The organism is Streptomyces sp. NPDC006326, assembly GCF_040612915.1.
GTDB lineage: Bacteria > Actinomycetota > Actinomycetes > Streptomycetales > Streptomycetaceae > Streptomyces.
The window spans coordinates 55804-111142 of record NZ_JBEXRC010000014.1; the positions used below are offsets into that span (position 1 = coordinate 55804).

Consider the following 55339-nt stretch of genomic DNA (forward strand, 5'->3'; position numbering starts at 1 on the left):
CTGAACGAGCCGACGACACGCGGGTCCTCGCGCCGGAGCCGCATCATCGCCATGTCCACCCCGCTGACCGGTCGTCCTGTTGACGTGGCACAGCTTACGGACCATCCGCCACGAGCGCTCAGAGGCCGCGCCCTCGCCGGAGGAATCGATCGTCTGTGCGTCACCGCCCACTTGAGGGTTCCTCAGCCCCGCGGCCCGGACCCCGGGCCCCGTGGGGCCGCGGCCCCAAAGGGCCCTGGCCCCAAGGGGATTGGGGCGAAGGCCGGGGCCGGGGGCGGTCGGCGGGCGCACGCGGGGCGCGGCCGGAAGGGCTGATCTTGTTGTGTACCCCGTCAGCGGAGATGCATGCGCCGGGAGTGACGCAAGTGAGCGAAGTCACTACCCTCCGGTCACCCCGTCGGGGAAGACCCCTACAAGGGGGACCGGTCTCCACCCAGGGGAGTACACGGGGAGGGAGCCGTCATCCTCCTGGAGGCCTGTGAAGGGGTACGAAGGCAGGACGCCGCAGGGGCCCGGCCCGCCTAGTGTTGAGCACAAGCGGTGGGTGGCGCACTCGTCCCCCGAGGTCACAAGCCCACCGCTGCCGACACAGGGAGAGGGTCATGGCGGACATCGCACGGCAGGGGCGCAAGGCATTCGCGTTCAACGGCCACGAGTCCGGTACGCGCCACCCGCTGGTGGCCGCGGCCATGGTGCTCCCCCTGGCCGCCCTCCTGCTCTTCCTCTTCGGAGGCTTCGACCAGGTGGCGGCACAAGCGTCGTCCGTCGGTGTGATGCTGGGGCGCTGAGCGGCGCCCCGAGCCCGGGAGAGCGGCCCGGGCAGTTCATCGCCGGTCGCACCCCGTGGGGACGGGGGCGCGACGACGGACGGCAGGTGAAGGGTGCTGTCCGTGCGACTGGGGAGTCGCACGGGCAGCACCCTTTTTGATGCCGCGCAGGCGTACGAGCGGCCGGCCCCTCAGGGCGTACGATCACGCCGGGCCCGGTGCGGGCCCGGCGCCACCGCCCGACCCCGGGGAGCCCATGCCGACGTCCCTGCCCGCGGCCCTCGCGGCCCTCGCGGCCGCCACGCTGCCCGCCGCCCCCGTGCCGCGGCCGTACGAGCTGCTCGCGGACCGCGAGGACGGGACCGTCGTGCGGTGCGGCGCCGCCGTGGCCAAGGCGCACGCCGGGGACAGCGACCGGGAGGGCCTCGCGGTCCGGATGCGGATCGCCGCGGACGCGGCGCTGGCCGGCGTGCTGCTGCCCCCGCTCAGCACCGAGGTCCGCCGCCTCCACGGGCGCCCGGTGACGCTCTGGCCGTACGGAGCCCCCGTGGACCCGGAGCGGCCCGGGGACGCCCCCTGGGAGGCCGCCGGACGGCTGCTGGCCGCCCTGCACCACGTACCGGTCCACTGCCTGCCGGGTCCCGTGCCCCCGATGCGCGGACCGGCGAAGGTCGCCCGCGCCCTGCGCCGCCTGGCGCAGGCTCCGCCGCACCCCCAGACGCCGGGCCCGGCCGGGCAGGTGCGCGCCGCGGCCCGGACCCTGCCCGCGTGGGCCCGGGGCGAGGAGCCCGCGCCCCCGGGCGGGACGCTGTGCCACGGGGACCTGCACCTGGGCCAGTTGGTGCGCGGCCCGGCCAAGGAGGGCCCGGGCGGGGGCGCGTCGGGCAGGGGTGCTCCGGGCCGGGAGGCCCCGGGCAAGGAGGGTCCGGGCGCGGCGGGGGAGTGGCGGCTCATCGACGTCGACGACCTCGGGGTCGGCGCCCCCGCCTGGGACCTGGCCCGTCCGGCTGCCTGGTACGCCGCCGGGCTGCTCGACGCCGGCACCTGGGTCCGCTTCCTCGACGCCTACCGGGCCGCCGGGGGACCGGCCGCCGGGCCGCCCGGCGCGGACCCGTGGCCGGAACTCGACGTCGCCGCCCGGGCCCTGACCGTACAGACCGCGGCCCTCGCCCTGGCCAAAGCGGCAGAAGAGCACCGCCGACTCGATGACGTGGAACGGCTGATGGTGGAGTCCTGTGCCCGAATAGCCGCCCTCCCGCCCGCCTTGGAGCCGGGGGCTCCGTCGTAGGGTGAGCTTCACGCCACCGGGCATGCATCCGGTGTCGACGCAGACGGCGAGGAGTTGATCCGGTCATGCAGTGTCCGAAGTGTCACGCGATGATGCACACCTACAACCGCAACGGCGTTCAGATCGAGCAGTGCAGCGGCTGCCGCGGCATCTTCCTCGACTACGGCGAGCTGGAGGCGCTGACCCGCCTGGAGTCCCAGTACACGGCGGGTCAGTACGGCCAGGTCCCCCCGCCCGCCGCGCCGCCGGCCCCCTACCCGGCGCCGCACGCCGCCCCCGCGCCCGCCTGGGGCGCACCGCACCACGGCGGCCACGGTCACCACGGCCACCACCGCGGGGGCTTCGGCCGGATGCTGTTCTCCTCCTGACCCGCAGGGCAGCACGCGAAAGCCCCGGCCGTCGAGACGGCCGGGGCTTTCCGGTGGTGCGCGATACTGGGATTGAACCAGTGACCTCTTCCGTGTCAGGGAAGCGCTCTCCCGCTGAGCTAATCGCGCGGGCACGGCAACGAAGCCGCAGGTGGAACAGGTACTGCGTGGTACTGCGTGCGCGATACTGGGATTGAACCAGTGACCTCTTCCGTGTCAGGGAAGCGCTCTCCCGCTGAGCTAATCGCGCGGGGGTCCTTGCGGACCAGTGGACGATACTGGGATTGAACCAGTGACCTCTTCCGTGTCAGGGAAGCGCTCTCCCGCTGAGCTAATCGTCCTTGGAGGTGGAGACGGGATTTGAACCCGTGTAGACGGCTTTGCAGGCCGTTGCCTCGCCTCTCGGCCACTCCACCATGGAGCTGCAGGGGTTCTCGGGAAGATCCCCCACTTCGAGCGGACGACGAGACTCGAACTCGCGACATCCACCTTGGCAAGGTGGTGCTCTACCAACTGAGCTACGTCCGCAGGTCACCGTGTTCGCTCCGGGGTTTCGGCCCCTTCGCTCCCTGGCGACGTGTTGAACTCTAGCGGATTCCCGGGCCAGCTCAAAAACGCGTTTCCGCAGCGTGCTGCCGCTCGATCACCGCCGGTCACCCGACCGTCACCTCACCGGCGCCGCGGAGCCACCGGTCATAGACTCGCAGCCGTGCACGACCTGCTTCCCCTGGCCCGCTTCGGCGGCCTCCTCGCGACGGACCTCCGTGACGTCACCGGCGACCCCTCGGCCCTCGACTCCGCCGGCTTCTGGGCCGTGGCGGCCGACTTCGAGGGGCGGCTGGTCTGTGCGCGCTTCGGTGACGTACGGCCCGACCCGGTGCCCGCCCCGGTCCCCGGGGCCTGGCGGGGCCCCGGCGCCGACCGGTGGTCCTCCTCGCTCGACCGCGAGGCCTACACGGCGGGCGTACGGCGCATCCGCGAGCACATCGCCGCCGGCGAGGTCTACCAGGCCAATCTGTGCCGGGTGATGTCCGCGCCGCTGCCCGACCCCGCCCGCGCCGATGTCGACGCCCTCACCGCCCTGCTCGCCCGCGGCAACCCGGCTCCCTATGCAGGAACCATTCGCCTCCCGGCCCACGGCGTCGAGATCGCCACCGCCTCCCCCGAGCTCTACCTGCGCCGGACCGGCCGCCACGTCGAGTCCGGCCCCATCAAGGGCACCGGCCGCACCGTCGCCGACCTCCAGCCCAAGGACCACGCCGAGAACGTGATGATCGTGGACCTGGTCCGCAACGACCTCGGCCGGGTCTGTGCCACCGGCTCCGTGACCGTCCCCCAGCTGTGCGCCGTCGAAGAGCACCCGGGCCTGGTCCACCTCGTCTCCACCGTCGGCGGCGAGCTCGCCGACGGCGCCGGCTGGCCCGAGCTGCTCGCCGCCACCTTCCCGCCCGGCTCCGTCACCGGCGCCCCCAAGTCCTCCGCCCTGCGGATCATCGAGGCCCTGGAGACCGCCCCCCGCGGCCCCTACTGCGGCGGCATAGGCTGGGTCGACGCCGACCGCGGCACCGGCGAGCTCGCCGTCGGCATCCGCACCTTCTGGATCGACCGCCAGGCCCCCGGCGGCCCCCGGCTGCTCTTCGGCACCGGCGCGGGCATCACCTGGGGCTCCGACCCCGAGCGGGAATGGGCGGAGACCGAACTGAAGGCCGCCCGCCTGCTCCGGGTAGCGTCAGGAGCCCATGCGGTGACAGGTACCCCTGGGTGAGCGGAGGGATCGTACGGTGAGGATCTGGCTCGACGGCGCGCTGCGGGACGCCGACAGCGCACAGGTGTCCGTGTTCGACCACGGACTGACCGTGGGCGACGGAGTGTTCGAGACGCTGAAGGCGGAGCGCGGCAAGGCCTTCGCGCTCACCCGCCACCTGGAGCGGCTGACCCGCTCGGCGCGCGGCCTCGGGCTGCCCGACCCGGACCACGACGAGGTGCGCCGCGCCTGCGCGGCCGTCCTGGAGGCCAACCCGGTGCCGCTCGGGCGGCTGCGCATCACCTACACCGGCGGCGTCTCGCCGCTCGGCTCCGACCGCGGAGAAGCCGCCCCGACCCTGGTCGTCGCCGTCGGCGAGACCACCCGCCGGCCGGACACCACCGCCGTGATCACCGTCCCCTGGGTGCGCAACGAGCGTTCCGCCGTGACCGGCCTGAAGACCACCTCGTACGCCGAGAACGTGGTCGCGCTGGCCGCCGCCGCCCGGGCCGGGGCCTCCGAGGCCCTGTTCGCGAACACCGTCGGACGGCTCTGCGAGGGCACCGGCTCCAACGTCTTCGTCGTCCTGGACGGGGAGCTGCACACCCCGCCCGTCGCCTCCGGCTGCCTCGCCGGGATCACCCGCGCCCTCGTCGTGGAGTGGGCCGGGGCCAAGGAGACGGGCCTGCCCTTCGAGGCCCTCCGGGAGGCCGAGGAGATCTTCCTGACCTCCACGCTGCGCGACGTCCAGGCCGTCCACCGCGTCGACGGCCACACGCCGTCCGCCGCGGTCCCCGGTCCGGTCACCGCCGAGGCGATGCGGATCTTCGACGCCCGCTCCGGCGAGGACCTCGACCCGTAGCCCCCCTTCCCCCGCGGCCCGCAAAGGACTGTCGTACGGGCCGCGGGGAGGGGTAGAACTCGACTGATGACCACCACCCTGCGGCCGAGCGGGCCGCTTCAGCAGAGCACCGGCGGCGCGCGCTCGCGCCCGTACGAGATCCGCGTCAACAGCAGGCGCGTCGGCGCCCTGGTGGTGGCCTGCGACACGCCCTTCGGGCCGACGGTCGGCGAGATCCGGGACCTGGCCGTCGACGAACCCGACCGCCGCAGGGGCCGGGCCACGGTGGGGGCCCTCGCCGCCGAGGAGGTGCTGCGGGGCTGGGGGTGCCGCACGGTCCGGGTGTCCGTCCCGGCCGGATCGGCGGGCGGGCTGCGCATGGCCGGGGCGCTCGGGTACGCGGAGCAGGGCCGCCACATGGTCAAGGAGCTCGCGGGCCCGCCGCCGGCCCTGGGCGAGGGCGTCACCGGCCGTCCCATGACGCAGGCCGAGTACACGGCCTGGTTCGCCGAGGCGCTCCGGGGCTACGCCGCCGACTGGACCGCCCGCGGGATGTCCGCCGAGGCCGCCCGCGCCAAGGCGGAGGCCGACCACGCACGCCAACTGCCCCGGGGCCTGGCCACCCCCGGCGTGACCCTCGCCGTGCTGGAGGCGGCGGGCGTACCCGTCGGCCACCTGTGGCTGGCGCCGAACGAGGAGGGCGCCTACGTCTACGACGTGGCCGTGGCGCCGGAGCACCGGGGCAGGGGCCACGGCCGCGCACTGATGCTGCTCGCCGAGCGCACCGCCCTCGCCTCGGGCCACCGCGTCCTCGGCCTGCACGTGTTCAGCGGCAACACCCCGGCCCTGCGGCTCTACGAGTCCCTCGGCTACCGGCCGACCGCCTTCCACTTCGCCAAGGAGCTGCTCTAGCAGGACCTGTTCCGATGGGACCGGCCCGGGCGGGCGGTTCCGGCCGTCAGCCCTCCCCGGCGAGCAGCCGGTCGGCGATCTCCTCGATCCGGGCGCGCAGGCCGTCCTGGCTCTTGCCGCCGTCGAGGCGCTGGTCGCCGATCACGTACGTCGGGGTGCCGGTCACGCCGATGGCCTTGCCCTCGGCCTGGTCGGCATCGACGATCAGGATGTGCCGGCCGTCGATCAGGGCGGTGTCGAACTCCTCCACGTCCAGGCCGAGTTCGCGCGCCACGTCCAGCAGCACTGCCTCGCCGCGCTCGCCCAGCTCCGCGGTGCGGGCCAGTACGGCCTCCGTGTACGGCCAGCCCTGCCCCTGCTCGGCGGCCTCCTCGGCGGCCTGCGCCGCCGCGAAGGCGTGCTTGTGCTTCTCCAGCGGGAAGTGGCGCAGCCGGATGTCCAGCCGGTCGCCGTAGCGGGCCCGCAGGGCGCGTACGTCGTCCAGGGCGCGGTGGCAGTCCGGGCACTGTAGTTCGCACCAGACATCGAGGATCACGGAATCGGTCATGCGGACAGTCTCCCAGCCCCCCGGCCGGGCCACCGCCGCGGGCTCCGCCGCCGGCGCCCCGGAGATCTCCCGGAGATCGGCCCGGCGCATGGCCCGTACGACGGTGCCCGGTGCACGATGGAGGGGACGGACCGCCCGGACCTGGAGGACAGCATGCTGGCCGAGACCATATGTTCCGCGGTGTCCGCGGCAGGCCTGGGCCTCGCCGCGGTGACCGCCTACCGCAGGCGCTTCCTGGCCGCCACCCGGATCGCGGCGTACGCGCTGGTGCCGGTCGCGCTCGTGCTGACCGGCGTCGTGGAGTGGCTGTCCGCCGTGGTCTTCAAGCCGACCGTCTGGATCGGCTTCGGCCTCCTCGGGCTGGCCTGGCTGCTCTTCGCCACCACCCGCGCCGTCGAGCGCCGCGGCCTCGCCAAGGGGGAGCGGCCCGCCAAGCCGGTCAAGGGCCGTCCCGCGCCCCAGGCCGTCGCCCCCGCCGCCTCCACGCCGTCGCCGGCCGGGCGCGCACCGGAGGCCTCGCAGCCTCCCGCGGACGACTTCTCCGACATCGAGGCGATCCTGAAGAAGCACGGGATCTGAAGCACGCGATCTGAAGCGCGGGATCCAAGCACGGGATCGCGAAGCCCGGGATCCAAGCACGGAACCCGGGGGCGGCGGGCGGATCCGGCGACGGTCCACGAGAAGGGGTGAACCACCGCGTAAACAAGGGCGTGTTGGGGCACGTGCGCGGGCGCACTGCGCCATCATCGGCCCGACATGCTCGACACATCGCAGGGTGAGCCGCCGGTTCCCGCGCCGGCCCCGGTCCCCGCCCCCGTCGCCGAGGAGCCGCGAGGCTGCCTCTTCGCGCTCTCCCAGCCACCCCTGATGATCTTCCTCGGAGTGATCGGCACCTTACTGCTGCTGGCCGCCGTGCATGACCTCTTCCTGCTCTGACAGGGCGGCCGCCTCCGGGCCCGCGTCGGCCTCCTTGCGACGCGCCCGGTACGCGGCCACGTGCAGCCGGTTGCCGCAGGTCCGGCTGTCGCAGTAGCGGCGCGAGCGGTTGCGCGAGAGGTCCACGAAGGCCCGACGGCAGTCGGGGGCCTCGCAGCGGCGCAGCCGCTCCTGCTCGCCGGAGACCACGATGAACGCGAGCGCCATGCCGCCGTCGGCCGCGAGGTGGTCGCCGAGGGAGGCGCCCGGCGCGAAGTAGTGGACGTGCCAGTCGTAGCCGTCGTGGTCGGTCAGCTGCGGGGTGGTGCCGGCCGTGGCGACCAGCTCGTTGATCAGCTGGGAGGCGGCGCGCGCGGTGGGCGCCGCGAAGACCTGGGCGAATTTGCCGCGTACCGTCCGCACGCCGGCGAGGTCGCGCGCGCCGAGCTCGCCGACGTCGCTGATCTCGTACTCGCGGACGAACGCGCGCAGCGAGCCGATGTCCGCCAGCCCGTCGGGCTGGTCCGCCTCGGCCGCGGTGTTCACCAGCGCGACGACGACGTCGAGCGCGCGACGGGTGTCGTGGGGAATCTGCACGGGGGTCGCTCCCTGGGGCCGGGCCTGCGGCGACGGTTCAATGCCGCCGGTGGGGGCCGACTCTAGCTCCCCCGGCGACCGCCCGGAGGGGCCCCCACCCCCGAAAACCGCATCGGCGCCGTCCTCGCAGGTGGCTCCCGCGAGAACAGCGCCGCTGCTGCCGTATGTGGTGGTCCGGCCCGCACCGTCGCCCCGAGTCGGACGGTGTCGGGCTGGGGTGGGCCTGGCTCAGCTTTCGGCCAGGATGTGGGAGAGCTCCTTGTCGAGGTCGAAATGCCGGTGCTCGGTCCCGGGAGGAACCGCGGCGTCCGTCCGCTTGAGGAACGATTCGAGTGCTCGTGCTGGTGCTTCGAGCAGCGCTTCTCCCTCCGGTGAGCTCAGGGCGATGCAGACGACGCCCTGACCGTGGCTGCGGGACGGCCAGACGCGGACGTCTCCGGTGCCGGTGGGCCGGTGCAGGCCCTCGGCGAGGAGATCACGGGCGAATACCCATTCGACCGTCTCCTCGGCGCCGGTGTGGAAGGTGGCGTGCACGGCGTAGGGGTCGGCCGTGTCATACCGCAGGCCCGCGGGAACAGGCAGTGAAGACTCGCTCGACACAACGAGGCGCAGGTGCAGCTCGCAGCTGACCGTGGTGTTCATAAGCGCCAGGGCCTTTCGCTCAGTGTGCGCTCGGGGATTCGCACGTCGGCGAAATCGACATGCCACCTACGGTGCCGTTGTAAACCCCTCTGACCGTTTTGCGGACCTCTGGGTCCCTCGGACGGCGGATCCGGACGACCGTTCACGTGTGCTTCAGGCTCCGGTAGATTCGGCCCCATGAATACGGGGAGTGACCACGGGGCCCATGAGCCCGCAGCCGACCAGAGCGCCGACCAGAGCGCCGAGCACGCCGACGACCACGCCGACGACCACGAGCTGCACGTGTCGAAGGCGCCCGATTTCATCAAGCGGCGCCGCACCCTGCACCTGAGCTGGCAGGTCGGCGTGTTCATCGTGGGTCTCGCCGTCATCGGCGCCGGTGTGGCCATGCTCGTGCTGCCCGGCCCCGGCTGGGTCGCGATCTTCGCGGGCCTGGCGATCTGGGCCACCGAGTTCGCCTGGGCGCATCTCGTACTGCGCTGGACCAAACGCAAGGTCACCGAGGCCGCCAAGAAGGCCCTCGACCCGAAGGTCCGCCGCCGCAACATCATCCTGACCACCGTCGGACTGGTGATCGCCGGCGCGCTGGTCGGCTTCTACGTGTGGAAGTACGGGCTCACCATGCCCTGGAACATCCACGACCAGTGATACCCCGCGAGGGTGGTCCAGGAGCACCGCTGACATGGGGTAATGTTTGCGGTGCGTCCGGGCGATTAGCTCAGTGGGAGAGCACTTCGTTCACACCGAAGGGGTCACTGGTTCGAACCCAGTATCGCCCACCCGGACCAAGGGCCCGGAGACTTCCCGAAGTCTCCGGGCCCTTGGCGTTCCCGCCCCGGCGGGCGCCTCAGCGCAGGCGTCCGAGGGCCGACCGCAGCCGCCGCGCGTCGCGCAGCCGCTTCTCGTACGTCGCCCCCACCAGCAGGAGCAGCAGCCCGGCCAGCGCCGGCGGCAGCCAGCGCGGCAGCGCGCCGACCACCTGGAGCACGTACGGGGCCAGCTCGTGCACCGCCACGGCGGCCACGGCGGTGCCGCCCAGCAGCAGCGGCGCCCGGAGCCGCCGGTGCGCGCCCGCCAGCGTCACCCCCAGCGCCGCCCCGCCCAGCAGCAGCGGCCGCAGCCAGTGCGGATCGCCCCAGAGCGCGGCCAGGCCCGGCAGCAGCGTCGCGGCCAGTCCCGGCCCGTAGGCCGTCCACGAAGAGGCCTGCGGATCCCGCCGACGGCGCAGGAAGCCGACCGCGAGCGCCGGCAGGGCCACCGGCAGCGCGTAGGCCTCCGGGACGGCCACCCCGGAGGCCGCGAGCCGGATCCAGGCCGCCGCCACGCCCAGCGCCCCGGCCGCCCAGCCCAGCGAGCGCCGGTCCTCCCGCACCGCCGCGCCCGCGCAGACCACCCCGGCCAGCGCGCACACCAGCGCCGACAGCGGCCGCAGCGGTCCTGCCGAGCCCGCCAGGAGCAGCGCCCCCAGCCCCACCGTCCCGGCCGCGGCCTCGGCCGGGGCCCGCACGGCCCCCAGTCGCGGACCCAGGGCCGCGACCGCCGCCGGAACCACCAGCAGGGGCAGCGCCCACCAGGCCACCGCAAGCCCCCAGAGCGCGCCCAGAGCCGCCGCCGTCGCTCCCGCGTACCCGACGGCCAGCGCCGCCCCGCAGGCCCGCACACGGGCCGGAGCGGGCCCGTACGCCGCCGCTGCCGCGCCGCCCGCCGCCAGCAGGCCGAACACCGCCAGCGTGGCCGTACGCCCGTCCAGCGCGGCCACGGACACGTCCACCGCCCCGGCCAGGGCGCACACCGCCGCCGCGGCCCCCGGTCCGCCCGGCACGCGCAGCGCGGCCACCCCGGCGGCCGCCGTCACCGCCAGCTGCGCCGCGAGCACCGCCGCCACCGGCAGCCCGATGAGCATCGGCGCCGTGAACAGCCCGGCCCAGCCGCACACCACCGCCACCACCGCCGGCTCCCGGTACGGCAGCGCCCGCGCCGCGCCCCAGCCGGCCGCCGCGGCGATCAGCAGGGCCACCGCCGCGGCCGGGCCCGGCCCCCACACCTCGGGCCCCGGCGTGGTCGCCGCCCACACCTCGCGCAGCACCCGGACGCGGGAGGCCAGGTGCAGCGCCGCCGCGGACAGCGCCCACAGCACCACCAGGGCCGCCACGCCCGCCCCCGCCCGGGTCAGGCCCCGCCGGACCGCCGCCGGCAGGCCGCTCGCCGCCCCCACCGCGGGCAGCGGCAGCGCGAGCAGCAGCAGGACCACCACCGCCCAGTCCGCAGCCAGCTCCGGCCGCACCGTCCCGGCGGCCGCCGCCACCGCCGCCAGGCCGCCCGCCAGTGCGGCCCCCGACGCCGAGGGCACCCGCCAGGCCACCGCGACCCCCAGCGCGGCGCAGCCCGCCAGGAGCGCCGCCGGACCCGCCGCCGCGCCCGCCGAGGGCGCCCCGGCCAGCGCGGAGAGGCCGGTCAGCAGCGCCCCCGCCCCGAGCGCCGCGGCCAGGGCCCAGGCCACCCGGACCACCCGGGACCCCGCGGCCGCGAGCGCGAGCGCCGCGTCCAGCGCCGCCGTCACCAGCAGCGCCCAGCCGAGCCCCACCGCGCCCGCGCCGGAGGCCGCCGCGGCCAGCGGCAGCGGCAGCTGCGCGGCGAGGACCGCCGCCGGCCCGGGCAGGACCAGCCTCGCCGCCGCCCGGCCGTACCCGGCCCACACCGCCGCCAGCACCGCCGCCGCGCCCGCCGCGTAGGCCGTGCCGTCCGTGTCCGGGTCGCCGACCGCGTACACCGCGTACGCGTCCAGCACCGTCAGCAGCAGCCCCACCGCCGCCACCGACTCCGCCGTGGACCGCAGCCCGCGGCGCAGCAGCAGCACGGGCGCACCGAGCGCCCCCGCGGTCACCAGCGCCAGCACGGCCGAGCGGCCGGCGATCCCCAGCGAGCCCCAGCTGAACAGCGTGAACGCCAGGGCCGCCACCGCCAGCAACACCGCACCCAGGGTCAGCAGCACGTTCTGCGCGCCCGGGGCCGAGGCCTCCTTCGGTGCGGCCGCAGGTGCGGGCGCGGGCGCGGGCCATCCGGCCGGCACCGGCAGCCGCAGCAGCCACTCCCGGCGGGCGAGCAACCACGCCCGGCGGGAGTCGAGTTGGGCCAGTTCCCGGTCGATGAGCGCCAGCTCCTCGGCGGGCGGCAGGGGCATGCCGGGCGGCAGGGGCGTGTCGGGTGGTGGAGGTGCCATGCCCGGAGTGTGGCCCGGCTCACGGCCGCGGGACCATGGGCCTGCGTACTCAGATCCGCCCTGAGTACCCGCGGAACCGGGGGAGTAGCGCATACAGGGCGCTGCGGCGGGCCAGACTGGAGGCATGCAGCCCTGGAGCCGCTACCGCTTCCGCAGCGTGTGGGACCTCGACGCCCCGCCCGCCCGCGTCTACTGCGTGCTGGAGCAGGCCGGCCAGTACCCGAGCTGGTGGCCCCAGGTCCGCGGGGCCGAGCGGATCGACGAGCGCAGCAGCGCCCTGTGCATCCGCTCCGTGCTCCCGTACGAGATCAGGATGACCGCCACCCGACTGCTGCGCGATCCCGCGCGGGGCGTCCTGGAGGCGGCCCTGCACGGCGACGTCGAAGGCTGGGCGCGGTGGACCGTACGCCCGCGCCGGGGACCCGGCGGCAACGGGACGCGGGCGCTGTACGAGCAGGAGGTCGAGGTGCGCCGGCCGCTGCTGCGGACGCTGGCGCTGCCCGCGCGGCCCTTCTTCCGGCTGAACCACGCCCTGATGATGCGGGCCGGACGCCACGCCCTGGCGGCCCGTGTGGCCGCCCCGCCGGAAGCGGTTTGAACCAGACCCGGTGCCTCTTGTATTGTTCAGTCCGTTCCCGGGCGATTAGCTCAGCGGGAGAGCACTTCGTTCACACCGAAGGGGTCACTGGTTCGATCCCAGTATCGCCCACCGGGACAGGCCGGTCCGTCATCGACGGACCGGCCTTCCGCATTCCCGGACGGTTCCCCGGGCCCTTCCTCAGGCCGCGGCCGACACCTCGGGCCGCAGCGGCCAGTGCGGATCCACCGCCTCCGGCGTGCCCTGACGGGCGAACCACGCCTGCAGGCCGCGCGCCTGCGCCGCATGCCACACCGCCTGGAGGGTGTGGAGTTCGGCCGGGGTCAGCCGCTCCAGGCGGCCCGCGAACCGGCGCCCCACCGCCCGTACGACCTCCAGCGAGGCCAGCGCGTCCGCGGCCGCGTCGTGCGCGCCCTCCAGCTCTATGCCGTAGTGCGCGCACAGGTCCGTCAGCGTACGGCGGCCCTTGCGGTACCGGTCCAGGTGCTTGTCGAGCACCCGCGGATCCAGCACCGTCAACGGCCGGTTGTCCAGGTAGCGGGCCAGCGTCGACGCCCGGTGGCGGCGCAACTCCCGGTCCAGCAACGTCAGGTCGAACGGCGCGTTCATCACCACGACCGGCCGCCCCGCCACCTGCTGCTCCCCGAGTGCACGGGCTATCTCCTCCATGACCGGCGCGGGCCACCGCCCGTTGCGCTGAAGGTGGTCGTCGGTCAGACCGTGCACGTCCGTGGCCTCCGGGGGCACGGGAACACCCGGATTGACCAGCCAGCGGGTGGAGCGGACCCGGCCGCCCGCACACTCCTGCACGACGAGAGCGGCGGACACGATCCGGTCCTGCTCCACGTCCACCCCGGTCGTCTCCGTGTCGAATGCGGCCAGCGGGCCCTCGTACCAGCGCGTCATGGCGAACTCCTCGTCCCCGATCGGCAGATGGGCGCGCACCGATCACGCCGCCCTCGCCCGAGTCCGTGATACCCGGCCCGTTTGCGCCGTACGCCGTTTGCGGCCCCTCCGGTACGGAGACAACTTCCCCGGGGGGCCGTGCACATGACCGGTCGTCAATCCCGTCCCCTCCCGTCCCCCGAATCGGCAGAGCCCGGAAGGCAAGGGGAGCCGGCCATGGCGCTCGCGCAGCCCGAACCGGGCGGGGTGCTGCAGGGGCGGATCGACCCGCGGAACGAGCCGCGGAGCGGACCGCTGCGCGGCACACTCGCCACCACCGCCTGCATGGAGACCCTCCAGGTGGGATACCTCCACGCCGTCGCGGCCGCGGCCGGCTGCTCGCTCTCCCAGCCCTTTCCGGACAACGGCATCGACTGGCAGGTCAGCCACGGCGCGCCCGAACACGTCGTCGACGACGAGGTCACCATCAAGGTGCAGTTGAAGGCGACCTACCAGATCGCACCGCGACCGCCGGGCCCCACCTTCGCCTTCACCCTCGACAACGAGCACCTGGTGAAGCTGGCCCGCACACCGGTCGCCGTCCACAAGATCCTCGTCGTGATGCTCGTCCCGCGCGAGCGCGAGCAGTGGCTGTCCGCCGGGCACGACCGGCTCGACCTGCGGCACTGCTGTTACTGGACCAACCTCGCCGGACACCCCGTGACCGGCCGGCGCCGGACCACCGTACGGATCCCCACCACGCGGATCTTCGACGACCGTGCGCTGTGCGAGATCATGACCCGGGTCGGGTCGGGAGGGACACCCTGATGCACTGGCACGGACCGCACCACCTCGAACCGCTGTCGTCCCCTTCGGAGTACGCGGACTTCGCGGAGTCGGGGACCCCCGACCCCCTGCACGTCGACCCGGCCGTCCTGGGCGCGCTGCTGCACCGGCACGGCTGGCAGCGCCGGGGCGGGGCGGCCGGGCGGTACGGGCGCTGGACGCCGCCGGGGCGCCGGGGCACGAGCCTCCTCGTCCCGGAGAACCGGGCCTTCCCCGACTGCACCGACCTGCTGGAGGAGGCCCTCACCGCGCTCTCGCACAGCGGGCTGCCGTCGGCGCGCGAGGTGCTCTACGGGCTGAGCGTGCCCAGCGACGAGATCCGCTGGGAGCGGCAGATCCCGCAGGGCCCCGAGGGCCTGTACGGGCCCCGGGGCGAGGCCGCCTGGACGGTGCAGGAGCAGCTGCGCTCGGCCGCGCGGCAGCTCCTGCTGGCGGGGGCCCTCGCCGACCGGGCACGGGCCGGGTACTACGGGGCCCGGCACCGGGCCCAGGCCGAGCGGAGCCTGGACGGGATCCTGGTGGGCCCGGCCCCCGGCGGCCGCCGGCTCACCGCCTACGTGCCGGTGGACGGGGGGCGGGGCACGGTGACCCGGCTCCACCACGCCCTGCACGCGGCCCGTGAGGCCGTGGACTACCGGCGCGCCACCGGCGGCATGGAGGCCTTCGACGCCGCCGTGGAGGCGGGCGTCAGCCGGGAGCTTGCCGATGCGCTGATCGCGCTGGTGCGCGGTTCCGAGGGCGCCCGGATCGCGCTGGCCTGGGCGCCCGCCGCCGGGGTTCCGACAGGGTGCGCGGCCCGGCCGGAGCCGGTGGAGTTCTCCCCGGGGGACCTGCCGGTGCTCCGGGAGGCGGCGGCCCGCTACACCCGCGACGAGCCGGCGGTCCCGGTGCGGGTGGCGGGGGCGGTGGTCCGCATGCGCAGGTCGGCGCCGGGGGGCGGCGGGACCATACGGTTGCGGGTGCTGGCGGGCGCGGAGGTGCCGTACGTACGGGCGGTGCTCGACGAGGAGGCGTACCGGGTGGCGGGCCACGCCCACCTGGTGGGCCTGCCGATCCGGATCAGCGGCCGGCTGCAGCGCCGCGGCGGCTTCCGGCGGCTGACGGAGGCCGCGGACGTCACGCCCGTCCCCCTGGACGAGGTGGAACGCGACCGCCTGATGAAGTCCCTGGACGAGTCCCTCGACCCCACGGACGTCCTGCCGTCCGACGACTAGTTCTCCGCTGGTCCGCAGATCTCCCCGGGGCGGGTGAACGAGGCCATCAGCAGGCCGGGCGCCGGGGAGAAGGTCGCGCCGCGGACGAAGCCGAGGCGTGCGTACAGGGCGACCGCCGGGGTGTTCGCCGCGCCCGTCGTGACGATGATCCGGCGGCCGGGCAGGGCCTCGGTCAGCAGGTGGCGCAGCAGGAGCGAGGCGATGCCGCGTCGGAACCAGGAAGGGTCCACGCACAGCCGGTCCACGCACACGGAGCCGTCGGGCTCCTCCTCCCAGGCGAGGAACCCGGCGATCGCGCCGGACCCGTCGACCGCCCCCAGCCAGTGCAGGGGCCGTTCCCGCATCTCGGCGAGGCTCTCGCGGAGCGCGGGGATGCCGTCGAAGCCGATCAGCTCCGCCTCCACCGCGTAGGCGGCCCGCCCCACGGCGTGCACGGCGGCGGCGGTGCGGTCATCGTTCAGGTCCAGCGGTCGGACGGAGGCGCTCGGCATGCGGGGTCCCTTCGGAGGGGTCGGAGGGGTCGGCCCGGGAGGGGCGTGGCAGGGGCCGGTCCCACGCTAACCAAGCGCCCCGGACGCGCCCGGACCCGGGTCCGGGACGGGTGGGGGCCGGTGCGGGCGGGTGCTCGCGGGCGGGGCGTCCCGGGCGGGGCGCCGTAACCGTTTAGCGGCGCGGCCACTCGGCTCGGTACGATTCAGGCGCGCAGCGTTCGCTCGCGCATTCCTCCCTCGGCTCACGCCGGGAGGTGCCCCCAGAGTCAGGAGAGACCGGTGTCAGACGTCCGTGTGATCATCCAACGCGATTCCGAGCGGGACGAGCGCGTGGTGGCCACGGGCACTACGGCGGCCGAGCTCTTCGCCGGCGAGCGCACCGTCGTCGCCGCGCGGGTGGCGGGCGAGCTCAAGGACCTCGCGTACGCCGTCCAGGACGGCGAGACCGTCGAGCCGGTGGAGATCTCCTCCGAGGACGGTCTGAACATCCTGCGCCACTCGACCGCGCACGTCATGGCGCAGGCCGTGCAGGAGCTCTTCCCCGAGGCCAAGCTGGGCATCGGCCCGCCGGTCCGGGACGGCTTCTACTACGACTTCGACGTCGCCAAGCCGTTCACCCCCGATGACCTCAAGGCCATCGAGAAGAAGATGCAGGAGATCCAGAAGCGCGGCCAGCGCTTCTCCCGCCGCGTCGTCACCGACGAGGCCGCCCGCGAGGAGCTCGCGGACGAGCCGTACAAGCTGGAGCTCATCGGCATCAAGGGTTCCGCCTCCACCGACGACGGGGCGAACGTCGAGGTGGGCGGCGGCGAGCTGACCATCTACGACAACCTCGACGCGAAGACCGGCGAGCTGTGCTGGAAGGACCTCTGCCGCGGTCCCCACCTGCCCACCACCCGCACCATCCCGGCCTTCAAGCTGATGCGCAACGCCGCCGCCTACTGGCGCGGCAGCGAGAAGAACCCGATGCTCCAGCGCATCTACGGCACCGCGTGGCCCTCCAAGGAGGAGCTGAAGGCGCACCTCGACTTCCTCGCCGAGGCCGAGAAGCGCGACCACCGCAAGCTCGGCAACGAGCTGGACCTCTTCTCCGTCCCCGACGAGATCGGCTCCGGCCTCGCCGTCTTCCACCCGCGCGGCGGCATCATCCGCCGGGTCATGGAGGACTACTCGCGCCGCCGGCACGAGGAGGAGGGCTACGAGTTCGTCTACTCCCCGCACGCCACCAAGGGCACCCTCTTCGAGAAGAGCGGCCACCTGGACTGGTACGCGGAGGGCATGTACCCCCCCATGCAGCTCGACGGTGGTACCGACTACTACCTCAAGCCCATGAACTGCCCGATGCACAACCTGATCTTCGACGCGCGCGGCCGCTCCTACCGCGAACTGCCGCTGCGCCTGTTCGAGTTCGGCACCGTGTACCGGTACGAGAAGTCGGGCGTGGTGCACGGCCTGACCCGCGCCCGGGGCTTCACCCAGGACGACGCGCACATCTACTGCACCCGTGAGCAGATGGCCGAGGAGCTCGACCGCACCCTCACCTTCGTGCTGAACCTGCTGCGCGACTACGGTCTGACCGACTTCTACCTGGAGCTGTCGACCAAGGACCCGGAGAAGTTCGTCGGCTCCGACGAGGTCTGGGAGGAGGCGACCGCCGTCCTCCAGCAGGTGGCCGAGAAGCAGGGCCTCCCGCTGACCCCCGACCCGGGCGGCGCGGCCTTCTACGGTCCGAAGATCTCGGTGCAGGCGCGCGACGCCATCGGCCGCACCTGGCAGATGTCGACCGTGCAGCTGGACTTCAACCTGCCGGAGCGCTTCAACCTGGAGTACACCGCGCCCGACGGCTCCCGGCAGCGGCCGGTCATGATCCACCGCGCGCTGTTCGGCTCCATCGAGCGGTTCTTCGCCGTGCTGCTGGAGCACTACGCGGGCGCCATGCCGCCGTGGCTGGCCCCGGTCCAGGCGGTCGGCATCCCGATCGGCGACGGGCACGTGGAGTACCTGCAGGAGTTCGCCGCCGAGGCGAAGAAGAAGGGCCTGCGGGTCGAGGTGGACGCCTCCTCCGACCGCATGCAGAAGAAGATCAGGAACCACCAGAAGCTCAAGGTGCCGTTCATGATCATCGTCGGTGACGAGGACATGGCCGCGGGCACCGTCTCCTTCCGCTACCGCGACGGTTCGCAGGAGAACGGCATCCCCAAGGACGAGGCGCTGGCCAAGCTGGCCAAGGTCGTCGAGGACCGCGTCCAGGTCTGACGCCGGGTCCTGCGGCACTCACGAAGGGGCCCCCGGGAAGCCACCGCTTCCCGGGGGCCCCTCCTCGTCCTCCCGGCGGAAGACCTGGAGCAGCCACGAGGAGAACGAGCCCGTCACCGCGCCCAGCAGGGCCAGTCCGCAGAGCATCAGACCGCTCGCGATCACCCGGCCCATCGTGGTCACCGGGGCCACGTCGCCGTACCCCACGGTCGTCAGCGTCTCGCACACCCACCACACCGCGTCCCCGAAGGTCCGGATCGATCCGCCCGGGGCCCGCCGCTCGTGGTGGTAGACGCCCAGCGCCCCCGCGAAGCCGATCAGCAGGGACGAGAGCCCCGCGTACGTGATCACGCGGGCGTACAGGCCGCGGCGCGGGCGGTCCCTCCGGGCCTGGACCGCGTCGTGCACTTTGACCACGCGCAGCGGCCGCAGCAGCGGCAGGACCAGGACGAGGGTGTCCAGCCCGTGGCGGCGGACGAAGCGCAGCGGTGGCAGCGGGCTCAAGGCCATGCGCACCACGTAGTCGCACAGGAAGCACAGCCACGTCACCACCACCAGGACGAGGGCGGTATCCCGCCAGATCCCGGCCGAGCCGGGAGCGAGCACGCGGACCGCATACGCCGCGAGGAAGACCAGGGAGGCGCAGAGCAGCGGCAGCTCGCTGCGGCGCTCCCACGCGCGGTCCCGGGTCTCGGCCGTGTCGTCCATGGGCCCAGCATCGCGCCCGCGGAGCCCGTCCCCGCCCCGGCGACACGCCCGGCCGGGGCAAGGTCATATGCTGCATCCCATGACGACTGAGCCGGAGCAGCAGGTCGGTGTGGGCACGCAGGACGCGTTCCAGCGTCTGTGGACGCCCCACCGGATGGCGTACATCCAGGGGGAGAACAAGCCGAGCGGCCCGGAGGCCGGGGACGGCTGTCCCTTCTGCGGGATTCCGGAGATGTCCGACCAGGACGGCCTGATCGTGGCGCGGGGCCGGCACGTGTACGCCGTGCTGAACCTGTACCCGTACAACGGCGGCCACCTCATGGTGGTCCCGTACCGGCACGTCGCCGACTACACCGAGCTCGACGCCGCCGAGACCGCCGAGCTCGCCGACCTCACCAAGCGGGCGATGGTCGCGCTGCGCAAGGCGTCCGGAGCGCACGGCTTCAACATCGGCATGAACCAGGGCGCCGCCGCCGGGGCCGGCATCGCCGCGCACCTGCACCAGCACATCGTGCCCCGCTGGGGCGGGGACACGAACTTCATGCCGGTCGTCGGCCACACCAAGGTGCTGCCGCAACTCCTCGCGGACACGCGCCAGATGCTCGCCGACGCCTGGCCGCAGGGCTGACCTGCCCGAGGTGTCGCCGGCCTGGCTCCTGCGTCGCCGACGTGCCCACCGGGTCGCCGACCCGCCCTACGCGTCGTAGACGTCCGCCTTGCGGGGTGCGGCGTCCTGGACGAGGCCGCTGACGATCAACGAGCGGTTGGAGAAGCGTTCGATGTCGACGCCGTTCTCCTCCAGGACCCGCATCGCGGCGGTGTGCACCGCCCGCAGGACCGGGGTCGCGGCGCGCAGCGCGTCGTCGGCCATGAAGCGGTGCCGCCAGGGCTGGCCGGCCCAGGCGTGCCGCAGCCCGAAGGGCTCCGGCAGGACCAGCTTGCCGCCGAGGAAGTCCAGGATCGGCGGGTACCAGGTCAGCGGGGCGCGGACGGCGAGGCGGACCACCTCCTGCGCGTCCACCAGCGGCAGCGGCCGCTCGACGGTCTCCCAGAACCGGATCGACTTCGGCACCTCGACCTTCGGCGCCTCCGACTTGGTGGTGAACAGGCCGTGCACGGGGCCGAGCGCGTGCCCGGTCACCTCCACCCGCAGGGTCTTGTAGAGCACGGTGACCGTCACCAGCATCGTGATGACGAGCTGGCCGTCCCACAGCGGGTACTGGATGCCGAGGTAGTGCCGGTTGCCGCCGCTGAACTGCTGCTCGTTGCAGATGCGGGTGATCTCGTGCGGCTTGACCAGGAAGGTGTCCACGTCCTCACCGGTGGGGCGGGCCACCTCCTTGGCGCCCTCCCCGACCGGCGTGACGATCCAGTGCTGTATCGAGGCGGGCGGCAGTCCGCCGGTGTGCAGCGGGCCGCGCTCCAGCTTGCGCAGCTCGGTGTCCACGGCCCGTATGACGTCCCAGCTGCGGAAGGGGTGGATCTCCGCGCCCTCGGTCCGGGGGACCAGCTCCTCGGCCAGCTGCCAGCTGCCCCAGCGGGTCCCCATGCCGAGGATGCCCTTGGGGCCGGCGTAGAAGACGGAGTTGCTGCGGTCCTCGGCGGTGAGCTTGGCCAGGGAGTGGCGCAGGTCCTCGCGGGCCTTCTCGTCGGGGTTGCCGGGAACCGCCTCGGGGATCTTGGCGCCGATGCCGCCGCCGGACAGCAGCCCGTCCCAGCGCGAACGCATGTCGGCCGCGGTGCGCTCGCACAGGCGGCGGGCGAGGAACCAGCCGAGGGCCGGTGCGATGACCATGCCGCGCAGGTAGATGCCGAGGAAGCCGGTGAACGGCAGCCTGAACATGAGGACCGCCACGACGCCGCCGACGCCCACGAGCAGGGCGGTGCCCACCCAGGAGCGCTTGGCGTCCTTGGCGGACAGGGACTTGCGGAGCTGGAACAGGCCCAGCCACAGCAGCAGTCCCGGCAGGAAGAGCACGCCGCAGACCAGCACGATCAGGCGCAGCCTGCGGTCGCGCTCCTTGCGCAGGCGCGTGGCCGCGAGGCAGTGCTCCACGACGGTCTGCGGGTCGGCGCCGAAGGACTGGATGAGCGGTTTGCGGCCGGGGGCGAGGGTGCGGGCCTCGACGGCCCGGCAGAAGGCCTCGCCGAGGTTGGGTTCGAAGAGGGAGATCTTCGGCGGCTTGACCGTGGACTCGTGGTACTCGTTGTTGGCCTGGAGGATGGCGGACAGCCGGCTGTCCTTGCCGCCGTCCCGGTACGCGGCCGAGGCGAGGGCGTTGGTCGCCGCGGTCTGGCCCCCGCCGCCCTGGAGCGGAATCTGTGCCCCGGGACTGAAGTCGAATCCGTCGTCCGCCACCGCTGCCCCCCTCGCCGAGCGTTGCGCTCTTCTGTTCGTGCGCTCGTGTGCTGTTGTGCCGTGCTCTTTACCGCTTTATCGCCTTACCCCGCTGATGAGCCTATCGGCGGACGGCGCCCCGTGGTGACGGGACGGGGAAATGCCACCCCACCCCACCGCACGCGGTGGGGTGGGGTGGCCGATCCGATGCCCTGTCAGTCAGGTTCCCTTCTCCGCCTGTTCCCGCACCTTGTCGGCGATCTGCGGCGGCATGGGCTCGTGGCGGGCGTAGGTCCGCGTGAACCGGCCCGTGCCGTGGGAGACGGAACGCAGCTCGACGGCGTAGCGGCCGATCTCGATCTCGGGAACCTCGGCACGGACCTGCGTGCGGCCCGCGCCTGCCTGTTCGGTGCCGACGACCCGGCCGCGGCGGCCCGCGAGGTCGCTCATGACGGGGCCGACGTACTCGTCGGGGACGAGGACGGCCAGTTCGGCGACCGGTTCGAGGAGGTGGATGCGGGCCTCGGCGGCGGCCTCGCGCAGGGCCAGGGCGCCGGCGGTCTGGAAGGCGGCGTCGGAGGAGTCCACCGAGTGCGCCTTCCCGTCGAGGAGGGTGACGCGCACGTCGACCAGCGGGTAGCCGGCCGCGACCCCGCGGGCGGCCTGGGCCCGTACGCCCTTCTCGACGGACGGGATGAACTGCCGGGGCACGGCGCCGCCGACGACCTTGTCGACGAACTCGATGCCGCTGCCGGCCGGGAGCGGTTCCACCTCGATCTCGCAGATGGCGAACTGGCCGTGTCCGCCGGACTGTTTGACGTGCCGCCCGCGTCCGGCGGCCTTGGCCCCGAAGGTCTCGCGGAGGCTGACCTTGTGCGGGACGGGGTCGACCTGGACTCCGTAGCGGGTGCGCAGCCGCTCCAGGGCCACGTCCTGGTGGGCCTCGCCCAGGCACCACAGGACGACCTGGTGGGTGTCGGGGTTGTGCTCCAGCCGCATCGTGGGGTCCTCGGCGACGAGCCGGGCCAGGCCCTGGGAGAGCTTGTCCTCGTCGGCCTTGCTGTGCGCCTCGATGGCCAGGGGCAGCAGCGGGTCGGGCATCTGCCAGGGCTGCACCAGCAGGGGCCGGTCCTTGGCGGAGAGGGTGTCGCCGGTCTCGGCGCGGCCGAGCTTGGCCACGCAGGCGAGGTCGCCGGCGATGGCGTGGGTCAGGGTGCGCTGCTGTTTGCCGAAGGGGGAGGTGAGGGTGCCGATCCGTTCGTCGACGTCGTGGTCCTCGTGCCCCCGGTCGGCCAGTCCGTGGCCGCTGACGTGCACGGTCTGCTCGGGCCGCAGGGTGCCGGAGAAGATGCGGACGAGGGAGATGCGGCCCACGTACGGGTCGGAGGCGGTCTTGACGACCTCGGCGACCAGGGGGCCCTCGGGATCGCAGGTCACGGCGGGGCGCTCCGCGCCGTCCGGCGTGGTGACGGCGACGGGGGCCCGCTCCGCGGGGGTCGGGAAGCCGCCGGTGATCAGTTCCAGGAGTTCGACGGTGCCGAGCCCCTGGCGGGCGCCCTCGGCGGCCGGGGCCGCCATCAGGACCGGGTGGAAGGTCCCCCGGGCCACGGCGCGCTCCAGGTCGTCCACGAGCGTCTTGACGTCGATCTCCTCGCCGCCGAGGTAGCGGTCCATGAGGCTCTCGTCCTCGCTCTCGGCGATGATCCCCTCGATCAGACGGGCCCGGGCCTCGGTGATCCGGGCGAGCTCCTCGGGGCCGGGGTCGCGCTCGACCCGCTCCCCGGAGTCGTACGCGTACACGCGCTGCGAGAGCAGGCCGACGAGGCCGGTGACGGGGGCGTGGCCGTCGGGGCCGGGGGGCCCGTACAGGGGGAGGTACAGCGGGATGACGGCGTCCGGGTCGTCGGCGCCGAAGATCTCGCCGCAGACCGAGGTCATCTGCTCGTAGTCGGCCCGGGCCGCCTCCAAATGGGTGACGACGATGGCCCTGGGCATGCCGACGGCCTCGCACTCGTCCCAGAGCATGCGGGTGGCGCCGTCGATGCCGTCCGAGGAGGAGACGACGAAAAGGGCCGCGTCCGCGGCGCGCAGACCGGCCCTGAGCTCCCCGACGAAGTCGGCGTATCCGGGGGTGTCCAAGATGTTGATCTTGATTCCGCCCCATTCCACCGGGACGAGGGACAGCTGTACCGACCGCTGCTGCCGGTGTTCGATCTCGTCGTGGTCCGAGACGGTGGCGCCGTCCTCGACCCGGCCGGCCCGGTTGATGGCTCCGGCGGTCAGGGCCAGGGCCTCGACCAGCGTGGTCTTCCCGGATCCGGTGTGGCCGACCAGCACGACGTTCCGTACGGAAGAGGGGCGGTCGGCCGTCAGTGCCCTGCCGGCGGCTCCGGCTTGGTGTGATGTGGCTCCCATGGTGCTCGTGCCTCCCGGTGTGGCGGTGAGGAGGTTGATCGGGGTCCTTCGAGCTTTGCACTGCCGTCACACTGCGTCCATACGTAGTACCCCCCGGCGGGGTGCGGGAGCCTCCCCGGCGGGCCTCCACGGGTGCCCTACCGGCGGTAAGGCGCCCGTGCACCGGCTCTGCGGCGATTGTCCGGCGTGAACCGTGGGTGCGCGGCATGGCGGACCGGGGCGCTGGCTACGATGGGCCAGCCGGTGGCCGATGGGGCCGTACGGCCCAGCGACCCTCCGGGAAGGCCATGCTGAACAAGTACGCGCGTGCATTCTTCACGCGTGTTCTCACGCCATTCGCCGCTTTTCTGCTCCGGCGGGGGGTGAGCCCGGACGCCGTCACCCTCATCGGCACGGCCGGAGTGGTGGCGGGAGCGCTGGTCTTCTTTCCGCGGGGGGAGTTCTTCTGGGGCACGATCACCATCACCCTCTTCGTGTTCTCCGACCTGGTGGACGGGAACATGGCCCGCCAGGCCGGCACCTCCAGCCGCTGGGGCGCCTTCCTCGACTCCACCCTCGACCGGGTGGCCGACGCGGCGATCTTCGGCGGGCTCGCCCTGTGGTACGCCGGCTCCGGGAACGACAACGTGCTGTGCGCGGTGTCGATCTTCTGCCTCGCCAGCGGCCAGGTGGTCTCGTACACCAAGGCCCGCGGCGAGTCGATCGGGCTGCCGGTGGCCGTCAACGGGCTGGTCGAGCGCGCCGAGCGGCTGGTGATCTCGCTGGTCGCGGCCGGCCTCTCCGGCCTGCAGACCTTCGGGGTGCCCTCGTGGATCGGGGTGGTGCTGCCCGTCGCGCTGTGGATCGTGGCGGCCGGCTCGCTGGTCACGCTGATCCAGCGGGTGGTCACCGTACGCCGTGAGGCGGCGGAGGCGGATGCCGCGGCGTCGGCCTCCGAAGCGGGCGCGGCCTGATGGGCCGGATGCAGGACAAGCTGGTCGACGGGGTGTACGGGCTCGGCTGGGCCGGGGTGAAGAAGCTGCCCGAACCGGCCGCGGTGGCCCTCGGCCGGCGGATCGCCGACTACGTGTGGAAGCGGCGCGGCAAGAGCGTCCTGCGGCTGGAGTCGAACCTGGCCCGCGTGGTGCCGCAGGCGGGACCGGAGCGGCTGCGGGAGCTGTCGCGGGCCGGCATGCGCTCGTACATGCGCTACTGGATGGAGTCCTTCCGGCTGCCGGCCATGGCCCCGGAGCGCTTTGGCACGGACGTCGAGATCAAGGACGAGCACCTGCTGCGCGAGGCCCTCGCCTCGGGGCGCGGCGTGATCGTCGCCCTGCCGCACCTGGCCAACTGGGACCTGGCCGGAGCCTGGGTCACCGGGCACGTCGGGGTCGGTTTCACCACTGTCGCGGAGCGGCTCAAGCCCGAGTCGCTGTTCGACCGGTTCGTGGCCTACCGCGAGAGCCTCGGCATGGAGGTGCTGCCCCACAACGGCGGCGCCGCCTTCGGCACCCTGGCGCGCCGGCTGCGCTCCGGCGGCATGATCTGCCTGGTCGCCGACCGCGACCTGTCGGCCTCCGGGGTCGAGGTGGACTTCTTCGGCGCGGCGGCCCGCATGCCGGCCGGGCCGGCGCTGCTCGCCCAGCAGACGGGCGCCGCGCTGCTGCCGGCCACCCTGCACTACGGGGACACGCCGAAGATGTACGGGCGCATCCACCCCGAGGTGGAGGTGCCCAGGGCGGGGACCCGCACCGAGAAGACGGCCGCCATGACCCAGGCGCTGGCGGACGCCTTCGCCGAGGGCATCGCCGAGCACCCGGAGGACTGGCACATGCTCCAGCGGCTGTGGCTGGACGACCTGGAGGAGCGCTCCGCGTGAATATCGGCATTGTCTGCCCGTACTCGTGGGACGTGCCCGGCGGGGTCCAGTTCCACATCCGCGACCTGGCCGAGCACCTGATCCGCCGCGGCCACGAGGTCTCCGTACTGGCCCCGGCCGACGACGAGACGCCGCTGCCGCCGTACGTGGTCTCGGCGGGGCGGGCGGTGCCCGTGCCGTACAACGGGTCGGTGGCCCGGCTGAACTTCGGCTTCCTGTCCGCCGCCCGCGTCCGGCGCTGGCTGCACGACGGCGTCTTCGACGTGATCCACATCCACGAGCCGACCTCGCCCTCGCTGGGCCTGCTGGCCTGCTGGGCCGCCCAGGGGCCGATCGTGGCCACCTTCCACACCTCCAACCCGCGCTCACGGGCCATGATCGCGGCCTACCCGATCCTCCAGCCGGCCCTGGAGAAGATCAGCGCCCGGATCGCGGTGAGCGAGTACGCCCGGCGCACGCTGGTCGAGCACCTGGGCGGGGACGCGGTGGTCATCCCCAACGGCGTGGACGTGGACTTCTTCGCCTCGGCCGAGCCGAAGGCCGAGTGGTCCGGCATGACCCTGGGCTTCATCGGCCGCATCGACGAACCCCGCAAGGGGCTGCCGGTGCTGATGGCCGCCTTCCCGCGGATCGTGGAGGCCTGCCCGGACGTACGCCTGCTCGTGGCGGGCCGGGGCGACGAGGAGGAGGCGGTCTCCTCCCTGCCGCCCGCCCTCCGCTCGCGCGTCGAGTTCCTCGGCATGGTCTCGGACGAGGACAAGGCCCGCCTGCTGCGCAGCGTCGACGTGTACGTGGCGCCGAACACCGGCGGCGAGAGCTTCGGCATCATCCTGGTCGAGGCCCTCTCCGCGGGTGCGGCGGTCCTGGCCTCGGACCTGGACGCGTTCGCGCAGGTCCTCGACCAGGGAGCGGCGGGCGAGCTGTTCATCAACGAGGACCCCGAGGCCCTGGCCACGGCGGCGGTCTCCCTCCTGCGCGACCCGGCCCGCCGCGCGGAACTCAGCGCCCGCGGCTCGGCCCACGTACGGCGCTTCGACTGGTCGACGGTCGGCGCGGACGTCCTGGCGGTCTACGAAACGGTGACGGACGGCGCGACGGCGGTCGCCGCGGACGAACGCACCCCCCTCCGCACCCGCCTGGGCCTCACCCGCGACCCGTCCCCCTGACCCGCCCGGGGTGGGCCGTGCGGGGGACGCGGTGACCGGTAGAGTCGCGCGGCGTGATCGAAACCCTTGTGTGGATTGCCCTGGCGCTCGGCGTGGTCGGGGTGTACCTCAGTTGGACCGCCGGGCGGTTGGACCGGCTGCATACGCGGATGGACGCCGCCCGGGCGGCCCTTGACGCACAGCTCGTGCGGCGGGCCTCCGTGGTGCTGGAGGTGGCCACCTCCGGGGTGCTCGACCCCGCCTCCTCGATCGTGCTGTACGAGGCCGCCCATGCCGCCCGCCAGGCCGAGGAGGAGCAGCGCGAGGTCGCCGAGAGCGAGCTCAGCCAGGCGCTGCGCGCGGTGTTCGCCGATGCCGGCCAGGTCGAGGCGCTCAAGGCCGCCCCCGGCGGCGAGGCCGCCGCCGAGGAACTCGCCGCGGCCGTGCGGCGGGTGCCCATGGCGCGGCGGTTCCACAACGACGCCGTACGGGCGGCCCGGGCGCTGCGACGGCACCGCAAGGTGCGGTGGTTCCGGCTGGCCGGGCATGCGCCCTTCCCGCTGGCCTTCGAAATGGACGATGAGCCTCCGGTGGATCTTGCGGATCGGCCGACTTAGACCGCATGGAGCCTCCGAAAGGGCCACTCGCTCCATATTGGCCCTTGCAGTGGACTGGTCGGGGAGGGTTTCCTCAGCCGAGTACGTCAGGCACGTACACCGAGTTCCACCAGCCCGAGTGAGGTCAATCCGTGAGCACGCTTCCCTCCACCCCGCAGTCCGCTGAGTCCTCGGCGATCGGCACCTCCCGCGTCAAGCGCGGCATGGCCGAGCAGCTCAAGGGCGGCGTGATCATGGACGTGGTCAACGCCGAGCAGGCCAAGATCGCCGAGGACGCCGGCGCCGTGGCCGTCATGGCCCTGGAGCGGGTGCCCGCCGACATCCGCAAGGACGGCGGCGTCGCCCGCATGTCGGACCCGAACATGATCGAAGAGATCATCGACGCCGTCTCCATCCCGGTCATGGCCAAGTCCCGCATCGGCCACTTCGTCGAGGCCCAGGTCCTGCAGTCCCTCGGCGTCGACTACATCGACGAGTCCGAGGTCCTGACCCCGGCCGACGAGGTCAACCACTCCGACAAGTGGGCGTTCACCACCCCCTTCGTCTGTGGCGCCACCAACCTGGGCGAGGCCCTGCGCCGCATCGCCGAGGGCGCGGCCATGATCCGCTCCAAGGGCGAGGCCGGCACCGGCAACGTCGTCGAGGCCGTCCGCCACCTGCGCCAGATCAAGAACGAGATCGCCAAGCTGCGCGGCTTCGACAACAACGAGCTGTATGCCGCCGCCAAGGAGCTGCGCGCCCCGTACGAGCTCGTCAAGGAGGTCGCCGAGCTCGGCAAGCTCCCGGTCGTGCTGTTCTCCGCCGGTGGCGTCGCCACGCCGGCCGACGCCGCCCTGATGCGCCAGCTCGGCGCCGAGGGCGTCTTCGTCGGCTCCGGCATCTTCAAGTCGGGCGACCCGGCCAAGCGCGCCGCCGCCATCGTGAAGGCCACCACCTTCTTCGACGACCCGAAGATCATCGCGGACGCCTCCCGCAACCTGGGCGAGGCCATGGTCGGCATCAACTGCGACACCCTCCCCGAGGCCGAGCGCTACGCCAACCGCGGCTGGTAGTACCGACATGACGAACACCCCCGTGATCGGTGTCCTGGCCCTGCAGGGCGACGTACGGGAGCACCTGATCGCCCTGGCCGCGGCGGACGCCGTGGCCAGGCCGGTCCGGCGTCCCGAGGAGCTCGCCGGGGTCGACGCCCTGGTGATCCCCGGCGGCGAGTCCACGACGATGTCGAAGCTCGCCGTCCTGTTCGGCATGCTGGAGCCGCTGCGCGAGCGCGTGCGGGCCGGCATGCCCGTCTACGGCACCTGCGCCGGCATGATCATGCTCGCCGACAAACTGCTCGACGGCCGTGACGACCAGGAGACGCTCGGCGGTATCGACATGATCGTCCGCCGCAACGCCTTCGGCCGCCAGAACGAGTCCTTCGAGGCGCAGATCGACTTCGCCGGCATAGCGGGCGGCCCCGTCGAGGGCGTCTTCATCCGCGCCCCGTGGGTCGAGTCGGTCGGCGCCGCCGCCGAGGTGCTCGCCACGTACGACGGCCACACCGTCGCCGTCCGCCAGGGCAACGTGCTGGCGACCTCGTTCCACCCCGAACTGACCGGCGACGACCGCGTCCACGCGTACTTCGTCGACATGGTGCGCGCGGGACTGTAATCAGGTCCCGGTAGGATCGGAGACGAACACTGTTGGTTACGCGAAGGAGACAGGCGGATGTCCGGCCACTCTAAATGGGCTACGACGAAGCACAAGAAGGCCGTGATCGATGCCAAGCGCGGCAAGCTCTTCGCGAAGCTGATCAAGAACATCGAGGTCGCGGCCCGCATGGGCGGCGCTGACATCGACGGCAATCCGACGCTCTTCGACGCCGTTCAGAAGGCCAAGAAGCAGTCGGTCCCGAACAAGAACATCGACTCCGCGGTCAAGCGCGGCGGCGGCCTCGAAGCCGGCGGCGCCGACTACGAGACGATCATGTACGAGGGCTACGGTCCGAACGGCGTCGCGGTGCTCATCGAGTGCCTCACCGACAACCGCAACCGCGCCGCCTCCGACGTCCGCGTCGCCATGACCCGCAACGGCGGCTCCATGGCCGACCCCGGCTCGGTCTCGTACCTGTTCAACCGCAAGGGCGTCATCATCCTGCCCAAGGCCGAGCTGACCGAGGACGACGTCCTCGGCGCGGTCCTGGAGGCCGGTGCCGAAGAGGTCAACGACAACGGCGACACCTTCGAGATCATCAGCGAGGCCACCGACCTGGTCGCGGTCCGCACCGCGCTCCAGGAAGCCGGCATCGACTACGACTCGGCCGACTCCAGCTTCGTCCCGACCATGCAGGTCGAGCTCGACGAAGAGGGCGCACGCAAGATCTTCAAGCTGATCGACGCGCTGGAGGACAGCGACGACGTGCAGAACGTCTTCGCCAACTTCGACGTCTCGGACGAGGTCATGGAGAAGGTCGACGCCTGATCCCAGGAGTCTGCAGGTCAGCAGCGGGTCGACGGGACACACCCCGTCGGCCCGCTGCTTTGTCGGTGGCACCGGATAGCCTGCAACGCACGGAGCGGAAGAGGGGGGCAAGTGCGCGTACTCGGTGTGGACCCGGGGCTGACGCGGTGCGGCGTCGGCGTGGTCGAGGGGGTCGCCGGACGGCCCCTGACCATGGTCGGCGTCGGTGTGGTCCGCACCCCGGCGGACGCCGAGCTCGGCCTCCGGCTCGTCGCCATCGAGCAGGGCATCGAGGAGTGGCTGGATGAGCACCGGCCCGAAGTCGTCGCCGTGGAGCGGGTGTTCAGCCAGCACAACGTGCGTACGGTGATGGGGACCGCGCAGGCCAGTGCCGTCGCCATGCTGTGCGCCGCCCGGCGCGGGATACCGGTCGCCCTGCACACCCCCAGCGAGGTCAAGGCCGCCGTCACCGGCAGCGGCCGGGCCGACAAGGCGCAGGTCGGGGCCATGGTGACCCGGCTGCTGCGGCTCGCCGCCCCGCCGAAGCCGGCCGACGCCGCCGACGCCCTCGCACTCGCCATCTGCCACATCTGGCGGGCCCCCGCCCAAAGCCGCCTCCAGCAGGCGGTCGCCCTGCACGCCTCCGCCTCGAAAGGCCGCCCCTCATGATCGCGTTCGTCAGCGGCCCGGTCGCCGCACTCGCCCCCGCCCTGGCCGTGATCGAGGTCGGCGGAGTGGGGATGGCCGTTCAGTGCACGCCGAACACCATCGCGGGCCTGCGCATCGGCGAGACCGCGCGGCTGGCCACCTCCCTGGTGGTGCGGGAGGACTCCCTGACGCTCTACGGCTTCGCCGACGACGACGAGCGCCAGGTCTTCGAGCTGCTCCAGACCGCGAGCGGGGTCGGGCCCCGGCTGGCGCAGGCCATGCTCGGGGTGCACAGCCCGGACGCGCTGCGGCTGGCCGTCGCCTCGGGGGACGAGAAGGCCCTGATGGCGGTCCCGGGCATCGGCAAAAAGGGGGCGCAGAAGCTGCTCCTGGAGCTCAAGGACAAACTGGGCGCGCCGCTGGGCACGGGCGCCCTGGTGGGCGCCCAGCGGGCCGCCGCCCAAGGGCCGGCCCCGTGGACCGAGCAGCTCTCCGCGGCCCTCGTCGGCCTGGGCTACGCGGCCCGGGAGGCGGAGGAGGCCGTCTCCGCGGTGACCCCGCAGGCCGAGGCGGCCCTCGCGGCCGGCGGCCCGGCCCCGGTCCCGCAGCTGCTGCGCGCCGCCCTTCAGACCCTGAACCGCGCCCGCTGACCGGAGCGCTCCCGCGGCGCGACGACGATCACCGTACGAACCGAGAAGGCAGACTGACACCGTGAACTGGGACGACGAGAGCGACCGGGACGAGCGCATTGTCGCGCCCGCGGCGGACGGCGAGGACACCGCCGTCGAGGCGGCACTGCGCCCCAAGGACCTCGGCGAGTTCGTCGGCCAGGAGAAGGTCCGCCAGCAGCTGGACCTCGTCCTGAAGGCCGCCCGCCAGCGCGGGGCCACCGCGGACCACGTCCTGCTCTCCGGCGCCCCCGGCCTGGGGAAGACCACCCTCTCCATGATCATCGCCGCGGAGATGGGCGCGCCCATCCGGATCACCTCCGGACCCGCCATCCAGCACGCCGGAGACCTCGCCGCCATCCTCTCCTCCCTCCAGGAGGGCGAGGTCCTCTTCCTCGACGAGATCCACCGCATGTCCCGGCCCGCCGAGGAGATGCTCTACATGGCCATGGAGGACTTCCGGGTCGACGTCATCGTCGGCAAGGGCCCCGGCGCGACCGCGATCCCGCTGGAACTGCCCCCGTTCACCCTGGTCGGGGCGACGACCCGGGCCGGGCTGCTGCCCCCTCCGCTGCGCGACCGCTTCGGCTTCACCGGACACATGGAGTTCTACGCGCCCGAGGAGCTGGAGCGCGTCATCCACCGCTCCGCACGCCTGCTCGACGTGGAGATCGACCCCGCGGGCGCCGCCGAGATCGCCGGGCGCTCCCGCGGCACCCCGCGCATCGCCAACCGCCTGCTGCGCCGCGTCCGCGACTACGCGCAGGTGCGGGCCGACGGCGTGGTCACCCGGGAGGTGGCCGCCACCGCCCTGCAGGTGTACGAGGTGGACGGGCGCGGGCTGGACCGGCTGGACCGGGCCGTCCTGGAGGCGCTGCTCAAGCTCTTCGGCGGCGGGCCCGTCGGCCTGTCGACCCTCGCCGTCGCGGTGGGGGAGGAGCGGGAGACCGTGGAGGAGGTCGCGGAGCCCTTCCTCGTCCGCGAGGGCCTGCTCGCCCGTACCCCCCGCGGGCGGGTCGCGACCCCCGCCGCATGGGCTCACCTGGGGCTTGTCCCGCCTCAGCAGGGCGGGAGCGGATCAAGCGGACAACAGGGCCTCTTCGGGGCCTGACGGCGCGGAGGTTCGACCGCTCAGGAACTGCGGTGCCATGCTGGGCGTTGTTCCATCGGTGCGGACTCGCCTAGACTCCGCCGATGCCGACCCTTCCGGTCGGTATGCCCACCCCCGTAGAAAAGGCCGCCGCATGTGCGGTCGTGCGAAGGACCTACGTCCGTGAATCTCTCATTCCTCCTCCCCATCCTCCTGGGTGTCGGCGCCATGTTCCTGCTGACCCGCAGCCAGAAGAAGAGGCAGCAGCAGGCCGCGCAGATGCGCGACCAGATGACGCCGGGCACCGGCGTCCGCACCATCGGCGGCATGTACGCCACGGTGAAGGAGATCGGCGACGACACCGTCACCCTTGAGGTGGCCCCCGGCGTCCACGCGATCTACGCCAAGAACGCCATCGGCGCCGTCCTGGAGGACGCGGAGTACAACCGCATCGTCCACGGCATCGTCGAAGATCCGACGATCGACGCGCCGGAGGTCCCCGACGACGCCTCGTCGCTGACCGGGACCGAGGACGGGTCCGCGGGCGCGGACGCGGCCGGGACCGGGACGCCGAAGCTCGACCTGGGCAAGAAGGACGAGCCCGAGGACGAAGAGCCCAAGGACGGCAAGGCCGACGGCGACGCCGGCGCGAAGTAGCACGCGCACGGCCGGGGGCCGCGGGCGCCTGACCGGCAGCCTTCGCGGTCCCCGTCAGTGACACTTCTGCGGGGGGCAGGGGTCCCCACACACATTTCGTGGCCGTCCGCGCGCTGACCCGGCGCGGGACGGTTGGACAGGGAGATACGACAAGGTGGCAGCACCGAAGAAGGGCCGGCGGCCCACGGGGGCTCAGGGGAGGCCGGGGCGCGCCCTGGCCGTCATCCTGATCGCAATGGTGGCGCTCACCGCGGGGATGTTCCTCACGAAGCAGACGACCCCCCGGCTCGGCATCGACCTCGCCGGCGGTACGAGCATCACGCTCAAGGCCAAGAGCGAGCCCGGCAAGCCGGACGCGATCAACGAGACCAACATGAACACGGCGGTCGGCATCATCGAGCGCCGCGTCAACGGTCTCGGCGTGACGGAGGCCGAGGTCCAGACGCAGGGCCGCGACCACATCATCGTGAACATCCCCAAGGGGACGAACGAGCAGCAGGCCCGCGAGCAGGTCGGCACCACCGCCCAGCTCTACTTCCGCCCGGTCCTGGCCTTCGCCGACGGCGCCCCCGTGGCCCCCGAGGCCACGCCGAGCCCCTCCGCGAGCGGCGCCGGCGCCCCCAAGGCCGAGGGCAGCAAGCCCAGCGCCCAGGCCACCCCGTCGTCCAGCGCCACTTCCCAGGGCCGTGCGCTCAGCGAGGCCCTCAAGGCCCCGGCCGCGCCCACTCCCTCGCCCTCGGCGAGCGAGTCGAAGAAGGCAGATGACACCAAGGCCCCGGCGCCGACCCCGGCCCCCTCGGGTGCCGATGCGGCCGCCGCCGACCTCCAGGCCAAGTTCGCCGCGCTGGACTGCACCAACGAGGCGCAGCGCGCCGCCGCCGGCAAGGGCGCCAAGCCCGAGGAGCCCACGCTCGCCTGCGGCAAGCGCGGCAACGCCTGGGGCAAGTGGATCCTCGGCCCTGCCGGTGTCGCCGGTACGGACGTGAAGGACGCCAAGGGCGTCATCGACCCGCGGCGCGGCCAGTGGATCGTCACGATGGAGTTCACCGACAAGGGCGCCGACAAGTTCGCCAAGATCACCGGTGAGCTCGCCACCAAGCAGATGCCGCAGAACCAGTTCGCCATCGTGCTCGACGGCGAGGTCGTCTCCGACCCCTCCGTGAGCCAGGCGCTGACCGGCGGCAACGCCGAGATCTCCGGCGGCTTCACCCAGCAGTCCGCGCAGGACCTGGGCAACATGCTCTCGTACGGCGCCCTGCCGCTGTCCTTCCAGGAGGACAGCGTCACCACGGTCACCTCCGCACTCGGCGGCGAGCAGCTGAAGGCCGGCCTGATCGCCGGCGCCATCGGCCTCGCCCTCGTCGTGATCTACCTGCTCGTGTACTACCGGGGCCTGGCGTTCATCGCCATCATCAGCCTCCTGGTGTCCGCGATCCTCACCTACACGATCATGGCGCTGCTCGGAAAGGGCATCGGCTTCGCGCTGAACCTGCCCGCCGTCTGCGGTGCGATCGTCGCGATCGGCATCACCGCGGACTCGTTCATCGTCTACTTCGAACGCATCCGCGACGAGATCCGCGAGGGCCGCACCCTGCGTCCCGCCGTGGAGCGTGCCTGGCCGCGCGCCCGGCGCACCATCCTGGTCTCCGACTTCGTGTCGTTCCTGGCCGCTGCGGTGCTGTTCATCGTGACCGTCGGCAAGGTGCAGGGCTTCGCCTTCACCCTGGGTCTGACCACCCTGCTCGACGTGGTCGTGGTGTTCCTCTTCACCAAGCCGGTCATGACGCTGCTGGCCCGTACGAAGTTCTTCTCCAGCGGTCACCCCTGGTCCGGACTGGACCCGAAGCGGCTCGGCGCCAAGCCGCCGCTGCGCCGGTCCCGCCGTACCGGTCCCGGTACGGGCACCGGTACCGTCACCGCTCCCGTCGACGTAAAGGAGGCGTGAGAGATGTCGAAGCTGGGAGATCTCGGCGCCAAGCTGTACCGCGGTGAGGTCGGGTACGACTTCGTCGGCAAGCGTTTCGTCTGGTACGGCGTTTCCATCCTGATCACCATCACGGCGATCGTGGCCCTGGCCGTCCAGGGCCTCAACATGGGCATCGAGTTCAAGGGCGGTGCCGTCTTCACCACTCCGAAGACGGCCGTCTCCGTCGCCAAGGCGACCGAGGCCGCGGAGAAGGCCTCGGGCCACGACGCGATCGTCCAGGAGCTCGGCACCGGCGGCCTGCGCATCCAGATCTCGGGTCTGGACACCAACGCGGCGGCCGACGTGAAGAAGGACCTCGCCGCCGACCTCAAGGTCACGGAGAAGGACATCAACGCCGACCTGGTCGGCCCCAGCTGGGGCGAGCAGATCGCGAACAAGGCCTGGACCGGCCTCGGCGTCTTCATGGTCCTCGTCGTGATCTACCTCGCCATCGCCTTCGAGTGGCGGATGGCGGTCGCGGCGCTGATCGCCCTGATCCACGACCTCACGATCACGGTCGGCGTGTACGCGCTGGTCGGCTTCGAGGTCACGCCGGGCACCGTGATCGGTCTGCTGACCATCCTCGGTTACTCCCTCTACGACACCGTCGTCGTCTTCGACGGTCTCAAGGAGGGCTCGAAGGACATCACCAAGCAGACGCGCTACACCTTCAGCGACGTCGCCAACCGCAGCATCAACGGCACCCTGGTCCGGTCCATCAACACCACGGTCGTCGCGCTGCTCCCGGTCGGGGCCCTGCTCTTCATCGGCGGCGGCTTCCTGGGCGCGGGCATGCTCAACGACATCTCGCTGTCGCTGTTCGTCGGCCTCGCGGCGGGTGCGTACTCCTCGATCTTCATCGCGACCCCGCTGGTCGTGGACCTGAAGGAGCGCGAGCCCGCCATGAAGGCCCTGCGCAAGCGGGTCCTCGCCAAGCGCGAGGCGGCGGTCGCCAAGGGCGACGCGGGCGAGGGCCACGAGTCCGAGACGGCGCAGGTCGTGGCACAGGGCCGCGCGGGGCGGCGCCGGTGAGCCCGCTGTCCCCCGAGGTGCACGAGCTGCTGCTCAGCCGGATCAAGGACGTCGCCGACTACCCGAAGCCGGGCGTGATGTTCAAGGACATCACCCCGCTGCTGGCCGACCCGAAGGCCTTCGCGGCGCTGACGGCCGAGCTGGTGGACCTCGCCACCCGGTACGGCGCCACGAAGATCGTCGGACTGGAGGCGCGCGGCTTCATCCTCGCGGCCCCTGTCGCAGTCCAGGCCGGCATCGGCTTCGTGCCGGTCCGCAAGGCCGGGAAGCTGCCGGGCGCGACGCTCGGCCAGGCGTACGACCTGGAGTACGGGACCGCCGAGATCGAGGTCCACGCGGAGGACCTGGCCATCGGCGACCGGGTCATGGTCATCGACGACGTCCTGGCCACCGGCGGCACCGCCGAGGCCTCGCTCACGCTGATCCGCCGCGCGGGGGCCGAGGTCGCCGGTGTGGCCGTACTGATGGAGCTGTCGTTCCTGCCGGGCCGCGAGCGGCTCGCCGGTGCGCTCGCGGGCGCCCCGCTGGACGCGCTGATCGTGGTCTGAGCGGCGGTCCGACGACACCACCGTGACGCGGGCGGGTATCCGGGACACCCCGGGTACCCGCCCGCTGCGCGTACCCGGCCCGTTCCACTCCCCGGGCGCGGGGAACAGGGCGGCGCAACCCTCGCTACCATGGTTTATCCGGACCTGACCGGGGCACCGGATCCTCCCCCGGACTGCGTCCGGGGGGACCCCCAGAGGAGCGCTCTTGCCAGACGAGGTCCAGCCACTCTCCGCCGCGCAGCCCGACCCGCAGACCGAGCAGGCCGCGACGCCCCCCGCCACGCCCCCGCCGGCCCCGCCCGTACGGCCCGCGCCGGCGAAGCCCGCGCCTGCGAAGCCCGCGCCGGCGAAGTCGGCCGGGTCCTCCAACCGCGTGCGCGCACGGCTCGCCCGCCTCGGCGTCCAGCGTTCCAACCCGTACAACCCGGTACTGGAACCCCTGCTCCGCATAGTCCGCAGCAACGACCCGAAGATCGAGACGGCGACCCTGCGCCAGATCGAGCAGGCGTACCAGGTCGCCGAGCGCTGGCACCGCGGCCAGAAGCGCAAGAGCGGCGACCCGTACATCACCCACCCGCTCGCCGTCACCACCATCCTCGCCGAGCTCGGCATGGACCCGGCCACCCTGATGGCCGGTCTGCTGCACGACACCGTCGAGGACACCGAATACGGGCTGGAGGACCTGCGCCGCGACTTCGGCGACGCCGTGGCCCTGCTCGTCGACGGCGTCACCAAGCTCGACCGGGTCAAGTTCGGCGAGGCCGCACAGGCCGAGACCGTCCGCAAGATGGTCGTCGCCATGGCCAAGGACCCCCGCGTCCTGGTCATCAAGCTCGCCGACCGCCTGCACAACATGCGCACCATGCGCTACCTCAAGCGGGAGAAGCAGGAGAAGAAGGCCCGCGAGACCCTGGAGATCTACGCCCCGCTGGCGCACCGGCTGGGCATGAACACCATCAAGTGGGAGCTGGAGGACCTCGCCTTCGCGATCCTCTACCCCAAGATGTACGACGAGATCGTCCGCCTCGTCGCCGAGCGCGCGCCCAAGCGCGACGAGTACCTCACCATCGTCACCGACGAGGTGCAGAGCGACCTGCGGGCCGCCCGCATCAAGGCCACCGTCACCGGCCGCCCCAAGCACTACTACAGCGTCTACCAGAAGATGATCGTCCGCGGCCGTGACTTCGCGGAGATCTACGACCTGGTGGGCATCCGCGTCCTCGTCGACACGGTCCGCGACTGCTACGCGGCGCTCGGCACGGTCCACGCGCGATGGAATCCGGTCCCCGGCCGGTTCAAGGACTACATCGCGATGCCCAAGTTCAACATGTACCAGTCGCTCCACACGACGGTCATCGGGCCCAGCGGCAAGCCGGTCGAGCTGCAGATCCGCACCTTCGACATGCACCGCCGCGCCGAGTACGGCATCGCGGCGCACTGGAAGTACAAGCAGCAGACCGTCGCCGGCACCTCCAAGGTCCGCACCGACGTCCCGCAGGCCGCCAAGGGCAGCGCCGGCCAGGACACCGTCAACGACATGGCCTGGCTGCGCCAGCTGCTGGACTGGCAGAAGGAGACCGAGGACCCGGGCGAGTTCCTCGACTCGCTGCGCTTCGACCTCTCCCGCAACGAGGTGTTCGTCTTCACCCCCAAGGGCGATGTGATCGCGCTGCCCGCCGGGGCCACCCCCGTGGACTTCGCGTACGCCGTCCACACCGAGGTCGGCCACCGCACCATAGGGGCTCGGGTCAACGGGCGGCTCGTCCCGCTGGAGTCGACCCTCGACAACGGCGACCTCGTCGAGGTCTTCACGTCCAAGGCCGAGGGCGCGGGCCCCTCCCGCGACTGGCTCGGCTTCGTCAAGTCCCCGCGGGCCCGCAACAAGATCCGCGGCTGGTTCTCCAAGGAGCGCCGCGACGAGGCCATCGAGCACGGCAAGGACGCCATCGCGCGGGCCATGCGCAAGCAGAACCTGCCGATCCAGCGCATCCTGACCGGCGACTCGCTCGTCACCCTCGCCCACGAGATGCGCTACCCGGACATCTCCTCCTTGTACGCGGCGATCGGCGAGGGCCACGTGGCCGCGCAGGGCGTCGTGCAGAAGCTGGTGCAGGCCCTCGGCGGCGAGGAGGCGGCCAACGAGGACATCGAGGAGAGCGTCCCGCCGTCCCGCGCCCGCACCAAGCGGCGCGGCAGCGCCGACCCCGGCGTGGTCGTCAAGGGCGTCGACGACGTCTGGGTCAAGCTGGCCCGCTGCTGCACGCCGGTGCCGGGCGACCCGATCATCGGCTTCGTCACGCGCGGCAGCGGCGTATCGGTTCACCGCGCCGACTGCGTCAACGTGGACTCCCTCTCGCAGCAGCCGGAGCGGATCCTGGACGTCGAGTGGGCACCCACCCAGTCCTCGGTCTTCCTGGTCGCCATCCAGGTCGAGGCCCTGGACCGGTCCCGCCTGCTGTCGGACGTCACCCGGGTCCTGTCGGACCAGCACGTGAACATCCTCTCGGCGGCCGTCCAGACCTCCCGCGACCGGGTGGCCACCTCCCGCTTCACCTTCGAGATGGGCGACCCCAAGCACCTGGGCCACGTCCTGAAGGCCGTTCGGGGTGTGGAGGGCGTCTACGACGTCTACCGTGTGACATCGGCACGGAGGCCCTGACCGCCTGCCTCAGTCCACGACCGACGCCGACGCCACCCCGGGGGGAGCACGTGGCAGGTACCGACGTGTTCCCCGCGAAACTCGCCGAGCGCTACCGTCCGTCGAGAGTCCTGGGCCGCGGCGGCATGGGCGTGGTGTTCGCCGCGGAGGACACCCGACTGCGGCGCCCCGTCGCGGTGAAGATCCTCTCGGCCTTCGGGACGAGCCCCTCGCAGGAGACGCTGCGGCGGTTCGTCTCCGAGGCCATCGCACTCGCGCGGATCCGCCACCCCGGGGTCGTGGGCATCTACGACTCCGGGGTCGACCGGGACAGCGGAACGCCCTACCTGGTGATGGAGCTGCTCGACGGCATCGACCTCTCGGCCCTGGCCGGCGGGAGCCCGCTGCCCGTGGCGGCGGCGTGCCGGATCGCCGTCGAGATGCTCGGGGCCCTGGAAGCGGCGCACCGGAGCGGGGTCCTGCACCGCGACGTGAAGCCCGGCAACGTGCGCATCGGCCGGGACGGCCGCGTGGTGCTCTACGACTTCGGCCTCGCCGTGGTGGCGGAGGAACCCCGGATCACCACGGCCGGCGGCAAGCTGGTGGGCACGGCGCAGTACATGGCCCCGGAACGCATCCACGGGGTGGCGCCCTCGGGAGCCACCGACCTCTACAGCGTCGGCGCCTGCCTGCACTTCATGCTGACCGGGAGTCCGCCGTTCGGCAGCAGGCCCATGGACTTCGGCGTCCTGGTGCTCAAGGCCGCCAAGGGAGTCCCCTCGCTCAGGGAGCACCGGCTCCCGCTGCCCGACGGCCTGCTGTGGGCGGTGGACTCCCTCTGCGCCGTCGACCCCCGGGGCCGGCCGCTGAACGCGGCCGAGGCGGCCGCGACGCTGAGGCCCTGGGCGGCCGGCGGAGAACAGCAGGTCGTCGAGCTCCTCCAGCACCACCAGGAGGAGCCGCCCCGGGACACGGAGCGCGTGCGGCACCCCGGCCGCCGGGCCGTGGAGGACTCCGGGGTGTGGCAGGCCGCGCCACCCGAGCCGGTTCCCGCCTTCGACTGGCAGGACGTCGACGTCGCGGACGGCGAGGCCGCCGAGGCCCCGAGCCAGCTCAGCCTGAGCGATCCGACCCGCCGCCTCGTGCACAGCCGGATGACCGAGCGCACCGCGCTGTCCCGGCAGCGGGAGGCCGTCGTACTGGTGCAGCGCGGAGAGTTCCGGCAGGCGGCCCAACTCCTGGCCGGCGTCACGCCGTACTGCCACGAATCGCTGGGTGCGAGCCATCCGACGACCCTCGCCTGCCAGTACTGGCAGGCTGTGTGCCAGGCCCGGCTCGGGGAGCCCGCCGCGGCGCTGGAGCTGTTCGCCCGGGTGAGCACGCACATCGGAAACGGGACAGGAGAGGAACGGATCTGATGCCCGAGTACGCGTTACGGGTGGACCCGGTCAGACCGGGGGACGGGCCGGAGGCCGAGCTGCGGTCACTGCTGCGCTGGCTGAAGGAGGACGAGGCCCTCGGCCGCGACGTGCGCGCCGTGATCGGGAGCGACGGCCCGCCGCCCCCCTCCGCGCCGGACCCGGCCCCGCCCGCGACACCCATGGGCAGCCCGGGGTTCGACGTCCTCCAACTCGCCGTGGGCTCCGGGCTGTCGGCCGCCTCGCTGGTCTTCTCGGTGCTCCAGTGGCAGGCCTCGCGCCGCCGGGCGCCCGCCCTCACCGTCACCCGCGCCGGCTACGAGGTCCGGCTCACCGGTGACGCGGCCGAGGACCCCGAGGTGCTGCGCCGGATCGTCGCCGCGCTGGAGCCGCAACAGCCGCGGGACGGGGACGATGACGGGGCTTCCTGACCCCGGGGCCTCGCGCGCCGTCCTCATCGGCACCGCCGGGTACCGCCACCTCGCCGCGCTCCCGGCGGTCGAGGCCAACGTCAAGGACCTGGCCGCGGAACTGTGCGACGCGACCGTCTGGGGACTGCCCGAACAGCACTGCACGACCGTGCTGGACCCGCAGCACCCCGCCGAGCTCCTCGACCCCGTGGGCCGGGCGGGGGAGGAGGCCGTCGACACGCTGCTGGTGTACTTCGCCGGACACGGCATGCGGGACGCGGAGACCGCCGACCTCTACCTGGCCCTCCAGGGCTCCCGCGAGCACGTCGGCTACACCGCCGTCGCCTACCAGCACCTGCGGTCCGCACTGCGTGACTCCGGGGCCCGGCGCAAGGTGGTCGTACTCGACTGCTGCTTCAGCGGCCGTGCCGCCCGTACGCTCGCCGGCACGCCGGAGGCGTTCGCCGCGCAGGCGGCCGTCGAGGGCGCGTACGTCCTCACCGCCTCGCCGCGCGACCGCGTGGCCCTCGCCCCGGACGGCGAGCGGCACACCGCGTTCACCGGAGAACTGCTCAGGATCCTGCGCGACGGGATCCACGACGGGCCCGAGCTGATCGACCTGGACACCCTGTGCCGCACCATGGAGGCCAGGCTGCGCAGCAAGAACAGGCCGCTCCCGCAGAGCGCCCAGGAACGGGGCATGGGCCGGCTCCGGCTCGTGCGCAACCGCGCCCGCGCCGTGCGCGGCGCCCCCGCCGGCCCCGTCCTGGCCGCCGACGTGCGCTCCGCCATGGTCGTCGCGGGAATCGGGCTGGCCCGCTCGCTGCGGGCGGCGGGGCGCAGCGGGGACGCGCTGCCCGTCCTGCGCCTCGCCCTGCAGGAGCGGGTGCACGACGGCGAGGGCGACCTGCTGGCCGTGCAGCTGGAACTGTCCGACATCCTCCAGGAGACCGGGCAGACCCGGGAGGCCATCGAGGTCCTGGAGGAAGCCTTCCAGCAGGCGCACCGCTTCTACGGACCGGAGGCCGTGCAGGTGTGCCGCCGCCTGGCCGCCCTCCTCCAGGAGTCCGGGAACCACGTCGAGGCCTGCGCGGTGCTCGAACACGCCCTCGACCTCCTGGAGGACGGCAGCCGCGCCCTGTGAGCGGCTGCACGCGGGCGAACGGTCCCGCCGACGCGAACGGCCCCGGTACGGACATCCGTACCGGGGCCGTCGGCTTCGCGCACCGGCGGGCCGGTGATCAGCCGCCGAACTCCTCCAGGCCCTTCAGCGCCTGGTCCAGGAGCGCCTGACGGCCCTCCAGCTCGCGGGCCAGCTTGTCGGCCTTCGCGTTGTTCCCCGCCGCACGGGCCGCGTCGATCTGCTCACGCAGCTTGTCGACCGCCGCCTGGAGCTGACCGGTCAGACCGGCCGCACGGGCCCGCGCCTCCGGGTTCGTACGGCGCCACTCGCCCTCCTCGGCCTCCTGGATGGCCCGCTCCACCGCGTGCATCCGGCCCTCGACCTTGGGGCGGGCGTCGCGCGGTACGTGGCCGATGGCCTCCCAGCGCTCGTTGATGGAGCGGAACGCGGCCCGGGCCGCCTTCAGGTCCGTCACCGGAAGCAGCTTCTCGGCCTCCTCGGCCAGCTCCTCCTTCAGCTTCAGGTTCTCCACCTGCTCGGCGTCGCGCTCGGCGAACACCTCGCCGCGCGCCGCGAAGAAGACGTCCTGCGCCCCGCGGAAGCGGTTCCACAGGTCGTCCTCGGCCTCGCGCTGCGCCCGGCCCGCGGCCTTCCAGTCCGCCATCAGCTCGCGGTAGCGGGCGGCCGTCGGACCCCAGTCCGTCGACTTCGACAGCGACTCGGCCTCCGCGACCAGCTTCTCCTTGACCTTGCGCGCGTCCTCGCGCTGCGCGTCCAGCGAGGCGAAGTGCGCCTTGCGGCGCTTGGAGAAGGCGGAGCGGGCGTGCGAGAAGCGGTGCCACAGCTCGTCGTCCGACTTGCGGTCGAGCCGCGGCAGCCCCTTCCAGATGTCCACCAGGGCGCGCAGCCGCTCGCCGGCGCTGCGCCACTGGTCGCTCTGCGCCAGCTGCTCGGCCTCGGCCACCAGCGCGTCCTTGGCCGCACGGGCCTCGTCCGTCTGCTTGGCCTTCTGGACCTTGCGCTCCTCGCGCCGCGACTCCACGGTCGCGACGAGCTTGTCCAGCCGCACGCGCAGGGCGTCGAGGTCGCCCACCGCGTGGTGCTCCTCCACCTGGGCGCGCAGGTGGTCGATCGCCGTCTGCGCGTCCTTGGCGGACAGGTCGGTGGTCCGCACCCGCCGTTCGAGGAGGCCGATCTCGACCACCAGGCCCTCGTACTTGCGCTCGAAGTAGGCCAGGGCCTCCTCAGGGGTGCCCGCCTGCCAAGAGCCGACGACCTTCTCGCCCTCGGCAGTACGCACGTACACGGTGCCCGTCTCGTCGACGCGGCCCCACGGGTCGCTGCTCACAGCGCCTCCTCCACCTGATGCCTGCGAGGGGTTCACCCCCTGGGCATCGTCCACAGTTTCCTGGGGCGGGCAGCGCCCGCCCTGCACAACGCCAACATAGGCGACCGCCGGGCCGGCTGTCCGCATCCAGCACGACGGAATATCGCCGTACGGGAGGGACGCCGGCCGGGCCCCGCAACCGGAACCGTCAGTTCTGCGTGACGGTGGCCTTCTCGATGGTCACGGGGGTCTTCGGGGCCCCGTCCTGGCCGCCGTCGGCCGTCCCCGCCTTCGCGACCTCCTCCAGCGCCTTCAGGCCCGCCGCGTCGATCTTGCCGAAGGGCGTGTAGGACGGAGCCAGCGGGCTGTCCTTGTAGACCAGGAAGAACTGGCTGCCGCCGCTGTGCGGCTGGCCCGTGTTGGCCATCGCCACCGTGCCCGCCGGGTAGACCACCTGACCCTGCTCGTTCGGCTTGCCCAGCGAGTCGAGGTTCTCGTCCGCGATGGTGTAGCCGGGGCCGCCCATGCCGGTGCCCTGCGGGTCGCCGCACTGGAGCACGAAGATCCCCGAGGTCGTCAGGCGGTGGCACTTCGTCTTGTCGAAGAAGCCCTTGTCCGCCAGCGCCTTGAACGAGTTCACGGTCTCCGGCGTCTTCGCCGCGTCCATCTCGACCTTGACCTCGCCCGCGCTGGTCTTCAGGTCGAAGGTGTACTTCGCCTTCTGGTCGATCGCCATCGCGGGGGCCGGGGACTGCTGGGGCGTCGGCGAGGCCGACGGGTTCGCCGACGGGTCCGCCGCCTCGTCCTTCTTGTCCTTGTCGAAGACACCGCCCACGACCAGGCCGACCAGCGTCGCGACCACGACGGCCACCGCGGCGCCGATCACCGCCGCCCGCTGCCGCGCCTTGCGCCGGGCCTCCGCCCTGCGCTTCTGCTGGCGCTCGTACTTCTCCCTGGCGAGCTGTCGCCGCCGCTGATCGCTCGTGACCACCGGGTCGTCTCCTTGTACGTGTCTGGCACCGCTGTCCGGGCTCGGTTAGGCCGTACCGTATATGGGTTCGCTGTGTAACGAGCCGCGCCGGTAGGCTCTGAGCAGCAGCATTCCGATCCGGAAGCGCTGCCGCAGCTCCCGCCGGACGACGATTGAGGACGAACGTGCTGATTGCCGGATTCCCCGCCGGAGCCTGGGGGACCAACTGCTACGTGGTCGCCCCCGCCGCCGGCGAGGAGTGCGTCATCATCGACCCGGGCCACCAGGCCACCCAGGGTGTCGAGGAGACGCTGAAGAAGCACCGGCTCAAGCCCGTCGCGGTCGTCCTGACCCACGGCCACATCGACCATGTGGCCTCGGTGGTCCCGGTGTGCGGAGCGCACGACGTACCGGCCTGGATCCACCCCGAGGACCGCTACATGATGAGCGACCCGGAGAAGGCCCTCGGCCGCTCGATCGGAATGCCGCTGATGGGCGAACTGACCGTCGGCGAGCCGGACGACGTCCGTGAGCTGACGGACGGCGCGGGGCTGAAGCTCGCCGGTCTGGACTTCACGGTCGCGCACGCGCCCGGCCATACCAAGGGGTCGGTGACCTTCCGGACGCCGGAGGCCGCGGACATCCCGTCCGTCTTCTTCTCCGGCGACCTGCTCTTCGCCGGCTCCATCGGACGCACCGACCTGCCCGGCGGCTCCCACACCGAGATGCTCGAATCGCTGGGCCGCGTGTGCCTGCCGCTCGACGACTCGACCGTGGTGCTGTCCGGCCACGGTCCCCAGACCACCATCGGCCGCGAGCGCGCGACCAACCCGTACCTGCGGGAGGTCGCCGCCGGCCTGGGAGCGGACCCCAGGGGTGCCGCGCCCGCTCCACGACGAGGAATGTGACGAGACTTCCGTGAGCACCTTCAAGGCCCCCAAGGGCACGTACGACCTCATCCCGCCGTACTCGGCGAAGTACCTGGCCGTCCGCGACGCCATCTCCGGCCCGCTGCGCCTGTCCGGGTACGGGTACGTCGAGACGCCGGGCTTCGAGGACGTCGACCTGTTCGCCCGCGGTGTCGGCGAGTCCACCGACATCGTGACCAAGGAGATGTACACCCTCACCACGAAGGGCGGGGCCAACCTGGCGCTGCGCCCCGAGGGCACCGCCTCCGTGCTGCGCGCGGCCCTGGAGGCGAACCTGCACAAGGCCGGCGGCCTGCCGGTGAAGCTCTGGTACTCGGGCTCGTACTACCGCTACGAGCGTCCGCAGAAGGGCCGCTACAGGCACTTCTCGCAGGTCGGCGCCGAGGCGATCGGCGCCGAGGACCCGGCCCTGGACGCCGAGCTGATCATCCTGGCCGACCAGGCGTACCGCTCGCTCGGCCTGCGCAACTTCCGGATCCTGCTGAACTCGCTCGGCGACAAGGAGTGCCGCCCGGTGTACCGGGAGGCGCTGCAGTCGTTCCTGCGCGGGCTGGACCTGGACGCGGAGACCGTGCGCCGGGCCGAGATCAACCCGCTGCGCGTCCTCGACGACAAGCGGGACGAGGTGCAGAAGCAGCTCGTCGGCGCCCCTGTGCTGCGCGACTACCTGTGCGACGCGTGCAAGGCGTACCACGAGCAGGTGCGGGCGCTGATCACGGCGGCCGGCGTCGCCTTCGAGGACGACGAGAAGCTGGTCCGCGGGCTCGACTACTACACCCGGACCACCTTCGAGTTCGTCCACGACGGTCTGGGCTCGCAGTCCGCGGTCGGCGGCGGCGGCCGCTACGACGGCCTGTCCGAGATGATCGGCGGACCGGCGCTCCCGTCGGTGGGCTGGGCGCTCGGCGTCGACCGCACCGTGCTGGCGCTGGAGGCGGAGGGTGTCGACCTGGACATCCCGCCGGCGACGTCGGTGTTCGCGGTGGCGCTCGGCGAGGCGAAGCCCACGCTGTTCGCCCTGGTCACGGAGCTGCGGCGGGTCGGGATCGCGGCGGACATCTCGTACGGGGGCAAGGGCCTCAAGGGCGCGATGAAGGACGCCAACCGGTCGGGGGCGCGCTTCGCGCTGGTCGCGGGGGACCGGGACCTGGCCGAGGGCGTCGTCCAGCTGAAGGACATGGAGTCCGGTGAGCAGGAGCCGGTGGCCCTGGCGGAGGTCGTCGAGGTGCTCCTGGCCAAGCTGGCCTGAGCCGTCCACGCGCAAGCGGGGCCGGGGCACACTGCCCCGGCCCCGCTTCCGCTGTCCGGCCCCTCCTTATGTCCGTCGAACGGTGGACGGACGGCTTCGTACGGCACAATGGCCGGTGCTTGATGACCTTGCAGATGTGGAGCGGGCGGTATGACGACACGAGGTACGGACGCAGACACCGCCCCGCGGACGGTCGGGGGCAGCAGGGGACTGGCGCTGCTGCTGGTGATCACGGGCGCCGCGGGTCTGCTGGCGGCCTGGGTGATCACGATCGACAAGTTCAAGCTGCTGGAGGACCCGAACTTCACGCCGGGCTGCAGCCTCAACCCGATCGTCTCCTGCGGCAACATCATGAAGAGCGACCAGGCGGCCGTCTTCGGCTTCCCCAACCCCATGCTGGGGCTCGTCGCGTACGGGATCGTGATCTGCGTCGGCATGAGCCTGCTCGCCGGGGCCCGCTTCCGGCGCTGGTACTGGCTGACCTTCAACGCCGGCACCCTCTTCGGCGTCGTGTTCTGCGCCTGGCTGACCTACCAGTCGCTCTACACCATCAACTCCCTGTGCCTGTGGTGCTGCGGGGCCTGGGTGGCCACGATCTTCATGTTCTGGTACGTCACCGCGCACAACGTGCGCGAGCGGCTGCTGCCCGCCCCGGGCTGGCTGCGCGCCTTCCTCGACGAATTCCCGTGGGTGCTGCCCGTGCTGCACGTCGGGGTCATCGGGATGCTGATCCTGACCCGCTGGTGGGACTTCTGGACCTCCTGACCGGGGCCTCCCGATCGCGGGGGGCGCTGTCAGTGGGCTCGCATAGGCTTCCTGTGTGGAACCAGACCTGTTCACCGCCGCTGCCGAAGACCGCCGGGAGAAGGATCCGACGAGCTCCCCGCTCGCCGTCCGCATGCGCCCGCGCACCCTGGACGAGGTCGTCGGCCAGCAGCACCTGCTGAAGCCCGGCTCGCCGCTGCGGCGGCTGGTCGGGGAGGGGGCGGGCGGCCCGGCAGGCGCCTCGTCGGTGATCCTGTGGGGCCCGCCGGGCATCGGGAAGACCACCCTGGCGTACGTGGTGAGCCAGGCGACGCAGAAGCGGTTCGTGGAGCTGTCCGCCATCACGGCCGGCGTCAAGGAGGTCCGCGCCGTCATCGAGGGCGCCAAGCGGGCGGCCGGCGGCTACGGCAAGGAGACCGTCCTCTTCCTCGACGAGATCCACCGCTTCAGCAAGGCCCAGCAGGACTCCCTGCTGCCCGCCGTGGAGAACCGCTGGGTGACGCTGATCGCGGCCACCACCGAGAACCCGTACTTCTCGATCATCTCCCCCCTGCTGTCGCGGTCGCTGCTGCTGACGCTGGAGCCGCTGACGGACGAGGACCTCAGCGGGCTGCTGCGGCGGGCCCTGGCGGAGGAGCGGGGGCTCGGCGGGGCCGTCTCCCTGCCCGCGGACGCGGAGGCGCACCTGCTGCGGATCGCCGGCGGCGACGCGCGGCGGGCCCTGACCGCGCTGGAGGCCGCGGCCGGAGCCGCGATCGCCAAGGGGGACGCGGAGATCACCCTCCAGACCCTGGAGGAGACGGTCGACCGGGCGGCGGTGAAGTACGACCGCGACGGCGACCAGCACTACGACGTGGCGAGCGCCCTGATCAAGTCGATCCGGGGCTCGGACGTGGACGCGGCGCTGCACTACCTGGCCCGGATGATCGAGGCGGGGGAGGACCCGCGGTTCATCGCGCGGCGCCTGATGATCTCGGCGAGCGAGGACATCGGCCTGGCGGACCCGACCGCCCTGCCGATCGCGGTGGCCGCGGCCCAGGCAGTGGCGATGATCGGCTTCCCGGAGGCCGCCCTGACCCTCTCGCACGCGACGATCGCCCTGGCGCTGGCACCGAAGTCGAACACCGCGACCACCGCGATCGGCGCGGCCCTGGCGGACGTCCGCGCGGGCCTGGCCGGGGCGGTCCCGGCCCATCTGCGGGACGGGCACTACAAGGGGGCGGCGAAGCTGGGCCACGCCGTGGGGTACGTGTACCCGCACGACGTGCCGGGAGGTATCGCCGCGCAGCAGTACGCCCCGGACGAGGTCCAGGGCAAGCGGTACTACGAACCGACCCGGTACGGGGCGGAGGCTCGGTACGCGGACGTGGTGGAGAAGATCCGCGAACGCCTCCGCGGAACCTGACCGACCGCCGGTCGCCCGGGCGCGGTCGCGGCCCGGGTGCCGTCACCGCGGAGCGGGGCCCAGCGCCTCCCAGGGGTCGCCGGGCCCGGGAGCCGGCCGGGCGGGCGCCCCGGCGGTCGGACGGCCCGGGGCGACCGGTCGGGCCGCTGCGCCCGGTCGGGCCTCGGGGCGCCGGTTGATCCAGCCGAGGCCGCCGATGTCCAGCCGCAGGCGTGCGCGGGTGACGGCGACGTAGGCGAGCCGTGCCTCGGCATCGTCGATCTCGCCGGGCAGCGGGTCCCCGTTCTCGTCGGTCTCCTCGGGGTCCACCGGCTCGGTGAAGTCCTCGCCGATGCGGACCGAGGCCCATTCGCGGCCCTTGGCCTTGTGGGCGGTGGAGACCACGATCTCGGCGCCCTCCTCGGAGGAGAGCCGTTCCACCGCGGCCAGGACGGCCTCGACGCCGTGTTCGTCCACCAGGTCGACGAGCGGCAGCAGGTCCCGGCCGGAGGGGTCGTACTCGGCGTACTCCTGGAGCTCGCCCCAGGAATCGAAGAGGATCAGCTCGGGGTGCGTACTGCGCTTGCCGGCCTTGAGGTCGCGGGCGGCGCGGGCCAGCGCGCTCAGCGCCTCGCCGCCGCCGACGAGGGCGACCTTGCGGCCCTGTTCCAGCAGCCGCATGACGTCGAGCATGGCGCCGACGTTGGACCGGCACAGGATGGCCTCCGGCCGCTCCACGTGCTCCAGCCGGGTGTCGATGGCCGGGGTGCCGGTCAGCCGGATCGGCGAGGCGGCCAGGTGCAGCCACCGGTTGGCCTCCTCGGCGAGTGCCGAGCCGAAGCGGAAGGACCGGGACAGGACGAGCTGCGTGCCGTCGAAGTCGCTCATCACGTCCCGGGCGCCGCGCCATCCGTAGATGGCCTGGGCCGAGTCGCCGACCATCACCAGCTGGGCGTGGTCGCGTTGCGCCGTGAAGACCTTCTCCACCACCGGGTTGGTGTCCTGCGCCTCGTCCAGCAGCAGGAAGTCGGCCGGGATGACCGGTTCCGTCAGGGCCCAGATCTTCAGATAGTGGTCGTGGTCGAACCGGACCGCGCCTTCCTCCGGGTTCTGCAGGTCCTCCCAGGCCCTGACCGCGTAGGGCAGCACGACGTCGACCAGCTGGGCGTGCAGGTGCTCGGCCTCGATGCCGCGCAGCCGCGGGACGTGGTGGCGCCTGATGGTGTCGTCCGCGGACTGGCAGAAGCGGGTGACGGTCCGCAGCACCGTGTACGACAGCGCCTTGTTGGTGACGTTGCGCTCGCCGATCCGCACGCGCATGTGGGCCGCGATGCCGAGTAACGCGCCGGTCTTCCATCCGGGCACCCTCGGGGCGTTCAGCCGGGCGGCGTAGCGCCGGCCCACGGCGCCGAAGGCGAGGGAGTGGGCGGTCCTGCACTCCACGTTCCCGGGGAACTTGCGGGCTGCGTCGACGGCGATGGACTTGTTGAAGGCGAGGTACCGGCCGCGGGCGCCCGTGGCCTTCGCGAGCATGGCCAGCGTCGTGGTCTTGCCCGTGCCCGCGCCCGCTTGGAGGACCAGGTGGTCCCCCCGCCTGAAGGAGTCGAAGGCCGCGCTCTGCTCGGGGGTCGGGACAGCCATGGTGCTCCTCCGTGTAGCGGTGACGTCACCCGGCACATCACGGTGGCACAGAGAGATCATCCCTGTCCGGCGATCACGACATCCGCCCGCTCCCGGGGGCCTCCTGGAGCGCCGCCGCCGCGAAAAGGGTGCGCATCGCCCGGCGGAGGTCGCAGACGTCCCGCACCGGCACGGGGAAGTCGAAGCGGGCGTCGAACGGGGCGGAGCCCGGCGCCGTGAAGCGGATCCGCAGGCCCAGGCGGTCCAGGGACAGGGGGACGGCGCTCAGGCCGGCGCTCTCGCGGCGTCCCAGCAGGGCCGTCAGGTCCCCGACCCGGTCCGCGTGCGCCGCCGCCAGGTGCTGGAGGATCTCCGTCTCGTGGTGGACCAGCGGGTCCGGCTCCGCCGCCCCCAGCGCCTCCGGATCCACCTGCTCCGCACCCCACAGGTCGTCCACCGAGACCTCCCCGACCTCCAGGCGCAGCAGGGTCCGGCCCGGGCGCTGCCCGAGCAGCGCCCCATAGACGGCGAGGTCGGCCCCGCGCACCCTCGTCAGCCAGCCGGTGAGCCAGGCGCGGCCTCGGATACGATGGGGCACGGACACCGGCGCCACGTCCGTGATCTCGATCACGGCGGTGAGGTCGGCGTCCTGGGCGTGAGCGGCTGCCCTGGCAGCCGCGGATTCCCCTGACACCAGGAGAATCACGTCCCCGTCCGGGGTGACGGTCCGAGCGGCCGGCATCCCTGTCCCCCACTCTCCCTGGTCACGAGCACCCGGCAGCGTGAGGGATACTGAGGCGTTGGACTCTACGAGGGTTCGTACGCGTTCGGCTCCGGTGAGCTGCCGAACGCCTTCCCTGGGACGCGGCTGACCTTGCTTATCGTCGTCGTCAGCGGATTCCGTTGCGTTGGAATCCGAACTGCGATGCGCACTGGGCAGGGGGATCCCATGTGGTCGAGACATTACGTCCTCCTCGATAAGGTAAGCCTCACCTAACTTACATGGAGGTAGGTTCCCCGTGAACCAGAAGCGACCCAAGGTCAAGAAGTCTCGCGCCCTCGGCATCGCCCTGACGCCGAAGGCCGTCAAGTACTTCGAGGCCCGCCCCTACCCGCCGGGCGAGCACGGCCGTGGCCGCAAGCAGAACTCGGACTACAAGGTCCGTCTGCTGGAGAAGCAGCGTCTGCGCGCTCAGTACGACATCTCCGAGCGCCAGATGGCCCGCGCGTACGACCGCGCCAAGAAGGCCGAGGGCAAGACGGGCGAGGCGCTGGTCGTCGAGCTTGAGCGTCGTCTCGACGCCCTGGTCCTGCGTTCGGGCATCGCCCGCACCATCTACCAGGCCCGCCAGATGGTCGTTCACGGCCACATCGAGGTCAACGGCGCCAAGGTCGACAAGCCGTCGTTCCGTGTCCGCCCGGACGACGTCATCACCGTGCGCGAGCGCAGCCGCGAGAAGGTCCCGTTCCAGGTCGCCCGTGAGGGTGGCTACGCAGGTGAGGGCGAGACCCCGCGCTACCTGCAGGTCAACCTGAAGGCCCTGGCCTTCCGCCTGGACCGCGAGCCGAACCGCAAGGAAATCCCGGTCATCTGCGACGAGCAGCTCGTCGTCGAGTACTACGCCCGCTGATCCAGCGGCCGTAGCCTCACCGGCTGGTCAGCCCGCCGGTTCCCCCTCGGGGGAGCCGGCGGGTTTCCCGTTTCCAGGGGCCCCCGCAGGGCTCGCTCCACCAGCGCCTGCGCCGGCAGCGTCCGCCCGTGCTCCGCGCAGGAGGCGTACCGCTCGGCGCCCAGCAGCTCGCCCGCCCGCTCCCGGCACCTCAGCCGCGGGGCGTTGAAGTACCCCGAGCCGAACAGCTGCAGCCCCACCCCGTCCCACATCGGCTCCGCGCCGCCCTGCAGCACGGCCGCTTCCGCCGGGTGCCCCTCCAGGGCCGTGACCAGGGCCAGCAGCTCCAGCGCCAGCACCAGACCCACCAGGTCCCGGAAGGCGTGGTTGATCGTCACGCACTCGGTGAGCAGCCGCCGCGCCTCGGCCGTGCCCCCCGCCTCCAGGGCCGCGTACGCCAGCACGTACAGCGCGTACGCCTTCGTCCAGCGCTCGCCGCGCTCCTCGCAGATGTCGCGGACCTCCTCGCACAGCGCGAGCGCGCCCGCCGCCTCCCCCTGGAAGGCCAGCGCCATCGCCAGCTCCACCTGGCACATCAGCACGTTGCTGTTGAGCTCCCCGGCCTTCCGGTAACGCTCCAGCGCCGCCCCCAGCAGCTCGGCCGCCCGCGGCATGTCGTCCGAGACCAGCGCCAGGCACCCCAGCCGGTGCACCGCATAGGCCGCCGCCACCGCGTTGCCGGTCTGCGCCGCCCCGTCCCGGCACTCGTACAGGGCGCTCATCGCGGCCACCGGGTCGCCCTGGAGGGCCGCCACGTACCCCAGCACCCACAGCGCCTTCAGCCGTGCGCCCGCGTGCTCCGGCTGCACCGGGGCGTTCTCCAGCGACCGGTCCAGCCAGTGCCGCCCCTCGGAGAGCCGGCCGCAGCCCGCCCAGAAGAACCAGAGGGTGCCCGCCAGGTACTGGCCGAGGTGGGCCTCCTCCGGATCGTCCAGGCAGCATTCCAGCGCCAGCCGCAGGTTCGGCAGCGCCGCCTCCACCAGCGCGGCCACTTCCTCCTGGCGCGGGCTGAACCAGTCCAGCTCGCACCAGGTCGCCAGACCCAGGTACCAGTCCCGGTGCCGCCGCCGCAGCCGCCCCGCGTCGCCCAGCGACTCCAGCCAGCCCGCCCCGTACATCCGTACGGTCTCCAGCATCCGGTAGCGCACCCCGGCCGAGGTCTCCTCCCGCACCAGCAGCGACTGGGCGAGCAGCTCGTCCACCAGGTCGAGGACGCAGTCCACCGGCAGGTCCGGCCCCGCGCACACGTACTCGGCGGCGTCCAGGTCGAACGGCCCGGCGAAGACCGACAGCCGCGCCCACAGCAGCCGCTCCCGGGCCGTGCACAGCTCGTGGCTCCAGCCGATCGCGGTCCGCAGCGCCCGGTGCCGGGGCAGCACCCCGCGCGCCCCGCCGGTCAGCAGCGCGAACCGGTCCTCCAGCCGGGCCAGCACCTGGGCGGGGGACAGCGCCCGCAGCCGGCCCGCCGCCAGCTCCAGGGCGAGGGGGATCCCGTCGAGCCGGGCGCACAGCTCGGCCAGCACCGCCCGGTTGGCCGCGGTCACGGCGAAACCCGGGACCGCGGCCGCCGCCCGCTGTGCCAGCAGCGCCATCGCCTCCTCGGGCACGGGCGGAGCCAGCGGGAGGGCCAGCTCCCCGTCGAGGGCGAGCGGCCGCCGGCCCGCCGCCAGCACCCGCAGGCCGGGGCAGCGGCGCAGCAGCTCGCGCACCAGCTCGGCCGTCTCGTCGACCAGGTGCTCGAAGCCGTCCAGCACCAGCAGCAGCCGCCGCCCGGCCAGGTGCTCGGCCAGGACCGTCCGGGGCGGGCGGGCGGTGTGGTCGGTCAGCCCCAGCGCCTCCGCGAGCGTGACGGCGACGAGCGCCGGATCCCGTACGCAGGACAGCTCGGCGAGCCACACGCCGTCGCAGTAGCGTTCCTGCCCGGTGTCGGCCGCGATCCCGGCCGCCGCCAGCGCCAGCCGGGACTTGCCCACCCCGCCCACGCCGGTCACCGTGACCAGCCGGGAGGAGTCCAGCAGCCGCGCCACCTCGGCGAGCTCGGCACCCCGGCCGACGAAGCCGCTCAGCTCCGAGGGAAGATTGCCGGGCGTCCCCTGTTGAATCGGCCTCTGTCGCATGGGACACGGAGGGTACTGCTCCGGATGCGCTGCGTACAAGGCGGTCCCACGAGACCCGGAATTCCGGTACGGCGGTGGATCTCCGGCGCGATAGGGTCGGAGAACGACTTTTCTACGTGCTGACCAACAGGCAGAAAGCGGTGCAACGTGTCCGGTGGAGAGGTGGCCGGGATCCTGGTGGCCGTCTTCTGGGCCATCCTGGTCTCGTTCCTGGCCGTGGCGCTGGTGAGGCTGGCCCAGGTGCTCAAGGCGACCACCAAGCTCGTGGCCGACGTGACCGAGCAGGCCGTCCCGCTCCTCGCGGACGCCTCCACGACCGTCCGCTCCGCGCGCACCCAGCTCGACCGGGTCGACGCCATCGCGAGCGACGTCCAGGAAGTCACCTCCAACGCCTCCGCGCTGTCCTCCACCGTGGCCTCCACCTTCGGGGGCCCGCTGGTCAAGGTCGCCGCCTTCGGCTACGGCGTGCGCAAGGCGCTGGGCCGGACGCCGGAGGACGAACCGCGCGGAGCGTCCCGGCGCACCGTGATCGTGGGCCGTACGGTGCCGGCAGCCCGGCGCCGGAAACAGAAGGGCTGAGACCGCCGATGTTCCGCCGAGCCTTCTGGTTCACCGCAGGCGCAGCCGCCGGCGTGTGGGCCACCACCAAGGTCAACCGGCAGCTGAAGAAGCTGACACCGGAGAGCCTCGCCGCGCAGGCCGCCGACAAGGCGCTGGAGGCGGGCCACCGCCTCAAGGACTTCGCCCTCGACGTCAAGGCGGGAATGTCGCAGCGCGAGGACGAGCTGAAAGACGCACTGGGACTGCAGCACGATCCCGACCGGCCCGACAACGTTACGGCCCTCCCCGGGCCGCGCCGTCTGCAGGCCATCCCGAACGGCAAGACCACCCCCCGAACCACCCCCCGACCGAACCCGTACAACCGGAATGAGGACCACTGATGGAGTCGGCTGAGATTCGCCGCCGCTGGCTGAGCTTCTTCGAGGAGCGCGGTCACACCGTCGTCCCTTCGGCGTCGCTCATCGCGGACGACCCGACTCTGCTGCTGGTCAATGCGGGCATGGTCCCGTTCAAGCCGTACTTCCTCGGTGAGACCAAGCCCCCCGCCCCGCGGGCCACCAGCGTGCAGAAGTGCGTCCGTACCCCGGACATCGAAGAGGTCGGCAAGACCACCCGCCACGGCACGTTCTTCCAGATGTGCGGCAACTTCTCCTTCGGGGACTACTTCAAGGAAGGAGCCATCCGCTACGCCTGGGAGCTGCTCACCACGCCCCAGGACAAGGGTGGCTACGGCCTGGAGCCCGAGAAGCTCTGGATCACCGTCTACCTCGACGACGACGAGGCCGAGCAGATCTGGCGCGAGAAGATCGGCGTCCCCGCCGAGCGCATCCAGCGCCTGGGCAAGAAGGACAACTTCTGGTCCATGGGCGTCCCCGGCCCCTGCGGCCCCTGCTCC

At 72.7% G+C, this 55339-nt stretch carries 55 protein-coding genes and 7 tRNA genes (2 of these 62 running past the window's edge); 42 read left to right on the forward strand and 20 right to left on the reverse strand.

What is annotated here, in order from left to right:
- Window positions 1-59, reverse strand: partial view of a serine/threonine-protein kinase gene (locus ABZ128_RS13980; RefSeq protein WP_356848325.1) — the 5' end (the start) only. It extends 1141 nt beyond the left edge of the window; only the first 59 of its 1200 coding nucleotides appear in the window; its start codon is at window positions 57-59; its stop codon lies off the left edge, out of view.
- Window positions 60-602: 543 nt separating this feature from the next.
- Here ABZ128_RS13980 and ABZ128_RS13985 point away from each other — a divergent pair.
- The 3 genes from ABZ128_RS13985 to ABZ128_RS13995 all read left to right on the forward strand — a co-directional run bounded on the left by ABZ128_RS13985 (window position 603) and on the right by ABZ128_RS13995 (window position 2423).
- On the forward strand, window positions 603-788 hold the full coding sequence (locus ABZ128_RS13985) for a hypothetical protein (RefSeq protein ID WP_037797219.1): 186 nt from the start codon (window positions 603-605) through the stop codon (window positions 786-788).
- Window positions 789-1023: 235 nt separating this feature from the next.
- Window positions 1024-2055 (forward strand): aminoglycoside phosphotransferase family protein, encoded by a 1032-nt coding sequence (locus tag ABZ128_RS13990; protein ID WP_356848327.1) that lies wholly within the window; start codon window positions 1024-1026, stop codon window positions 2053-2055.
- A 65-nt stretch (window positions 2056-2120) separates the two neighbouring features.
- Complete coding sequence (locus ABZ128_RS13995; RefSeq protein ID WP_356848328.1) at window positions 2121-2423, forward strand: zf-TFIIB domain-containing protein; 303 nt, start codon at window positions 2121-2123, stop codon at window positions 2421-2423.
- A gap of 54 nt (window positions 2424-2477) precedes the next feature.
- On the opposite strand, the gene ABZ128_RS14000 is transcribed toward ABZ128_RS13995, so the two are convergent.
- From ABZ128_RS14000 to ABZ128_RS14020, 5 genes are all read right to left on the reverse strand, one after another.
- A tRNA-Val gene (locus tag ABZ128_RS14000) sits at window positions 2478-2552 on the reverse strand.
- Window positions 2553-2601: 49 nt separating this feature from the next.
- A tRNA-Val gene (locus ABZ128_RS14005) sits at window positions 2602-2673 on the reverse strand.
- Between the two features lie 19 nt (window positions 2674-2692).
- Window positions 2693-2764 (reverse strand) — tRNA-Val (locus ABZ128_RS14010).
- A 1-nt stretch (window position 2765) separates the two neighbouring features.
- Window positions 2766-2839 (reverse strand) — tRNA-Cys (locus ABZ128_RS14015).
- A 39-nt stretch (window positions 2840-2878) separates the two neighbouring features.
- Window positions 2879-2951 (reverse strand) — tRNA-Gly (locus ABZ128_RS14020).
- Window positions 2952-3132: 181 nt separating this feature from the next.
- Between ABZ128_RS14020 and ABZ128_RS14025 the strand changes: the two genes are divergently transcribed.
- From ABZ128_RS14025 to ABZ128_RS14035, 3 genes are all read left to right on the forward strand, one after another.
- Window positions 3133-4188, forward strand: a complete 1056-nt coding sequence (locus tag ABZ128_RS14025; RefSeq protein WP_356848329.1) for a chorismate-binding protein — start codon at window positions 3133-3135, stop codon at window positions 4186-4188.
- Window positions 4189-4204: 16 nt separating this feature from the next.
- The gene (locus ABZ128_RS14030) at window positions 4205-5029 is read left to right on the forward strand and encodes an aminotransferase class IV (RefSeq protein ID WP_356848331.1); all 825 of its coding nucleotides are present in this window, start codon (window positions 4205-4207) and stop codon (window positions 5027-5029) included.
- A 66-nt stretch (window positions 5030-5095) separates the two neighbouring features.
- Window positions 5096-5920 (forward strand): GNAT family N-acetyltransferase, encoded by an 825-nt coding sequence (locus ABZ128_RS14035; protein ID WP_356848332.1) that lies wholly within the window; start codon window positions 5096-5098, stop codon window positions 5918-5920.
- A 46-nt stretch (window positions 5921-5966) separates the two neighbouring features.
- On the opposite strand, the gene ABZ128_RS14040 is transcribed toward ABZ128_RS14035, so the two are convergent.
- Window positions 5967-6467 carry a DsbA family protein gene (locus ABZ128_RS14040; RefSeq protein ID WP_356848334.1) on the reverse strand — a complete coding sequence of 167 codons (501 nt, stop codon included), beginning with the start codon at window positions 6465-6467 and terminating at the stop codon, window positions 5967-5969.
- 117 nt (window positions 6468-6584) lie between these two features.
- On the opposite strand from ABZ128_RS14040, the gene ABZ128_RS14045 reads away from it, so the two are divergent.
- Together ABZ128_RS14045 and ABZ128_RS14050 are read left to right on the forward strand one after the other, a co-directional pair.
- The gene (locus tag ABZ128_RS14045; RefSeq protein ID WP_356848335.1) at window positions 6585-7046 is read left to right on the forward strand and encodes a hypothetical protein; all 462 of its coding nucleotides are present in this window, start codon (window positions 6585-6587) and stop codon (window positions 7044-7046) included.
- 177 nt (window positions 7047-7223) lie between these two features.
- The gene (locus ABZ128_RS14050) at window positions 7224-7403 is read left to right on the forward strand and encodes a hypothetical protein (RefSeq protein WP_356848336.1); all 180 of its coding nucleotides are present in this window, start codon (window positions 7224-7226) and stop codon (window positions 7401-7403) included.
- On the opposite strand, the gene ABZ128_RS14055 is transcribed toward ABZ128_RS14050, so the two are convergent.
- On the reverse strand, window positions 7362-7979 hold the full coding sequence (locus tag ABZ128_RS14055; RefSeq protein ID WP_356848337.1) for a CGNR zinc finger domain-containing protein: 618 nt from the start codon (window positions 7977-7979) through the stop codon (window positions 7362-7364). The two genes, ABZ128_RS14050 and ABZ128_RS14055, sit on opposite strands and share 42 nt — an antisense overlap.
- A 228-nt stretch (window positions 7980-8207) precedes the next feature.
- Complete coding sequence (locus tag ABZ128_RS14060) at window positions 8208-8621, reverse strand: SsgA family sporulation/cell division regulator (RefSeq protein WP_030011909.1); 414 nt, start codon at window positions 8619-8621, stop codon at window positions 8208-8210.
- A gap of 177 nt (window positions 8622-8798) precedes the next feature.
- On the opposite strand from ABZ128_RS14060, the gene ABZ128_RS14065 reads away from it, so the two are divergent.
- Both ABZ128_RS14065 and ABZ128_RS14070 read left to right on the forward strand, forming a co-directional pair.
- Window positions 8799-9269, forward strand: a complete 471-nt coding sequence (locus tag ABZ128_RS14065; protein WP_356848339.1) for a TIGR02611 family protein — start codon at window positions 8799-8801, stop codon at window positions 9267-9269.
- 59 nt (window positions 9270-9328) lie between these two features.
- Window positions 9329-9400 (forward strand) — tRNA-Val (locus ABZ128_RS14070).
- Window positions 9401-9468: 68 nt separating this feature from the next.
- On the opposite strand, the gene ABZ128_RS14075 is transcribed toward ABZ128_RS14070, so the two are convergent.
- A complete protein-coding gene (locus ABZ128_RS14075; protein WP_356848341.1) occupies window positions 9469-11841 on the reverse strand; it encodes a hypothetical protein in 2373 nt (790 codons plus the stop codon).
- Window positions 11842-11965: 124 nt separating this feature from the next.
- Here ABZ128_RS14075 and ABZ128_RS14080 point away from each other — a divergent pair, with 124 nt between their 5' ends.
- Both ABZ128_RS14080 and ABZ128_RS14085 read left to right on the forward strand, forming a co-directional pair.
- A complete protein-coding gene (locus tag ABZ128_RS14080; protein ID WP_356848342.1) occupies window positions 11966-12439 on the forward strand; it encodes an SRPBCC family protein in 474 nt (157 codons plus the stop codon).
- A 39-nt stretch (window positions 12440-12478) separates the two neighbouring features.
- Window positions 12479-12550: transfer RNA gene (locus ABZ128_RS14085), tRNA-Val, on the forward strand.
- 69 nt (window positions 12551-12619) lie between these two features.
- On the opposite strand, the gene ABZ128_RS14090 is transcribed toward ABZ128_RS14085, so the two are convergent.
- The gene (locus ABZ128_RS14090) at window positions 12620-13345 is read right to left on the reverse strand and encodes a 3'-5' exonuclease (RefSeq protein ID WP_356848440.1); all 726 of its coding nucleotides are present in this window, start codon (window positions 13343-13345) and stop codon (window positions 12620-12622) included.
- Window positions 13346-13561: 216 nt separating this feature from the next.
- On the opposite strand from ABZ128_RS14090, the gene ABZ128_RS14095 reads away from it, so the two are divergent.
- On the forward strand, window positions 13562-14152 hold the full coding sequence (locus ABZ128_RS14095; RefSeq protein ID WP_356848344.1) for a DUF4365 domain-containing protein: 591 nt from the start codon (window positions 13562-13564) through the stop codon (window positions 14150-14152).
- Complete coding sequence (locus ABZ128_RS14100; RefSeq protein WP_356848345.1) at window positions 14152-15384, forward strand: hypothetical protein; 1233 nt, start codon at window positions 14152-14154, stop codon at window positions 15382-15384. Before ABZ128_RS14095 ends, ABZ128_RS14100 begins: the two co-directional genes overlap by 1 nt.
- Here ABZ128_RS14100 and ABZ128_RS14105 read toward each other — a convergent pair.
- A complete protein-coding gene (locus tag ABZ128_RS14105) occupies window positions 15381-15875 on the reverse strand; it encodes a GNAT family N-acetyltransferase (protein ID WP_356848346.1) in 495 nt (164 codons plus the stop codon). The genes ABZ128_RS14100 and ABZ128_RS14105 overlap by 4 nt on opposite strands.
- 279 nt (window positions 15876-16154) lie before the next feature.
- Between ABZ128_RS14105 and thrS the strand changes: the two genes are divergently transcribed.
- Complete coding sequence (thrS, locus tag ABZ128_RS14110; protein WP_356848347.1) at window positions 16155-18131, forward strand: threonine--tRNA ligase; 1977 nt, start codon at window positions 16155-16157, stop codon at window positions 18129-18131.
- 18 nt (window positions 18132-18149) lie between these two features.
- On the opposite strand, the gene ABZ128_RS14115 is transcribed toward thrS, so the two are convergent.
- Window positions 18150-18839: a potassium channel family protein gene (locus tag ABZ128_RS14115; RefSeq protein WP_356848348.1), complete on the reverse strand. Its 690-nt coding sequence runs from the start codon at window positions 18837-18839 to the stop codon at window positions 18150-18152.
- 67 nt (window positions 18840-18906) lie between these two features.
- Here ABZ128_RS14115 and ABZ128_RS14120 point away from each other — a divergent pair, with 67 nt between their 5' ends.
- A complete protein-coding gene (locus tag ABZ128_RS14120) occupies window positions 18907-19467 on the forward strand; it encodes an HIT domain-containing protein (protein ID WP_356848349.1) in 561 nt (186 codons plus the stop codon).
- 66 nt (window positions 19468-19533) lie between these two features.
- Here ABZ128_RS14120 and ABZ128_RS14125 read toward each other — a convergent pair whose 3' ends face one another.
- Both ABZ128_RS14125 and ABZ128_RS14130 read right to left on the reverse strand, forming a co-directional pair.
- Entirely contained in the window at window positions 19534-21198 is a 1665-nt protein-coding gene (locus tag ABZ128_RS14125; protein ID WP_356848350.1) for a hypothetical protein, read from the reverse strand.
- Between the two features lie 198 nt (window positions 21199-21396).
- The gene (locus ABZ128_RS14130) at window positions 21397-23592 is read right to left on the reverse strand and encodes an elongation factor G-like protein EF-G2 (RefSeq protein ID WP_356848352.1); all 2196 of its coding nucleotides are present in this window, start codon (window positions 23590-23592) and stop codon (window positions 21397-21399) included.
- Between the two features lie 287 nt (window positions 23593-23879).
- On the opposite strand from ABZ128_RS14130, the gene pgsA reads away from it, so the two are divergent.
- From pgsA to ABZ128_RS14220, 18 genes are all read left to right on the forward strand, one after another.
- A complete protein-coding gene (pgsA, locus tag ABZ128_RS14135; RefSeq protein ID WP_356848354.1) occupies window positions 23880-24545 on the forward strand; it encodes a phosphatidylinositol phosphate synthase in 666 nt (221 codons plus the stop codon).
- Window positions 24545-25450 carry a phosphatidylinositol mannoside acyltransferase gene (locus tag ABZ128_RS14140; protein WP_356848355.1) on the forward strand — a complete coding sequence of 302 codons (906 nt, stop codon included), beginning with the start codon at window positions 24545-24547 and terminating at the stop codon, window positions 25448-25450. Before pgsA ends, ABZ128_RS14140 begins: the two co-directional genes overlap by 1 nt.
- A complete protein-coding gene (locus ABZ128_RS14145; protein WP_356848356.1) occupies window positions 25447-26616 on the forward strand; it encodes a glycosyltransferase family 4 protein in 1170 nt (389 codons plus the stop codon). The genes ABZ128_RS14140 and ABZ128_RS14145 overlap by 4 nt, the downstream gene beginning before the upstream one ends.
- Window positions 26617-26669: 53 nt before the next feature.
- On the forward strand, window positions 26670-27212 hold the full coding sequence (locus ABZ128_RS14150) for a hypothetical protein (protein WP_356848357.1): 543 nt from the start codon (window positions 26670-26672) through the stop codon (window positions 27210-27212).
- Window positions 27213-27343: 131 nt separating this feature from the next.
- Window positions 27344-28264 (forward strand): pyridoxal 5'-phosphate synthase lyase subunit PdxS, encoded by a 921-nt coding sequence (gene pdxS / locus ABZ128_RS14155; RefSeq protein WP_356848359.1) that lies wholly within the window; start codon window positions 27344-27346, stop codon window positions 28262-28264.
- Window positions 28265-28271: 7 nt separating this feature from the next.
- On the forward strand, window positions 28272-28865 hold the full coding sequence (gene pdxT / locus ABZ128_RS14160; RefSeq protein ID WP_356848360.1) for a pyridoxal 5'-phosphate synthase glutaminase subunit PdxT: 594 nt from the start codon (window positions 28272-28274) through the stop codon (window positions 28863-28865).
- Window positions 28866-28922: 57 nt separating this feature from the next.
- Entirely contained in the window at window positions 28923-29675 is a 753-nt protein-coding gene (locus ABZ128_RS14165; RefSeq protein ID WP_030027908.1) for a YebC/PmpR family DNA-binding transcriptional regulator, read from the forward strand.
- A 111-nt stretch (window positions 29676-29786) separates the two neighbouring features.
- Complete coding sequence (gene ruvC / locus ABZ128_RS14170) at window positions 29787-30323, forward strand: crossover junction endodeoxyribonuclease RuvC (RefSeq protein WP_356848362.1); 537 nt, start codon at window positions 29787-29789, stop codon at window positions 30321-30323.
- A complete protein-coding gene (ruvA, locus tag ABZ128_RS14175; RefSeq protein ID WP_356848364.1) occupies window positions 30320-30952 on the forward strand; it encodes a Holliday junction branch migration protein RuvA in 633 nt (210 codons plus the stop codon). The genes ruvC and ruvA overlap by 4 nt, the downstream gene beginning before the upstream one ends.
- A 61-nt stretch (window positions 30953-31013) precedes the next feature.
- Window positions 31014-32081: a Holliday junction branch migration DNA helicase RuvB gene (ruvB, locus tag ABZ128_RS14180; RefSeq protein WP_356848365.1), complete on the forward strand. Its 1068-nt coding sequence runs from the start codon at window positions 31014-31016 to the stop codon at window positions 32079-32081.
- A gap of 162 nt (window positions 32082-32243) precedes the next feature.
- The gene (gene yajC / locus ABZ128_RS14185) at window positions 32244-32717 is read left to right on the forward strand and encodes a preprotein translocase subunit YajC (RefSeq protein WP_356848367.1); all 474 of its coding nucleotides are present in this window, start codon (window positions 32244-32246) and stop codon (window positions 32715-32717) included.
- Window positions 32718-32871: 154 nt separating this feature from the next.
- Window positions 32872-34662, forward strand: a complete 1791-nt coding sequence (gene secD, locus ABZ128_RS14190; RefSeq protein ID WP_356848369.1) for a protein translocase subunit SecD — start codon at window positions 32872-32874, stop codon at window positions 34660-34662.
- A 3-nt stretch (window positions 34663-34665) separates the two neighbouring features.
- On the forward strand, window positions 34666-35715 hold the full coding sequence (gene secF / locus ABZ128_RS14195; protein ID WP_356848370.1) for a protein translocase subunit SecF: 1050 nt from the start codon (window positions 34666-34668) through the stop codon (window positions 35713-35715).
- Complete coding sequence (locus ABZ128_RS14200; protein WP_356848372.1) at window positions 35712-36263, forward strand: adenine phosphoribosyltransferase; 552 nt, start codon at window positions 35712-35714, stop codon at window positions 36261-36263. Before secF ends, ABZ128_RS14200 begins: the two co-directional genes overlap by 4 nt.
- 205 nt (window positions 36264-36468) lie before the next feature.
- Window positions 36469-38922: a bifunctional (p)ppGpp synthetase/guanosine-3',5'-bis(diphosphate) 3'-pyrophosphohydrolase gene (locus ABZ128_RS14205; RefSeq protein ID WP_356848373.1), complete on the forward strand. Its 2454-nt coding sequence runs from the start codon at window positions 36469-36471 to the stop codon at window positions 38920-38922.
- A 50-nt stretch (window positions 38923-38972) separates the two neighbouring features.
- Complete coding sequence (locus tag ABZ128_RS14210) at window positions 38973-40319, forward strand: serine/threonine-protein kinase (protein ID WP_356848374.1); 1347 nt, start codon at window positions 38973-38975, stop codon at window positions 40317-40319.
- Window positions 40319-40750 (forward strand): hypothetical protein, encoded by a 432-nt coding sequence (locus ABZ128_RS14215; RefSeq protein WP_356848375.1) that lies wholly within the window; start codon window positions 40319-40321, stop codon window positions 40748-40750. Before ABZ128_RS14210 ends, ABZ128_RS14215 begins: the two co-directional genes overlap by 1 nt.
- Entirely contained in the window at window positions 40734-41873 is a 1140-nt protein-coding gene (locus tag ABZ128_RS14220; RefSeq protein WP_356848377.1) for a caspase family protein, read from the forward strand. The genes ABZ128_RS14215 and ABZ128_RS14220 overlap by 17 nt, the downstream gene beginning before the upstream one ends.
- Window positions 41874-41970: 97 nt before the next feature.
- Here ABZ128_RS14220 and ABZ128_RS14225 read toward each other — a convergent pair whose 3' ends face one another.
- Entirely contained in the window at window positions 41971-43200 is a 1230-nt protein-coding gene (locus tag ABZ128_RS14225; RefSeq protein ID WP_356848379.1) for a DUF349 domain-containing protein, read from the reverse strand.
- A gap of 187 nt (window positions 43201-43387) precedes the next feature.
- Entirely contained in the window at window positions 43388-44170 is a 783-nt protein-coding gene (locus tag ABZ128_RS14230) for a peptidylprolyl isomerase (RefSeq protein ID WP_356848380.1), read from the reverse strand.
- Window positions 44171-44334: 164 nt separating this feature from the next.
- Here ABZ128_RS14230 and ABZ128_RS14235 point away from each other — a divergent pair, with 164 nt between their 5' ends.
- The 4 genes from ABZ128_RS14235 (at window position 44335) to ABZ128_RS14250 (ending at window position 48497) form a co-directional block, all read left to right on the forward strand.
- Window positions 44335-45057, forward strand: a complete 723-nt coding sequence (locus tag ABZ128_RS14235; protein ID WP_356848382.1) for an MBL fold metallo-hydrolase — start codon at window positions 44335-44337, stop codon at window positions 45055-45057.
- A gap of 10 nt (window positions 45058-45067) precedes the next feature.
- On the forward strand, window positions 45068-46327 hold the full coding sequence (hisS, locus tag ABZ128_RS14240; protein ID WP_356848383.1) for a histidine--tRNA ligase: 1260 nt from the start codon (window positions 45068-45070) through the stop codon (window positions 46325-46327).
- 150 nt (window positions 46328-46477) lie between these two features.
- Complete coding sequence (locus tag ABZ128_RS14245) at window positions 46478-47092, forward strand: vitamin K epoxide reductase family protein (protein ID WP_356848385.1); 615 nt, start codon at window positions 46478-46480, stop codon at window positions 47090-47092.
- Between the two features lie 55 nt (window positions 47093-47147).
- Window positions 47148-48497: a replication-associated recombination protein A gene (locus ABZ128_RS14250; RefSeq protein WP_356848386.1), complete on the forward strand. Its 1350-nt coding sequence runs from the start codon at window positions 47148-47150 to the stop codon at window positions 48495-48497.
- A gap of 42 nt (window positions 48498-48539) precedes the next feature.
- Here the strand turns inward: ABZ128_RS14250 and ABZ128_RS14255 are convergent, their stop codons facing one another.
- Window positions 48540-50117: a UvrD-helicase domain-containing protein gene (locus ABZ128_RS14255; RefSeq protein WP_356848387.1), complete on the reverse strand. Its 1578-nt coding sequence runs from the start codon at window positions 50115-50117 to the stop codon at window positions 48540-48542.
- 73 nt (window positions 50118-50190) lie between these two features.
- Window positions 50191-50790: a DUF2470 domain-containing protein gene (locus ABZ128_RS14260; RefSeq protein WP_356848388.1), complete on the reverse strand. Its 600-nt coding sequence runs from the start codon at window positions 50788-50790 to the stop codon at window positions 50191-50193.
- A 325-nt stretch (window positions 50791-51115) separates the two neighbouring features.
- Between ABZ128_RS14260 and rpsD the strand changes: the two genes are divergently transcribed.
- Window positions 51116-51727, forward strand: a complete 612-nt coding sequence (gene rpsD, locus ABZ128_RS14265) for a 30S ribosomal protein S4 (protein ID WP_356848389.1) — start codon at window positions 51116-51118, stop codon at window positions 51725-51727.
- Here rpsD and ABZ128_RS14270 read toward each other — a convergent pair.
- Window positions 51715-53883: an AAA family ATPase gene (locus ABZ128_RS14270; RefSeq protein ID WP_356848390.1), complete on the reverse strand. Its 2169-nt coding sequence runs from the start codon at window positions 53881-53883 to the stop codon at window positions 51715-51717. The two genes, rpsD and ABZ128_RS14270, sit on opposite strands and share 13 nt — an antisense overlap.
- A 147-nt stretch (window positions 53884-54030) precedes the next feature.
- Between ABZ128_RS14270 and ABZ128_RS14275 the strand changes: the two genes are divergently transcribed.
- The 3 genes in view from ABZ128_RS14275 to alaS are tightly spaced (at most 8 nt apart) and all read left to right on the forward strand, a layout consistent with a single transcriptional unit that may run on beyond the window.
- The gene (locus ABZ128_RS14275; RefSeq protein WP_356848392.1) at window positions 54031-54462 is read left to right on the forward strand and encodes a DUF948 domain-containing protein; all 432 of its coding nucleotides are present in this window, start codon (window positions 54031-54033) and stop codon (window positions 54460-54462) included.
- Between the two features lie 8 nt (window positions 54463-54470).
- A complete protein-coding gene (locus ABZ128_RS14280) occupies window positions 54471-54824 on the forward strand; it encodes a DUF6167 family protein (protein ID WP_356848393.1) in 354 nt (117 codons plus the stop codon).
- On the forward strand, window positions 54824-55339 hold the beginning of the coding sequence (alaS, locus tag ABZ128_RS14285; protein WP_356848394.1) for an alanine--tRNA ligase. It continues 2154 nt past the right edge of the window; the window shows 516 of its 2670 coding nt (coding positions 1-516); the start codon lies at window positions 54824-54826; its stop codon lies off the right edge, out of view. Before ABZ128_RS14280 ends, alaS begins: the two co-directional genes overlap by 1 nt.

Coding starts and splice junctions, on each gene's coding strand:
- ABZ128_RS13985 (WP_037797219.1), top strand. CDS start 603: ATGGCGGACATCGCACGGCAGGGGCGCAAGGCATTCGCGTTCAACGGC.
- ABZ128_RS13990 (WP_356848327.1), top strand. CDS start 1,024: ATGCCGACGTCCCTGCCCGCGGCCCTCGCGGCCCTCGCGGCCGCCACG.
- ABZ128_RS13995 (WP_356848328.1), top strand. CDS start 2,121: ATGCAGTGTCCGAAGTGTCACGCGATGATGCACACCTACAACCGCAAC.
- ABZ128_RS14035 (WP_356848332.1), top strand. CDS start 5,096: ATGACCACCACCCTGCGGCCGAGCGGGCCGCTTCAGCAGAGCACCGGC.
- ABZ128_RS14040 (WP_356848334.1), bottom strand. CDS start 6,467: ATGACCGATTCCGTGATCCTCGATGTCTGGTGCGAACTACAGTGCCCG.
- ABZ128_RS14045 (WP_356848335.1), top strand. CDS start 6,585: ATGGAGGGGACGGACCGCCCGGACCTGGAGGACAGCATGCTGGCCGAG.
- ABZ128_RS14050 (WP_356848336.1), top strand. CDS start 7,224: ATGCTCGACACATCGCAGGGTGAGCCGCCGGTTCCCGCGCCGGCCCCG.
- ABZ128_RS14060 (WP_030011909.1), bottom strand. CDS start 8,621: ATGAACACCACGGTCAGCTGCGAGCTGCACCTGCGCCTCGTTGTGTCG.
- ABZ128_RS14065 (WP_356848339.1), top strand. CDS start 8,799: ATGAATACGGGGAGTGACCACGGGGCCCATGAGCCCGCAGCCGACCAG.
- ABZ128_RS14075 (WP_356848341.1), bottom strand. CDS start 11,841: ATGGCACCTCCACCACCCGACACGCCCCTGCCGCCCGGCATGCCCCTG.
- ABZ128_RS14080 (WP_356848342.1), top strand. CDS start 11,966: ATGCAGCCCTGGAGCCGCTACCGCTTCCGCAGCGTGTGGGACCTCGAC.
- ABZ128_RS14090 (WP_356848440.1), bottom strand. CDS start 13,345: ATGACGCGCTGGTACGAGGGCCCGCTGGCCGCATTCGACACGGAGACG.
- ABZ128_RS14095 (WP_356848344.1), top strand. CDS start 13,562: ATGGCGCTCGCGCAGCCCGAACCGGGCGGGGTGCTGCAGGGGCGGATC.
- ABZ128_RS14100 (WP_356848345.1), top strand. CDS start 14,152: ATGCACTGGCACGGACCGCACCACCTCGAACCGCTGTCGTCCCCTTCG.
- ABZ128_RS14105 (WP_356848346.1), bottom strand. CDS start 15,875: ATGCCGAGCGCCTCCGTCCGACCGCTGGACCTGAACGATGACCGCACC.
- ABZ128_RS14115 (WP_356848348.1), bottom strand. CDS start 18,839: ATGGACGACACGGCCGAGACCCGGGACCGCGCGTGGGAGCGCCGCAGC.
- ABZ128_RS14120 (WP_356848349.1), top strand. CDS start 18,907: ATGCTGCATCCCATGACGACTGAGCCGGAGCAGCAGGTCGGTGTGGGC.
- ABZ128_RS14130 (WP_356848352.1), bottom strand. CDS start 23,592: ATGGGAGCCACATCACACCAAGCCGGAGCCGCCGGCAGGGCACTGACG.
- pgsA (WP_356848354.1), top strand. CDS start 23,880: ATGCTGAACAAGTACGCGCGTGCATTCTTCACGCGTGTTCTCACGCCA.
- ABZ128_RS14140 (WP_356848355.1), top strand. CDS start 24,545: ATGGGCCGGATGCAGGACAAGCTGGTCGACGGGGTGTACGGGCTCGGC.
- pdxT (WP_356848360.1), top strand. CDS start 28,272: ATGACGAACACCCCCGTGATCGGTGTCCTGGCCCTGCAGGGCGACGTA.
- ABZ128_RS14165 (WP_030027908.1), top strand. CDS start 28,923: ATGTCCGGCCACTCTAAATGGGCTACGACGAAGCACAAGAAGGCCGTG.
- ruvA (WP_356848364.1), top strand. CDS start 30,320: ATGATCGCGTTCGTCAGCGGCCCGGTCGCCGCACTCGCCCCCGCCCTG.
- secF (WP_356848370.1), top strand. CDS start 34,666: ATGTCGAAGCTGGGAGATCTCGGCGCCAAGCTGTACCGCGGTGAGGTC.
- ABZ128_RS14215 (WP_356848375.1), top strand. CDS start 40,319: ATGCCCGAGTACGCGTTACGGGTGGACCCGGTCAGACCGGGGGACGGG.
- ABZ128_RS14220 (WP_356848377.1), top strand. CDS start 40,734: ATGACGGGGCTTCCTGACCCCGGGGCCTCGCGCGCCGTCCTCATCGGC.
- ABZ128_RS14245 (WP_356848385.1), top strand. CDS start 46,478: ATGACGACACGAGGTACGGACGCAGACACCGCCCCGCGGACGGTCGGG.
- ABZ128_RS14255 (WP_356848387.1), bottom strand. CDS start 50,117: ATGGCTGTCCCGACCCCCGAGCAGAGCGCGGCCTTCGACTCCTTCAGG.
- ABZ128_RS14270 (WP_356848390.1), bottom strand. CDS start 53,883: ATGCGACAGAGGCCGATTCAACAGGGGACGCCCGGCAATCTTCCCTCG.
- ABZ128_RS14280 (WP_356848393.1), top strand. CDS start 54,471: ATGTTCCGCCGAGCCTTCTGGTTCACCGCAGGCGCAGCCGCCGGCGTG.